Below are 54,851 nucleotides of genomic sequence, written 5' to 3'. Positions count from 1 at the left end.
TGCCGTTGCGCAGGCCTTCCTGCGTGTCATGCACCGAGCCCCAGTCACTGATGACCAACCCCTTGAAACCCCATTCCCCCTTTAGAATGTCGTTCATGAGGTAGGCGTTGTGGGTGGCGTATTGGCCCCGAAACTTGTTGTAGGAGCCCATTAGGGTATGGGCCCCGCCCTCTTGAATAGCGGCTTGGAAGCCCGGCAAGTAGATTTCGCGCAGGGCCCGCTCGCTCATGTACACGTCCACGTCGTTGCGGTGCTCTTCCTGGTTGTTGGCGGCGTAGTGCTTTACGCTGGCCGATACGCCCTGGTCCTGCACCCCGCGGATGTAGCCCACCACCATCTTCGACACGAGGTAGGGGTCCTCGCTCAGGTACTCGAAGTTGCGGCCATTCAGGGGCGTGCGCACGATGTTGATGCCAGGCCCCAGAATAATGTCTTTGCCCCGGAAGGCCGCCTCACTACCCAGCACCGAGCCGAAGGCATAGCCCAGCGCGGGGTTCCAGGTAGAAGCCAGCGTGTTGCCGGTGGGCAGGTAAGTACCCGAATCGTTTACGCCTTCGTCGGGCTTCCAGTCGCGGCCGTGCTCCAGGCGCACGCCGTGCGGACCGTCGGAGGTAACTATTTCCGGAATGCCCAGGCGCTTCACTCCCCCCGAGTTGAAGGAGGAGGTAGCATGAATCATGGCAATCTTTTCTTCCAGCGTCAGCTTTTTGAGCAACTGGTCGATTTTGGCCTCGTTGCCCATCAGGGCCTGCTGGCGGTTGGTGCCAGCCGCCGTGCCCTTCGCCGCCGAAGTAGCGGGGCGGGCACTGGCGTTGGATTGGGCCGAAGCTAACGGGGTAGTAGCGCAGAACAGGGCCGCCAGGAGCAGGGCCCGGGAGCAGGATGGAAATGAGAGGAACATAGAGCTAAAAAACGCGCGGTGGAAAGTAACAGCGGGAAGGCGGGCCAACAGGCGTAGGCCGCGGGTTGGTCCCGGCGAAACGGGAATATCATGCCTTCTTCCAGTGACCAACGTAACCAAAGGTATTGGCAGGACAGAGGAAAATCTACTGTTAAAACGCGGAATTACAGTCCTTGGCGGGCTTTCATCGTTTCTTCATACGCTTAGCGCACACGTAGCCTGGCTGCAGCACGGCCTTGTTTGGGGCTGAACCGGGAAACCGCAGCGGTTAAAAAACAATCAACTTTTACCGGTAAAGGCGGCCCTTCCAGCTGAAAGAAAGAGGTAGCAGCCGAAACACAACCAGGCTTCCGGTAAGAACAATCGTGTACAGCTCAAACGCGGGCAGGAGCGCCAGCGGGGCGCGGCGCCCTACTCGCCCGAAGCAAAGGCCGGCCAGCACACCTTGCAGCAGCACCTTGCCCAGCCATACGCCCAGCGCCGCCAGCGGCCCTGCCACCACGGCCAGTCCGGCCAGCAACAGATAAAAAGACCCGTACAGGCCCAGGCAGGTTTTCAGCCAGCCGGGCAGCTGCTCCACCCCGCGCAGCCACCGCCGCCGTTGGTGCAACAGCCCCCGCCACAAGTACATGGGTAGCGACTCGGCCAGGATTTCAGGCCGGAACAGGTTGCGGGAGGAGTACCCCGCCCGGAGCACGGCCTTGAACAACTCAAAGTCCTCGGTAACGGAAAAGGGTAGCCGCTCGTAGCCGCCGGTGGCCTCGTAGGCGGCGCGCGTGATCAGCATGTTGTTGCCCATGGCCGTCACGGGCCGGCCCAAATCCGTCACTACCTGCACCAGGCCCAGGGCCATGAGCCAGTCGAGGCCCTGCAGGCGGTGAAACAGCCGCGGCCCCGTCACCAGGGTCAGGCCCGTCACGATGCCGACGCCGGGTTGGGCATGAGCCAACAGCCCCGTCAGCCAAGTCGGCGGCACGGCAATGTCGGCATCGGTTATGAAAAAGTAGCTGGTGGTAGCGGCGCGGCTGAGGTGGGCCAGCACGTTGGCCTTGCCGCGGGCCGTGCCCACCGTCTCGGTTATTGGTACCACGCGAAACAAGCCCGCGTAGCCTTGCATGGCGGCTTCGGCCACCGCGGCCGTCTGGTCAGTGGAGCCGTCATCCCCGAGCAGCACTTCTACCAGCTCCGGGGGGTAGTGCAGGGCCCGGATGGCGCGCAGGCAACGGGCAATGGCCGTTGCCTCGTTGCGGGCCGCCAGCAGAATGCTTACCCGGGGCAGGGGTTGGGGCACTGCCCCGGGCTGCTGGCCACGGGCGCGGGCAAAAAGCACCACGGCTGCTGTCAGCAAGGCAAACCAGCCGGTAAAACAAAGCGTCAGGAAAAGCATAAGGCGCACAAAACGGCCAGGAAAAACCGGAACCCCTACCCCTTGCTACAAGGCGGCAAAGTGGTAGCCCCGCTCGGCAAAGTACGCCAGGTAGCGCGGCAGCACGTAGCGCAGGTTGCGGCTGGCTTTTACGCTGTCGTGAAACACGACGATGGAGCCGGGGCGGGAGTGCCGGATGGCTGCCGCCAGGCAGGCCTCGGGGGCAAAGTCAGGGTCATAGTCGCAGGTCAGCACGTCCCACATAACTACTTGGTAGCTAGGCCGAAGCAGGCGCGCCAGGGGCCGGGTAATGCGGCCGTAGGGCGGGCGCAGCAGAGGCCGGGCTGCGGGCTGAAGTTCCTGCAACAGGGCCTGACACTGGGCTACATCCTGCACGTACTGGGCGCGGGAGTGGCTCCAGCCACTGATGTGGTGATACGTGTGATTGGCCAACCGGTGGCCGCCGGCCACTACCGCGCGGGCTACCTCAGGGTGGCGGCGCAGGTTGTCACCCACGCAGAAAAACGTGCCGCGGGCCTGGTAGCGGGCCAGCTGCTCCAGCACGAAGGGCGTTTCCTCCGGAATCGGGCCGTCGTCGAAGGTCAGGTAGAGCGTGGGCGGACCGGAAGCGGGCATCTGCCAGAGGCAGTCGGGCAGCAGGCGCCGCACCAGGGCCGGCATTCGGAACAGATGCATGGGAAAGTTAGTGGGTGGTTATTAGGGGTAGTTGCTGGTTGTCAGGGGCTGGTGGGCGGTTGCAGTGGTAGATTACAGGGGGCAGGCGGCTGTCAGAACCATGCTAAACCCTTCTAACAACGCCCCCTACCCGCTTTCACTGGCGGCCAGAATTTCCTGCCAGAGCAGACGGGCGCTTTCGGCCCAGGAAAACCGCGTGGTATTCTGTAACCCTTTTTCTATCAGCTCCGTGCGGTAGCTTTCCGAGGCGTACACCTCCCCTAGCCCGGCGGCAATGGAGTCAACGGAAAACGGATCGACCAGGCGGGCGGCCCCGCCGGCTACCTCGGGCATGGAGCTGCAATCAGACGTAATGACGGGGGAAGCGCAGGCCTGGGCCTCGATGATGGGAATGCCAAACCCCTCGAAGTAAGGCACATAGCAGGTAGCCAGGGCTGCCGCGTACAGCTCCCCCAGCTCCGCGTCGGTTACCCGGCCAGTCAGGTGCACATCCTGGCGGTAGCGCATGCGCTGGTACACCTCGAAAATGGGGCCGGCTTTCCAGGCGGTGCGGCCCACCACCAGCAGCTTGGCCGGGGCTCCGGTGGCGGCCTTGAACTGGTCGAAGGCCCGCAGCAGGTTTACCAGATTTTTGCGGGGTTGCAGAGCGCCCACAAACAAAAAATACGGCTTGCCGGTGCTAAACCGCTCCCGGGTGGCCTGCTGCACGGTGGCCGGCTGGGGCCGGAAGTGGGCGTCGGCGGCGTTGTACACCACGCTGATTTTCTCGGGCGCTACCCCGTAGGTTTCTACCAGGTCCTGGCGGGTAGCCTCCGACACGGCCACTACCCGCCGGGAGGCCTGGGCAAAACGGGGCGTAAAATACCGGTAGTAGCGCAGCACCAGCGGGCTTACATCCTGGGGAAAATGCTCGAAGGCCAGGTCATGAATGACCGTGACGCGGGGCACGCGGGTGCGGAGCGAAGTGTAGCCGTCGGGACTTAGAAACACGGCCGGCCGGTGGCGGCGCAACCAGCGGGCCACGGCCCCCTCAAACCAGGCCAGCCACAGCAACGGGTGGCGGGCCGGTGGCCCCAGCACGTGCGGTACCACGTTCGGCCCGAACCGATACCGCTCATCGAAGGCCCGATCGAACAGAAAGTGGAAGGTATGCTCGGGATGCTGCTGCACGAGGTGGCGCAGCGTCTCGTAGGTGAAACGGCCGATGCCCTCCAGCTTGTCGCCGGGTAGTAAAAAGCGGACGTTGACGGCTATTTCCAAGGACTTATGAAGGAAGAGGCAGAGGAATTACGAGCGTGTTTTCGGGTGAAAGAGGCGGCTTGCTACCCCGCTGGCGGCCGGCGCAACTGCCGTAGCTCACTTGGTTTTACTACCCCCAGCCCGGCCACCAGCAGCAGCAGCCAGAGCCCGGCCGCAGCGGCTTCCAGCCACCACGGCAGGCCCGCGTAGGTTCGCAAGCCATACCAACCCGCGCATAACCCACTGAAGACTACTGCCAGTCGTAGCAGCATAACCCAGGGCAGCTGCACCCCGGTGCGGCGCGGCACCAGCCACACGTACCCGGCCGATACTACCACCGCACATAACAACGTGTTGACGGCCCCGGCCAGGGCGCCGTAGCGGGGCATAAACAAGAAATTCAGCCCCACATTAACCACAATGCTACCCGTCACGAGCCAGGAAACGGGTTTTTCGTGGTCGGTGCTGGTGAGCAGGGTGCTGTAGATGGCGAAGAAGGCGTGGACCAGCACGTTCAGAAACAGCAGCTGCAGGCACTGGGTCATGTGGGCTACCTCCAGGGCGGAGCTATGAGTAAACTGAAAAAACAACAACTCGCCCCGAAACAGGCCAAAACCCACCACAAACAGCAGGGGCACGGTTACCACCCGCTGCCCAAACCAGAGCAGCTCCTGCTGCTCCTGAGTTCGGCCGGTGGCGTGGGCAAAGCGGGCGAAAAACAACGGCAGCACCGTCCACAGGTACATCATCACGGCATCGACCCAGCGGTAGGCGGCGGCGTAGTAGCTGGCTTCCTGGCTCGATACCAGCCGCTCCAGCATCAGCATGTCTACCCGCTCGTTCAGGCCATACACCAGCGTAATGAAGGCCAGCGGCACGCTTTCCAGCAGCACCTGCCGGGCCTGCTGCCAGCGCGGGCGCAAGGCCACGCGCCCGTAAAAGCGCCGAATCAGTCCTACCAACAGCAGAAACGTGAACCCTACGGCTACCGTGCGCACGGCTACGTACCGGTCGAGGCTCAGGCCCAGCGGAAGCAGCGCCAGCACCAGGCCCAGCAGCAGCAGCCGCTCCAGCACCGACAGCACCGCATCGAGGTTGAAGCGCTGGTGGGCTTGCAGCACCCCGCGCAGAAACAGAATGTATTGCGTGAGCAGCAGCCCGGCCGCCGTAATGGTCAGCAGCACCAGCCAGTGGCCCCGGTAGCCTAGCACCCACCCAAGGCCCACGGTAGCCAGCAGAAAGCCCACTCCCAGCCCGGCCCGCAGGGGGAGCAAGGTGGGAAAGAACTCCGTGAAGAAGCCCGGGGAGGCAGCCAGCCGCTTGGTTGTCAGCTGGGTAGTACCTACGTCGGACACGGCCGCCACGATGGTAGCCAGCGTGAGCAGGGCCGTGAACGTGCCGAATACCTCGTGGCCCAGCCGATCCTGCACCACGTTTTCCAGCACCACCCAGCCCGGTTTCACGAGCAGGTTGAGCAGCACCACAAAGCTGATATTTCCTAAAAAACGTTTGATGCCGCTGGCGTTAAGCTGAAAAGATACCCGGACCGGCGCCCGCCCCAGGCTAGCCGCCCGCGGAATGGTTTGGCGCAAAACTAGGGAAATTGAGCCGGCCAGCTTCGGGCACTAGGCGCATCCTGCGGCCATTTTTCCTCTATATTTGCTCGCCGCCGCCGTTAGGCCTTTCCCCTTCCCGGGCGGGCGGGCTGGTTTGTATTATGTCAGAATCGTATTCGCTGCTGGGTTTGTGGCCCATTATTAACCGTTGGAAAAAGCTGGTGGGCACGGCCCTGGTGCTGGCCCTTATTACAAGCGTTCTGGTTGCCCTGACCCTTCCCAACATCTATAAATCGACGGCCGTATTCTTTCCTACCAACCCACAAACCACTGACCCCGACCGTATTGCCACGGAAGGCAGCAAGCTGGAGCTGGGCGGCCGCACCGAAGACCTGGACCGCATCATCACCATTGGCCAGTCGCAGCCGGTGGGCGAGCTGCTCATCAAGCGCTATAAGCTGCACGAGCACTATCAGGTGGGCCCGGCCGGTACCGACGCCGCCGACGATGCCGCCCTGCGCGAGTTCAGCTCCAACCTCGACATTGTGCATAACGAGCGGGACGCCATTGAGCTAACGTTTCAAGATAAGGACAAGCTGCTGGCCGCGCGCATTGCCAATACGCTGGTGCAAGTCATTGACTCCGTGAACCAGCAGCTGACGCTGGAAAACCGCCGCAACGTGCTGGGCCTCTACCAACAGCGCTACCAGTTTCTGAATGCTGAGTTTGAACGCTCCCGCCAGCAGTTACTGCGGGCCCGCCGCCGCTACGGCATTTATGGGCTCGAGCAACAGTCGCGCTACCTGGCCCGGGAAATCATTAAAGTGGAAACCGACCTGCGCATTGCGGAGGGCAGCGGCGCCAGCGCCAGCAAAGTGGCCGGCCTGCGCCGGGCCCTGCGTGGCCTCACCGAGGCCGACCAGGGCAATGTCATCAACCTGGAAAATTACACCCAGGGCGTCGATTCGCTGAACCTGTTTACTACCCGCATGACGGATTTGCAGGACCGCCTGGTGAAGGCGCGCGGCGAGTACGAAACCGCCGACGTAGCCCTGAAGGGCAAGCTCTCGTCGTTGTACCTGGTGCAGAAAGCTTACCCGGCTACCAAGAAAAGCAAGCCCGTGCGCTGGCTTATTGTGGTGGGCTCGGTGTTCCTGACCCTGGCCCTGTCCGTGGTGGTTATTACGCTGCTGGAGCTGTGGCGGCGCTCTAACCGCCGCCCTGCGGCACCGCTGGGCGCATGAAGGCGCGGTTAGCCCAGTGGTTTCCCCACACTCCGGAGCAACGCGTGTTTGCGGGCTTCATTGGGGTGCTGCTGGGCGGCGGCGCGGCGGCGGTGCTACTGCACTCCCCGCTCGGCCTGCTGCCCCTGGTGGCGGGGCTGGGCGTGCTCCTGCTCCTGACGGAGTGGCGGCTGCTTTACTACCTGCTGTTCCTGACGCTGGCTTTTTCCCGGGAGATGCCCTTGCCCGGCGGCCTGAGCCTGGACGTTCCCTCGGAACCCCTGCTGCTGGTCCTCACGGGCTGCGTGCTGGCTACGTTCCTAATGCGTCCCCAGGCCGTTTCGGGCCGGGAACTCCGGCATCCGTTGGTGGTTATCCTGCTGCTGATGCTGCTGTGGTCAGCGGTGTCCACGGCTTTTTCCGTCGACACGACCAAGTCCGTGAAGTATTTGCTGGCCAAAACCTGGTACTTGGTGCCCTTCGGGCTGGGTACGCTGCTGCTGCTGGCGCGGCCTGCGGCCTTGTGGCGCGTAGCGGGCATCTATACTTTCGGGGCCTGCCTTACGGTGGTTATTGTGGCCGTTCGGCACGCGGGGCACGGCTTCAGCTTTGAGTCCATCAACGAGGCGGTGCAGCTGCTCTACCGCAACCACGTCATCTACGCTACGGTGCTGGCGTTGCTTCTGCCGTTTACGCTGTACGGGGCCCGCAGCACCCAGGGCGCAGCCCGCCTCGGCTGGCGCGTGGCCATGGGCATTCTGCTTTTTGGCCTGATTACGTCTTACACGCGGGCCTCGGTACTGTCCTTGCCGGTGGCGGGCGTGTTCTACGGGGTAGCGCGGCTGCGCCAGACGCGGCTGCTGCTGGTGGCGGCCGTGGTAGCCCTGGTGGCAGGCGCGGGCTACTTCCTAAATCAGAACAACTACATGCTGTACGCCCCGGAGTTCGAGAAAACGGTGTTTAACGGCGAGAACTTCAGCAAGCACCTGGAGGCCACTTACAAGCTCCAGGACGTATCGGGGATGGAGCGGGTGTACCGCTGGGTAGCGGCCGGCCGCATGACGGCCGCTAAACCTCTGGTGGGTAGCGGCCCCAGCACCTTCTACCCCGAGTACAAGCGCTATACCGTGCGCAGCTTCCGCACCTACGTGAGTGAGAACCCCGAGAAATCGACCACCCACAACTATTTCCTGCTGGTACTGGCCGAGCAAGGCTTTCCGGGCCTGCTGCTGCTGCTGATTCTGCTGGGCACGGCCCTGCTCACGTTCGAACACCTCTACCACCTGACGCGCCCCAGCACCCAGCCCCGGTACGTACTGCTGGCCTGCGGCACGAGCCTGGTTATCATTATCTTCCACTTGCTGCTCAACGAGTTAGTAGAAGTAGACAAAATCGGCTCCTTCTTCTTTCTAAACCTGGCCATGCTCATCCGGGTAGGAACGTGGGCGCGAAGTGAGGTAATGAGTAGTGATTCGGTGATTTAGTGAGGTAGTGAGTAAAACTCGTCTGTCATCCTGAGCGCCGCGAAGGACCTTATCCCGTCTGAACGAGTCGTAACAACGAGTATCGTGCTGACGGGATAAGGTCCTTCGCGGCGCTCAGGATGACGGGCAGTTGGTGTGCGTACTTGGAGTTTGGTCAACTCACCACTTTACTACCTTACTTAAACCGGCAGCTCAGGATGGTTACGTCGTCGGCGAAGCGGGTGCCGTGGAGGTTGTAGGCCTCTATTTCGCGCAGGAGCTCTTGGTGCACCGTGGCCAGGGGGGCGTAGCGGTTATGACGCAGCACGCGCAGCACGCCTTCCTCCCCGAACTCATTCTGCTCAGCGTCAAACACTTCCGTTAGGCCATCGGTGTAGGAAAACAGCATGGTGCGCGGGGGCACCTGCACCCGGCCTACCTTCAGCATGGGCAGCTCGTCCATCACGCCCAGCATAATGGTGCCTTCCTTGAGCAGCTGAATCGGGCCGCCGTCGGAAATCAGGAGCGGGTCGTTGTGGCCGGCATTCACGTACTGCAGTTCGCGGGTGCTCCGGTCGTAGAGGCCGAAGAAGACGGTAATGAACTTGTCGCCGCCGGCGTTGCGGAAAATCAGGTTATTCAGCTCCTGGGCCACGGTGCCGATATCGGCCTGCTGACGCAGCAGGGTGCGCAGGCCGGCCTGAAAGTTCGACATCAGCAAGGAAGCCGCCACGCCCTTGCCCGACACGTCGGCGACGCAGAACAGGAAGCGGTTGGCATCCAGGTCCACTACGTCGTAGTAGTCGCCGCCCACGGCGGTGTGGGGCACGTAGGAAGCGTGCACGGCCACGTGGGCATCGTTGGGCAATTTACGGGGGAAGAGCATGGTTTGCACCTCCTGGGCAATTTCGATTTCCTTGCGCATGGCCGCGTTGGCCACCCGCTGCCGGGCCAGCCGCCGGTTTTCAATGGCCCCAATGAGAATGTTGCTCAGGGTTTGCAGAAACTTGGTGGCTTCCTCATTGGCGTAGTCTTCGTGCACGTTGCCAATGAACACGTAGGCCAGCACGTCGCCGTTCTGCACCACCGGAATAACGGTTTCCAGGTGTTGCCACTCGGGGCCCAGGTCGCCGAAGCTGCTCAGGGGGCAGGGCGTAGAGGTGCACTTTTCCAGAATGATGGCGGGCAGCGTCAGCTTCCGAAAGTCGGAGAGCCCCGCCCCGAAGGACACCATGCACTGCCACTGCCCTTCCTCCTTCACGTAGAGCACCAGCCGGCGGATGTTGAGCTGGCCCAGCAAGGTGAACTGAAAAATTTTATAGAGGGCCGCTTCCGTGGGGTCCAAATTGATGGCCTGGGTAATTTCCAGCAGGGCCCCCAACTCACGCTCCTTCAGGAACAGACGCTTTTCGGGAGTAATAGTCGGCATATGGTGAACGGGTGAAATTGTGAATGGCAAAAGGGAATGGCGACGGGTGAAACTGTGCGTTGGAGGCTCAGGGGGAAGGTACGTGGCGCAACCGGCGCAAGCCGAGCGGCAATTTTACCTCTTCACCATTTCACCCGTTCACCATTCATCCGAGAGGGGTTTTGGGGTCGTAGGCGTCGCGCAGGCCGTTGCCCAGCAAGTTAAAGCTCAGCACCAGCAGGCTAATTACCAAGCCGGGCAATAGCGTCAGCCAGAAACCGGCGCTGGTACCCAGCAGCTGAAAGCCTTCATTAACCATCAGGCCCCAGGAAGGCGCCGGCGGCTGCACACCCAGGCCCAAAAAGCTCAGGCCGGCTTCCAGCAGAATAGCTGCCGCAAAGTTACTGGTCGCCAGCACAATCAGCGGGCCGGTCATGTTGGGAAGCAGGTGGCGCCCGATCAGGCGGCTCTGGGGCAGGCCTAGCACCCGGCCCGCTTCCACAAAGGTTTTCTCGCGCAAGCTCAGCATTTGGCCCCGCACCACGCGGGCTACGTCCACCCACATGGTCAGGCCCACGGCCACGAAGGAGGTCCAGACGCCTTTGCTGTCCAGGGCCAGGGAAATGGCAATAACCAGCATAATGCCCGGAATGCTCCACACCACCGTCATCAGCCCCAGCAGCAGGCTATCGACCCAGCCGCCCACGTAGCCAGCCACGGCCCCAATGAGCATGCCCAGGGCCATGGAAATCAGCACGGCCACCAGGCCAATGCCCAGGCTCACGCGCGTGCCCAGCAGCAGTCGGCTCAGCTCGTCGCGGCCCGACTTATCGGTTCCCAACCAGTACGTGCGCCGCACGATGCGCTCCTGCTCTACCTCGCGCTGCAGGCGGGCAGCCGGCCCCGCGTGGCCCGCCACGGCGGCTAGGGAGTAGCGCTGGGCCCGGTCGGCCAGGGCCGAATGGTTCTGGTAGGGCGTGGTTAGCAGGGAGTCGCCCACGATGCGGTAGCCGGCAATGGGCACCTCCCGGAAGCGCGGCTCCCGGCCCTGCCACCACGTCAGAAGGGGGTTGGAGCCCGCGCTGGTGCGGTTGGAGTCAGGCAGGGGAAGTTGCAGAATGGTGGCCTGGAAGCCCGGCGGCTCCTTTTGCAGCTGCACGAGGCCATTGTTGGCGTTGGGCGAGTTATCGGGCAGCACCCAGTAGCCCAGCAGGGCCACCAGCGTACACAGCACAATAAAGCCCAGGCCCAGCATGGCCGGGGTGTTGCGCAGCAGACGCTGGCGTACGTAGTAGCCCGGCGGCCGGGCAATCGGCTCAGACGAGGGAGCAGTTACGGCCACTGCTAGCGGGTATTATGTTGGAGCAGCCCTTGCTTGGAGGCCAGAAAATAACAGTCGCGCACGATGGCCCCGAAGGAGCTTTCCTCGAAAGCCAGCTCCGTGTCGGGGTCGGGCCAGAAGCTGCGGATCAGGTCCTGCTCGAGCAAGCTGCGCAGGTGGCGCTCCAGCTCGGCGGGGGCCAGGCCAGTTTTGCGGCTGAGCTCGGCGAAGGGCGTAACGAAGTAGAGCTCGTCCAGGATGTCAAATTCGGCGTCGGTCACGGAGAAAGGCGGGTGGGTGTGCAGGGCAAAGGTAGCTTCCGGAAGGGTTAGGTAGGTAGCACCGGTACAGGGCCGCCCCTTGCACCCGGTAAAACCCCGGGAGGTAATTCTGTTAAGCTGTCATTCCGACCGTAGGGAGGAAGTTGGGTTACTTACGAGAAGCCAACCCAACTTCCTCCCGGCGGTCGGAATGACAGCTTAGAGCGTTTGTTATCTAAGCTACTACCCTTTGGGAGCAGGAAAGTACTTTACAGTGCTGCTACCCCAGTAGCACCAGAGGCACTTACTTGGTAGCTGCGGGACTCAATATAGGCCACAATGGCTTTAATTTCCTGATCCGAGAGCTGGAAGCTGGGCATCTGCTGCTTCTGGTACTGATTAAATATTTTCACGGCATACTCGTCGCCGTGGGCTACCATTTTGCTGGAATTTTTCACCCAGGCTGTAATCCAGGATATAGGCCGGCGCCTGCTGAGGCCCGCCAGGGCCGGCCCCACTACTACCTCATTGATGGCGTGGCACTGGGCGCAGTTGGCTTTGAACAGGGCATCACCAGCGGCAACTGCCTCAGCATCAGCCCCTGCCGGCAACTGATGCGGCGAGGCGGGTCCGGTGGCCGGCTCATCGGGCTTGCTAGCCAACGTGACTTTCACAGGCGCCGGTTCCGGCTCCAGCAGTCCGCTCACGGAAAGCCCAAAGACCATAATCGTACAGAAAATCAGCACAAGACTAGCCGGCATCACAACTTCTAACCACGTCTTATTCATAAGGAATGGGATGAATGATGAAACACAATGACAGAATAAGTACGCGCCGAAATGCCGTATATGCAAGCAAAAACGCACTTTTTAGCGGCTAGAAAAGCGTGTTCTGCTACGCTACGTCGCAGTCGTTTGCCGGCCCTTCCACTCGTAGCTGCCGCGCAGGCCCAGCAGGCCGGTTGCCAGCGCATACGGGCCATAGGCCAGCTGCAGCACGGGCACCCACCACAGCCACCCGGGCCGCCCCAGAAACCGCAGCACCGGCCGCAGAAATACCACGTCGGCGAGCAGCTTGAGGGCCCAGGCGCTGAGCACGGCCGCGCCGGGCGCGGCCCCCAGCAGCCACAGCCCCGCTCCTACCGGGAAGGTGAGGTTGCTCAGCAGCACCAGCACGGCCAGGCGCCGAGGCGCGGCGGCCTGGTAGTGCCGCCACTTGCTGGCCCAGCGCACCCGTTGGCGCAGCAACAGGCGCACGGTAGGCTGGGCAGCCGTCTGCACCACGGCACTTTCCCGGCGCAGAAACCGGATGCTACCCGGAAAGGCCGCGTGCAGCTTATGAAGCAGAAACTCATCGTCGCCGCTGGGCACGGCCTCGTTGCCCCGGAACCCGTCCACGGCCAAGAAATCAGTGCGGCGGTAGGCCAGGTTGGCGCCATTGCACATGGTAGGCTGGCCCGCCCCAATGGAGGCTGCCCCTACCCCTACCAGCCCCGCCAACTCCAAGCCCTGCAAAGTAGCCAGCCAGCCCCGGCCCGTGAGCAGCACCGGCCCACTGATAAAGCGTGCTTCGGCATCCTGGGCCACCAGCTCGGCATAAGCCCGGACCCACCCGGCAGGCACGCGGCAGTCGGCATCGGTGAAGAGCAGCCAGGGGGCGCGGGCCACCTGAATACCGGCCTGCACGGCGGCCTTTTTGCCGGTAGGGGCGCCGGGCTGATTAGCTAACTGCACCACCCGCACCGGAAACGGCAGACGGGCGGCCGCTTCCGCTACCACGCGGGCAGTAGCATCCGTAGAATGGTCATCAAGGACGAGCAGTTCGAAGCCGCCCGCAACGGGGTACTGCCTACTAAGGTCTTGCAGGAGTAGGGGCAGGTTTTCGGCTTCGTTGCGGGCGGCTACCAAGATGGAAAATGTGGGCGGGGCGGCGCCTTCAGCAACCGGGGCAGTAGTTGCAAGTGCGCCGGCCGCTTTTCCAGCCGCTTGTAGCTCTTGCGCGGATTTTCCGGGGCCAGATAGCTGGTGCTGCCAGGCTTGCCGAAACCGCAGCATCTGCCGGAGGTAGACGCCATTTACGCCAAGCAGAGCCAGCGCAGCTGCCCAGGCCGCCCCGTCCATCAGGAAGCTACCGGCGCGGGCCGGCTATTACGGCGCTTGCGCAGCACCTTCATTCGCAGCACAAAAAACAGCCCGATGGCGCTGGGCACGGCAATGTTGAGCACCCACAAGCTCAGGCTGGCGCTGAGCACCGGCAGCACCGGCTCGCCCAAGAGCCCAAATAAGTGCGTGGCCGATAGTTCCCGCACGCCCACATCAGCCAGAGCATTCAGGGAAGGCACCAGGGACTTGAGCAGAAACGTACCCGCTACGGCCGCCGCCGAAGGCCCCAACGGTGCCCGTACGCCATACGCCAGCAGCAGCAGCCCAAACTGGGCGCAGAACACGGCGTAGCGCAGGCTGGAAATCAGCAGCACGGCTGTAAGGGCGCGGGCCGGGTAGGTGGGCATGACGGCCAGAAACCGGCTGAACCGCCGCAATGGCCCCACGGCCTGCACCGCCGCCACCAGAACCTGCGAGTAGTACAGGGGTAGCAGCACAGCCGCGTTCAGCCCAAGGGTAGCTACCGCTACTCCCAGCTGCGCGGCCGGGTAGCCCTTGAGGTAAAACCGCAGCAGAAAGTACAGCAGCCCCCCGGTGCCCGCCACCACGGTAGCCACCAGCTGGCAGTAGCGCCCCAGAAACACGGCGCCCAGCGCATCCAGCCGCCGACTTTTCAGCTCCATGATGCGGCCGGCGTAGTCGCCTACCCGGTTGGGCGTCACGAACCCCAGGGTCAGGCCCACCAGCACGGCCCGGAAGCTGCGCCGAAACGACACCGGCTCCAGGTGCCGGGCCAGGCGCCACCACTTCCAGGCTTCCAGTCCCCAGTTCAGGGGCATCAGCAGCAAAGCCAGCAGCACCGGCCCGCGGCCCTCCCCGCTCAGGGTGCGCCGGAGCAGCCCGCGCCAGGCCGCTGCCGTGGCCTCATCGGCCACCACGGAGTGCCAGAGCAGGCCCAGCGTGAGCAGGGTAATACCTAGTTTGCCCGCCACCACCAGCCCCCGCCGCCGAGGCGCGGGTTCTTCCGGCTTTTGGACGTAGTTTTGTAGGTGGGGCGCAGACAAGTGGGCAGCAGGTTGGTTTGCCTTGGCAAGTTACCGACGAAAATCTACGCTGCTCTGCCTATCTTCTCGCCTCCCTGTAACGCGCTATGATTCTACCCCTTGCCTCTGCTGACCTGCTGCCCAAAGTGATTATGGGCGTCGACCCCGGCACCCAGATTATGGGCTACGCCGTGATTGAGGTGCAGGGTCAGCGCGTGACGGTGCTGCGCTACGATGTCATCGACATGAAAAAGCTGGGCACCAACCACGCCCTCAAGCTCAAGAAGATTTTCGAGCGGATGGTGGAGCTGATCGAGGAGTTTCTGCCCGACGAGTTGGCCATTGAGGCGCCCTTCTTCGGGGTGAACGTGCAGAGTATGCTGAAGCTGGGCCGGGCCCAGGGCGTGGCCATTGCCGCCTGCCTTTCCCGCCAGATTCCCTACGTAGAGTACGCGCCCACCAAAGTAAAACAGTCGGTAACGGGTTCCGGCAACGCCACCAAGGAGCAGGTGGCACATATGCTTCGCCAGACCTTGCAGCTGCCCCCCCTTGAGGAGGCCCCCAAGTTCCTGGACGCCACCGATGCCCTAGCCGTGGCCCTGTGCCACCACTACCAGAAAGGCAACAACGTGAAGGCCGGCGGCAAAAGCTGGGGCAAGTTCCTGGCCGACAACCCCAGCAAGCTGGCCGCCCCCGTAGCCGGCAAAAAGGTAGCCGTTAAGAAGAAGCCGGCAGCGTAAGCAGGCTTACTTAACGTAATGTATGTTATACCTATCCTTTTAGAAAAGCGCTAATTTTTCGATTTAATAAAGAAGTCATTTACTTCTGCATATTTCTCATAACATATCTGACTAATCTCCTTTCCTATCTATGCAACGCCGCCCTATCCGCTCTACCTCGTTAAAAGCTGTTGGCTACGATGCCGCTACCCTTACGCTGGAAATAGAGCACCGCCACGGCGGGCTGGTGCGCTACACCGGGGTGCCGGCCGTTATATATGAGGCATTGCTGCACATTCCGGGCAAGGCTATGTTCGTGGAACAGGTAGTGGAGCGCGGCGGCTATACCCGCGAGCAGGTGCGCGGGTAGCTGCTGCATCTAAAGCCTCTACCCTACCCCGGGCTTCTCTTCCGTACTTTTTGGCGGGGCATGAGTGGCCAGTTTGCTTAGGGCGTGGGCGGCGGCGGTAGCTCCCGCAGCTCCAGGAGCCGGTCAGCAGCTACGGCCAGGAGCATGCCCGCCACCGGCGCCACCAGGTACACCCACAGCGCCTCCAGGTGTCCGCTGACCAGGGCTGGGGCCAGAGAGCGGGCCGGATTCATGGAAGCGCCACTGAGCGGACCGCCCACTAGGGCCTCCAGCCCCACGGTGGCGCTGATGGTCAGGCCCACCAACAGGCCTTGCTCATAATAGCTGGAGGTAACCCGCAGAATCACCAGCATCAGCCAGAAGCTCAGAAACAGCTCAACCCCAAAGGCCTGGCCCGCGTCGTGGGCCGGCAAGGTGGCGCCCAGTGTGGAGCCTGACGTGGCCAGCAGCTTTACTAACCCGCTACCTCCCAGGGCCCCAACTAACTGCGCCCCCACATAGGGTAGCACCCGCCGGCCAGGAAAGCGCCCCGCCGCCCAGAAACCAACCGTTACGGCCGGATTGACGTGGGCTCCACTCACGTGGCCCAACCCCTGAATTAATACCAGCACCACCAGCCCAAAAGCCGCCGCTACGCCACCGTGGCCCAGGGCGTGGGTTTGCTCATCTACCACGGCTGCCCCGGTGCCAAACACCAGCAGTACGGCCGTGCCCAGCGCCTCGGCCAGCAGGCAATGACGAAGCATCGTTCTCATACAGTAGCTCCGAAAAAAGCAGGGGCCGCCCACCGGTGGGCAATCAACGTAACGTGTCGTTGGGGCATGAGCAGATGTTTGTCGTGAAGATACCGCACAGCTCGTAGTCCAGCCACTATGGCTTCGCCCCGTAGACAGAAACCGGCGCGTGACGGTAGCAGCCGGGAGGGTTGTAGCCGAGCTGAAGAGGAACCTTGCAGCAGTTGCCGGTTGTAGTGGCAGCCCACCTATTGTATCCTACGAAAGAAGCCGCCAGGGAAGTTTGCTGGGGCTGCATCTTCCGCGCCCTTGTTTACCGTATGTCTGCTCCAATGAAGAACCTGACCAAGTCCCTCCTGCCCCTATTGGCCCTGCCGCTGCTGGCCGCCAGCCTCCTCCCTTGCCACGCCGGGCCGGGCCCGGCGGCCCACCCCGCCCGAAGTCTGCCCGCCGCCCCCACCCCCGTGGACCACGGCACCTACGAGCGGTTGCTGAAAAAACACGTCAATGAAAAAGGCCTGGTAAGCTACGTCGGCTTCAAGGCCGATGAGAAGGAGTTCAATCAGTACCTGGCCTCACTCAGCAAGAATCCGCCGGCCGCTGGCTGGAGCAAGCCTGAGCAGATGGCCTACTGGATCAACGCCTACAACGCCTATACCCTCCGCCTCATCCTCGACCACTACCCCCTGCAAAGCATCAAGGACATTGGCTCGAAAATTCAGATTCCGTTCGTGACCACGCCCTGGGCGGCCAAATTCTTCAGTATTGGGGGCCAGAAGATGAGCCTGGACCACATCGAGCACAACATCCTGCGCAAGCAGTTCGACGACCCGCGCATTCACTTTGCCCTGGTCTGCGCCTCTATTTCGTGCCCGCGCCTGCGCCCGGAAGCCTACACGGCCGCCAGGCTTAACCAGCAGCTCGACGACCAAGGCCGGGACTTCCTGAACAACAAGGCCAAAAACCAGGTGGGCAAGACCCAGGCCCAGCTGTCCAAGTACTTCGACTGGTATAAGAGCGACTGGGAAAAGAACGGGCAGTCGGTGGCAAAATGGGTGAACCGCTACTCGGCTACCAAAATGAACGACAACGCGCAGGTGTCTTACCTGGACTATAACTGGAACCTGAACAAGCAGTAAGCCGCCCGGCCCGGGCCGCTTTTGGCGCCTACTTTCCTACCCTTTCCTTCCGATGAGCTACTTAGAAACTACCGCCGATGTGTACCGCCAGGCGGCCCAAGAGCCCCAGGTGGGGCTGTGCTGCACCACCAACCCCGTGTGGCAGCTGCCCGGCCTGCGCATTCCGCAGCGCATGCTGTGCATGAACTACGGCTGCGGCAGCACCGTGAACCCCCGCGACCTGACGGGCAGCCCTACCGTGCTGTACGTGGGCGTGGGCGGCGGCATGGAACTACTGCAGTTTGCCTACTTCAGTCGGCGCCCAGGCGCGGTTATTGGCGTGGATGTGGTGCCGGAAATGCTGGAAGCCTCCCGCGCCAACATGCTGGAAGCGGAAGCCCAGAACGAGTGGTTCCGCCGCGAGTTTGTGGAGCTGCGGGCCGGTGATGCCCTACACCTGCCCGTGCCCGACGAAAGCGTGGACGTAGCGGCCCAGAACTGCCTGTTTAACATCTTCAAGCTCGATGATTTACAGCGCGCCCTACAGGAAACCTACCGGGTGCTCAAGCCCCACGGCCGCCTGGTAATGTCGGACCCGACCTGCGAGCAGCCCATGAGTGAGCAGCTGCGCGCCGACGAGCGGCTGCGGGCCCTGTGCCTGACCGGCTCCCTACCCCTGCAGCAGTACCTGGACCTGATTACCTCCGTGGGGTTTGGCACGGTGGAAGTGCGGGCCAAGCGCGCCTACCGGGTGCTCTCGCCCCAGCACTACGCCACCGAGGAGCTGATTTACATTGAGAGCGTGGAGGTGTGCGCCATCAAGGACCCCATGCCCGCCGATGGGCCCTGCATCTTCACCGGCCGCACGGCCATTTACTACGGTCCCGACGAGCTGCTAGACGACCAGAAAGGCCACGTACTGCTGCAAAATCAGCCCTTGGCCGTCTGCGACAAAACCGCCGGCGCCCTGCTGGCCCTGGGCCGCAACGATATCTTCGTGTCGCCCTCCACCTACTTCTACGACGGTGGCGGGTGCTGCTAAGCAGCCAACTATCCCTTAAAGCCTGGGGCCCCCGCCGATATATCGGCGGGGGCCCCAGGCTTTTTTTAGGTTAGGAAGGTAGGCCAAGCGTGGCAGCTGGCTTACGCGGCGCCCAGCTCAATTTCACCTTTCAGGTAGGTTACGGCGTAGCCGCTCATCAGCACCCGGTCGCCGCGCAGCTCACACCATAGGTCGCCGCCGCGGGCCGAAACCTGGCGGGCATGGAAGGTGGTTTTGTTGAGGCGCTCGGCCCAGTACGGTACCAGGGTGGTGTGGGCTGAGCCCGTCACCGGGTCTTCGGGCACACCCACGCGGGGCCCAAAAAAGCGCGACACGAAATCAATACCATCGGTGCCGGGGGCGGTGGCAATAACGGCGCGGTACTCTACTTTGGCCAGGTGGCTCATGTCGGGGTGCAGGGCACGCACTTCGGCTTCACTGGCAAACAGGCACACCAGGTCGGGGCCGGCCAGAATGCTGAGCGGGGTAGCCCGGAGCCCATCGAGCAGGCCATCGGGGTGGGTGCTGAGTGGCTGGGGCGGGCGAGCCGGAAAATCGAGCGTAAGCCGGCCTTCCGGGCCCTGGCTTACCCGTAGCGGGCCGCTTGTGGAGTGGAACACGATTTCCGGCCCCTGAAAGTTAAGGTGGCGGTATAAGACGTGGGCCGAGGCCAGGGTAGCGTGCCCGCAGAGCTCCACCTCCACGGCGGGCGTAAACCAGCGGATTTCGTACTCGTTGCCCGTTTTCGGCACAAAGAAGGCGGTTTCGGCCAGATTATTTTCGGCGGCAATAGCCTGCATGGTTTCGGCGGGCAGCCAGGCCGTGAGCGGGCACACGGCGGCCGGGTTGCCGGCAAAGGGCCGGTCAGTGAAGGCATCCACTTGGTAGAGGGGCTGGAGCATGGGGTGGCGAAGGGTAAAAGGATGAGTCAGCAAAACAGATCAGACGCCGAAACTACGCGTTCCGGCCATATAATATATGCTGGAGCCGCCCTACACTAAGGGCAGGGCCGACTCAGAATATAGGGTTCAGAAAATAGTTAAGCTACCACGCAACCCCCGCCCAGCCGGGCCGGTCATGGCTGCAGAACGCTAGCGTACGACATCCTACCCTTTTTATCCGCGGCTGCCTATGCCTGAATCTATTGATGCATTACTAGAAGGATGCCGACGAGGGAACCCCACGGCGCAACGGGCTTTATACGAGCGGCTGAGCTACCAGCTGATGGGTGTATGCCTGCGCTACTGCCCCTCCCGGGCCGAGGCGGAAGACGCCCTGCAACTCACCTTTGTAAAAATTTTTACCCGCCTTGACCAGTTTCGGGGGCAGGGGCCTTTTGAGGCCTGGGCCCGGCGCATTGCCGTTACTACCTCCCTCAACCTCTGGCACCAGCACCAGCAGCGCGGCCCCCACACCGAGTGCGAGGAAGCCGCCGACCTGCACCACCCCGATGGCACCCCCTTCGACCAGCTGTCGGCGGAAGACGTGGTGCGCCTGATTAGTCGGCTGCCCCCGGGCTACCGCACCGTTCTGAACCTGTACGCCATTGAAGGGTACTCGCACGCCGAGATTGGGGAATTATTAGGCATTTCGGAAAGCACCAGCAAATCTCAGCTTTCCCGGGCCCGTCGTCTGCTGGAAGAACGCCTGCTTTTGCAGGCTCATACGCCTCACTACAATGACTGAACACGAATCGGAAGACCTCTACCACGACTTACGCCGCAAGCTGGAAGGCTACGGCAGCGCCCCCCCCGAAGGCCTGTGGGCCAGCATTCAGGAGCAGCTACCCGCGCAACCCCGGCGCCGGCGCCGGCCACTAGCGGCCTTGCTGCTGCTGGCTACCGCCCTGATTTGCCTGACCTTGGGCACGCGCCCCTGGCAAGAACAATTCGCGCCAACAGCAGCCCGGCGTTCTGGCTGGTCAGCTCTCCTGTCGGGGCAGAACCAGCCCGCCGGTACAACTCAACCGGCAGCTCCTACCTCGGCTGGCACCGGGGAAGTTGCCCCAACCGCCGGCCCCGGACTGGCGGATGGCGGGCGGGCTACCCCGGCAGCAGCCGATTCGGCCGGGGCTGCAGCTACGCAGTTGCCAAACGATAATGCTCTGGCCAGCCTCACTGCTCCTTTCCGCCCGCTTCGTCGCCGGCACAACCTGCCCCGGTGGCCGTTCCAGCGGCTGGTTTCGGCACCCCCTACCTATTCTGAAGGTGAGAAACCTCAAGGCGAGGAACTTACTACCGAGCCAGTGGCCCCCAAAACTGGGCGAGCGGTGGCTTCCTCGCGTAAGGCAGGGGTGGCGGCTTTAGTTGGGAGCCGCCGCGCTAGGGGCGTGCAACCACGCCGGATTTCGTTTGCGGGCCATCCGGAAACGGCCGCGGCTACCCGAAGCTCGGCCCGCCAATCAGTTGCCTTGCGCTTAACTGGCCGCTCCGCCGCTTCGCCTCGCCGAAAAACGGCGGGTCAGAGCGCAGATGGCCGTCCAACCTTCGAGCCTACTTCGGCCCGGGATTTTGCAGGGCGGAAGGCGGCCGCGGCCCGGGTTAGCAACGAGCCGTTGGCTTTGCTGGCGGTCCGGCCCCCGGCTATGGACCAGGAGGAGCTAGAAGTACGGGCCAAGCGCCGGCCCCGCACCCGGCCCTCGCGGCGGGAGCTGCTGCTGCGCGGGTGGAGCGCCCAGCTGCTGGCCGGTACGGGGCTTACTTACCGGGCCGTGGGCAACGGGGCCACGCAGCTGGAGCAGCTAGAGCGCCCGGGGGTGGGGTTCTCGGCGCAGGCCAGTGGCGCGTACGCCCTAACCCGCCAGCTCACCGTATCGGCGGGGATAGGCTACGCGGAGTACGCTACCTCCCTGCGCTACCAGCTCAGCAAAGCGGGCCAGGACACTGTGGGGACCCGGGCCATCAATTTCCGCGACGTGTACCGGTTTGTAATGGTGCCTCTTCAGGTTCACTACACCCTGCAGGGCAACCAGCGGTGGCGGCTGGGCGTGCTGGGGGGCGGTACCCTGGCCTTGCTCACCGGTGCGCGCACCACGGAAGGCACTGCCTGTAACTGCTCGCAGCGGCAGTGGCAGCCCGGTGTGGGCACCACCTCTCCTTTTGAGCGGACGAGCCTGCTGCTGAATGCCGGAGTTTTTGCCCAGTATCAATTTGCTCCGGGCCAGTGGTTTACGGTTCGCCCGCAGGGCCACCTGTTTTTAAACTCCTTAACTAACCAGGCCTCGGGGCGGGCCGCACGCCGCCCTTGGAGCTTGGGCATCCAGGCCGGCTACTCCTGGGACCTGGACCCGCGCAAACACTAATTTTTTATTCAATAACTCTTCCTATTATGATTCAGCGCAAGAATTTCCTTTTCTCGGCCCTGCTGTTGGTGCTGCCGTTGCTCTCGGGCTGTAATTCCGGCTCCGACCTGATTATTTGCGAGGATGGCAGCACGCCAACTCCCGGCCCAGGCACTCCCGCCACCATTACCGAGGTACTGACCCAACTGGGGGCGCCTACCCAGCGGCTTACCTACGACCCTACCCGCCAAAATCAGTTTACCGGCGCCCTGGGCACGAGGGTAACGATTCCGGCCCGGGCCTTTCTGCGGGCGAACGGGCAGCCCGTTACCGGGCCGGTGGTGCTGGAGCTGCGGGAGATTTTCGATAAGGCCGGCATGATTCTCAGCAACCGGCCTACCGTGGCCAGCGGGCGACTACTGGAATCGGCGGGCGAAGTGTTCCTGCAGCCGGCCCAAGACTCCAGCCTGCGCCTGAGCCCCGGCACCACCATCCAGATTCAGACCCAAAATCCGCCTAACCTGGCCAGCCGGGATTCCATGCGCTTGTTTGTGGCTCCCGTGCCCGGCGTTAATACCACCAATTGCTTTACCTGGCTTCTCAATCCGGACCCGCAATCCAGCCTCAGCCCCACGCCTTCCGGGTACCGGCTTGAAATCGGAAAGGTTTTGTTTGATGCCGGCATGGGCTGGTTTAACTGCGACCGGTTTTATGGCACACCCAGCCCCCAGCCCATTGTAGTTGACGTGGCCGGCCCAGACGTCGATCCTCAGCAAAATACCATGGTGTTTGCCGCCTTCCGCGCCTTCAACGGCAGCCTCCGGGTGTGCGACTTCACGGCGCCCGGCACCTTCCAGACGGGTGGGGCGCCGGCCGGCGCGGCCATTAGCGTAGTGGTTATTCAAACCCTTGGGGGCAAACTCTACTATGGCCGCCAGGATGGCGTTGTGGCGGCGGGCACCCGGTTCAGTCCCGTGCTCAGGGAAACTACCCGTGCTGCTCTGGTAGCCGATTTAGCTACATTATAGTTCGTGTTGATACTTTATTACCCGGCCCGGCTGCCCTTAGCAGTCGGGCTTTTTTATGCGCGGCTCGAACGAGTGCATCTTCTTACTAGCTCTGTTGCAGCACGCCACCGATGATAACCTGGCGTACGGGGTTTTCGCCCAGCCAGTAGGGAATTTCTTCGGGTGTGGGCACGTCCAGCACCAGGATGTCGGCGCGCTTGCCGGGCTCCAGGCTGCCGCATTCCTGCTGCTGCCCGATGGCCCAGGCGGCATTGCGCGTAACTGCCGCCAGGGCTTCGTGGGGCGTCAGGCCCATTTTCAGGCAGGCCACGGACAAGGCCAACCATAGGTTTTTGCTGGGGCAGGAACCAGGATTGAAATCGGTGCTGATGGCAACGGGCAATCCGGCCTCGATAAACTGCCGGCCCGGCGCATACTGCTCCTGACGCAGAAACAGCGGCACCAGCGGCAGCAGCACGCCCACCGTGCGCCCACCCGACAGGGCCGCGATGCGGGCCGCTCCGGCCGGCGTGAGGTAGTCGCAGTGGTCCACGCTCACGGCGCCCAGGGCGGCGGCCATTTCGCAGCCGCCCAAATCGTGTAACTGCTCGGCATGGATTTTCAGCCCAAAACCCAGCTCCCGGGCCCGCAGCAGGTAGCGGCGCGACTCCTCCACGGAAAAGGCGCCCTGCTCGCAGAAAATATCCACGTAGGGCGTCTGCTCAGGCTGCAGCTGGGGTAACACCTCCGCGGCCAGCATGGCCAGGTATTCGGCGGGGCGGCCCCGGTATTCGGGGCCGGGTACGTGGGCCCCCAGGAAGGTAGAAACTACCCGGGCGGGCTGCAAGGCGGCCGCCTGCTGGGCAATGCGGAGCAGGCGCAGCTCAGTAGCCGCATCCAGCCCGTAGCCGCTTTTGGCCTCAAGGGTTGTCACGCCGTAGTGCCGGAAGCCGGCCAGGTGGTGGAGGGCATTGGCTAGCAGCTCGGCATCGGAGGCGGCGCGGGTGGCGTGCACCGTACTCAGGATGCCGCCCCCGCTGGCCAGAATATCCAGGTACGACTCGCCCTGGAGCTTGCGCTGAAACTCCGCGGCGCGGTTTCCGCCGAACACCAAGTGCGTATGACACTCCACCAGCCCGGGCATCACAACCCGGCCCCGCGCTTCCAGCACTTCCGTTTCCGGCGTTATCTGTGCTTCATCTAGTTCTGTCATCGGCCCGACGGCCACAATCCGGTTGTGGCGGCAGGCCACGTAGCCATCCGGAATGCTGCGCCACTCGCGCAAGGCTGGGCCCGCCAGGGGCCGGCTGGCGTCAGGCCCGGCCATGGTCAGCAGGTGGTTGCAGTGGCGAACAAGCAGGGTGTAGGACATAGTCGGGCGGGCGGGTGGGGTAGTCGAAAAACCAAATATGCGCAGATCCTGACGGCTAATTCAACCGGCTTGATTTGCCCGGTGCCTAGGTTACCCATTGGCTTGTCGGGCGTGTAACTTTTCTGCCGACGTGGAACATTTTTTAGACGAATTGTAAAATATAATAGGGAAAATGCGCATCCATTTCTGAGAAACCAGAGTTTATAGCCCGTCTCTGCTTATCTTACTTATCCAGTAATCAGTAAGCGTTCAGCTACTTACTGATTTTCATTCACCCTTGGTCCTTTCCCAAAATGAAGAAAACACTACTCTCCTTCTGTATCTTGCTTAGTGGACATTCGGGTTGGGCCCAACTTCCCACGAACAGCTACGCCGTTACGGCTCCTTGTCCGGCCAGCGCGGGCAACCCGTCGGTGCTGCAGCAAGTAAATACCGATGGTTCCCTGACTCCCATAGGAACCGTCACGGATGGCACTACGCCGCTGATCCTGAACGCCCTGGGCTTCGATGACGCCAACCCCACGAGCCTGTACGCCATGAGCGTGCAGCAGCCCGTCACGATGGCCAACTTCGACACGCCCCCTACCCTGTACCAGGTGGCCCTGGGCACGGCGCAGGCCACCAGTTTGGGCACCGTGACCCCGCCGCCCGCTCCTACTACGGGCCTGTCGCCGCTGGTTTTTGGAGAGGTTGAAGTGCGCAACATTCGCCAGACCTTCAACTTTATTGGGGATGGGGGTGCCAGCTCGGAGTATTACGTGGGCGGGGCCACGGCCCGGGTAATTGCCAACTTCTTGACGGGTTCTACCCGGATTGCCGACCTGCGCCTGTACGTAGGAACCATTCAATTGGCACCCTTCACCACGGCTGCTCCGGCCTGGCTTACCCTGGACACGTCGGAGCCCGCTACGGCCGCCGTGGTAGCTACTTACCAAGCTCAGGTGCAGGCTTACCTGGCCAGCGGCGACAACGGCCCGGCGCCAGAAGGTGGGATTCAGGACTGGGTGTATGACGTGCGCACCGGCAATCTGGTCAGCTACCTGGGGCTGGAAGACAAATTCCTGACCATCCGCAACCCCGCTACGGCTCCCGCCGGCACCACCACCGTTCCTACTGCCCCCATTCCTACCCAGCAAAACATCGGCTCCATGTTCACGGACCGCGACGGTAACGTGTACGCCGTGGATGCCGACGGGGGCACGATCTACAAGATTGACCGCCTCACCGGCAACTACTCCGGCAGCTCCTACGGCTCAGCTTTCGGCTGCTCCCGCGGCGACGCCGTGAGTTTGCCCGGCGCCCTGCCCCTGCCCGTTACCCTGGTCAGCTTCCGGGCTACCCGGGCGGGCAGCGGAGTGCAACTACGCTGGCTGACGTCGAGCGAGCAGTTGGCGGCATACTTTGAAGTGGAGCGCAGCGCCACGGCCACCAACTGGCAGCCCGTAACCCGGGTGAAGGCCAGCAACCGGCCCAGCGGCCAACGCTACACCGCCACCGACCCTTACCCGCTGGCCGGTAAGGCCTACTACCGCCTCGCCATGCATGATGTGGATGGCAGCGTGGCCTACTCTTCGGTGCAGGTAGTAAGTACCGAGCCGCTTACCGTCACCACCTACCCCAATCCAGCCCGGGAAGAGCTGCGGGTGCTGCTACCCGCCCCGGAACTGCCCAGCAGCCTGGACTTACTGAACGCCCGCGGCCAGGTGGTACGCCACCTCCAATCGGCGGCGGGTGTTGGCCCTGTACAGGTGCCCACCCAGGGGCTAGTGGCCGGGCTGTACTTGCTGCGGGTGCAGCAGGCCGGCGCTACCAGCACCGCCCGAGTAGTACTGGCCGGTCCGGGCAACTAACCACTTGGCTTTTCTGCTGCTTAAAACCATAGGCCCGCGGCAGTGCTGCGGGCCTATGGTTTTGGCCTTCTGCCGTGTGATGCCGCTACGCGGGCCGGTGCATCAGCAGGGAGTAAATCAGGGGGAGCTTGCCGGGCAGGGCCGCGAGCTGGAAACGGCCGGGCGTGGTTTCCTGCATGCCCGCAAAGCAGTTGTAGGGCGAGAAGTCGTATTCCTGAAAGTCGGTCAGCTCCAGGCCCTGCCGGCGCAGGCTACCCAGTACTTCGCCCAGGTCGTGGTTCCACGATACGGATGGGTTAGCCAGTGGGGCTTCTGGTTCGGCGTAGGTTCCCACGCTTATTTCCTCAATGGTTTCCCGGTTGAAGTAGCTGTACTCTACCCGCGTAAACTGACTGTCGAACATCCAGACTACCGGGTGCATTTCCACCAGGAGCAGCCGGCCCCCGGGGCGCAGGTAACGGCGTACCACGGCCGCCCAACGGTCCAGATCGGGTAGCCAGCCCAGCACGCCGTAGGTGGTGTACACTAGGTCGAAGCCGGGCTCCGGGGGCAGATGTGCGGGTAGGCTGTACACGTCGCAGCACACGAACTCGGCGGACAGCTGCAGGTCAGTGGCCAGCTGGCGGGCGGCTTTAATTCCCTCATCGGAAAGGTCGACGCCCGTTACCTGGGCCCCAAGCCGGGCCAGGGAAAGAGTATCCTGCCCGAAATGGCACTGCAGGTGCAGCACCCGCTGCCCCCGCACGTCCCCTAACAAGGCCAGCTCAATTTCCTTGAGCGAAGTTCGACCCTGCCGAAAGCCGGCTACATCGTAGAAATCGGAGCGCAAATGATACTCGGTTTTGGCGTTCCAAAGCGCGCGGTTGAGTTCCAGGTAAGTGGCGTGGTCAGGCATAGGGGCAAGATACGGGGTTTGGCCGGGCCCACTAACTACCACGTACCAGCCGAGGGGTAGCCCGCTACCGTGCTAACCCCGCCGTTTTTCGGGGCCCTACCCATCCTGGTTGAGGTGGTAGCCCGTACTGCTGATGTACCCGTTGTTGTTTTATGCTCTCAGCTACCCCCGCGCCCCTTATTCTGACGCTCACGCTTGATGCGGCCGCGCAAGCCTACTTCAATGAGTTGCGCCAGCAGCATTTCCCGCCCGCGCGCAACTACCTGCAGGCCCATGTCACGCTGTTTCACCACTTACCCGGCCCGGAGGCTCCCGCCGTTGCCGACCACCTGGCCCAGGTAGCGGCCCACACTCCCGTGCTGCCCCTGCGGGTGTCAGGTCTGCGGTTTCTGGGGCGTGGGGTGGCCTACGAGTTACAGAATGACAGCTTGCAACAGCTGCATAAGCAGCTGCAAGCCACCTGGGCCGCGTGGCTGACGCCCCAGGATCAGCAGCGCCTCAAGCCCCACGTTACGGTCCAAAACAAAGTCGAGCCGGCCGTAGCTCGCGCCCTGCACCAGGAGCTGGCGGCGCAGTTCGTCCCGTTCGAGGCCACGGGCACGGGGCTCACGCTTTGGGCCTACCAGAACGGCCCCTGGCAGCAGCTGGCGCAGTTCGCCTTCACGGGCGGGTAGCGTGTGGGTGATTTGCCTGGTTAAACTTCCGGGCAGATGAATTTGGGCCGGGCTCGTTTCAACTAAGGGTGGCGCTACCCTTTCCGCGTACCGCCGCCCTGGCTGTCTGATGCTGGCAGTTGCTTGCGCCGGACGGAGAGCTTCAGCCTGCCAGACTGCCACCCGGCGAAGCCCGCGGGAAAGCGCTGGGCCGCAGTCGGCAACTACTTCCCCCTTGCTACTTCCTGCGGGCCGTAATGGTGTGGGTCAGGGACTTGAACTGGGCCAGGGCGGCGTCGAAGTCCTGGCGGGCCACGCCCTGCAGCACCACGGCCGTGCTCCCAATTAGGCTGACTTGCTGGTACACGAGCACCCGCTGGCCCTGCAGTTGCGCAAACCCTTCGGTTTCGTAGGTTACCAGCTCGTTTACTTTCGTGGAAGACATCTTGCGGGCCGAGTAGCCGGTGAGGCCCGCGCGCCGGCCCAGGGCCTGCTGGCTGATATCGGCGGCGGTAAGGGAGGGGTTGTAGGGCAGGGTTGTGATGGTTACGACGGGCTCGGTGCCGTAGTCGGGACGGCGCTGCCCGCCCAGGGTGTAGGTGTACTGCCCGTTTTGAGCTTCGGCCAAGGCAAACGGCGACTTTTTCTCTTCCAGGGCAAATACGGCGTCGGCGAGGGAGGTAGGGCTGGCCGGGCCGGCCTTCTGGTAGGTGGCCGTAAGCAGGCTGCGCCGCAGGGCCGTAGCGGTAGCCGTATCGGCGGCGGGGTAGCGCGCATCCAGCAGCACGGCAAAGGTGGAGTCGCCGAAAAGGAGCTGGGCTGATTCCTGGGCTGCCCCGAGCTGCACTCGCACCAGTCGGGCCGGGTAGGTGCCGACTACTTCCCGAAACTCCAGCACCTTGCCGCCCCGGGCCTCAAACCGCGCCGGGTTGAAGCCAGCGGCCTGGCGGTAATAGTTGCTGCCCTTCAAATCATACACCTGCAGCACGGCCCCACCCCGCCGGAAGCCCGACAGGCCCGCCGCGGACGTAAAGCCGGGCGGGGGCGTCAGCCAGACCTGGGTGCCGGCCACTGCCCGGGCCGGGCTAGCGCCTTGAGCCACGCTCACGAGCGGCAGCGCCAGCAACCCAATCAACCAGAAAATACGCGGGGTAGAAAACAGAGTCATACGCACAACGAGGCCCCCCACTCAGCCACCAGCGGCGCGGTTCGGGCCCACGGCGTGCAAGGTAGGCAGGAAACCGGGCCCCGGCGCGCCGCGGCCCCGCAACGGCACTTAACCAGGCAGCGAAAGAAGCGGGTGCCCCGCCCCCACCTGAAACTCGCGCAGCAGCAGCCACAAGCCCGCATCCGTCACGGTGTGCATGCACGGAATGGCCTCGCCGCCTACTCCGCCGGGCTGGCTGACGTCATCCACCAAGCCCATCGTCCAGCAGGCAAACTGCCGGTGCGAAATAGGGCCATCGGCCAGTACCTGCACGCCGGTGTGGCGGCAATCTGCCTCGATGCGGCTGAATACGGCTGCCACGGCTTCCGGGGCCCCTTCCAGTACTCCTAAAAACCGGCTACCATCGTGCAACAGCACACCCGTAATGTTGACCTGCTGATTATGAAAGCGACATTGTTCCAGTAAACGTCCTAGCTCGGGCGCCGAAAGTCGGGCCACTACGTTACTTTGATAGATAAGATGATGGAGCGAACTCATGGGGAGAGTAAGAATAAACTTTCAACCTAGCTACCTAGTCCTAAAAAATACGAGTTGAGTGCTACTACAGTCGACTTGATTTCATCCCTATTTGATTTCCCAGCTTCCTAATTTGGGCCGGCAAAGTCCAACCGTCCAGTTTTTCTCCTGACGTCCATGCAAGCACTTTTGTTGATTGACATTCAAAATGACTTCTTACCCGGCGGCTCCTTGGCCGTAGCGGGTGGCCACGAAATTCTGCCCCTCGTAAACCAGCTGCAGAGCCAGTACGAGTTGGTGGTAGCTACCCAGGACTGGCACCCGGCTGATCATCAGAGCTTTGCCAGCCAGCACCCCGGCCGTCAGCCCTTCGAGCTGATTGACTTGCACGGGCTACCCCAAACCCTCTGGCCCAACCACTGCGTGCAGGGCACGGCCGGGGCCGAATTCAGCCCGGCCCTGGAGCAGCACCGCATTGAAGCCATCTTCCGCAAGGGCACCAACCCGGAAATTGACTCGTACAGCGGCTTCTTCGACAACGGCCACCGTAAAAGCACCGGCCTAGCCGACTACCTGCGCGGGCGCGGCGTACGAGAAGTGCACGTGTGCGGGCTGGCCGCCGATTATTGCGTCAACTTTTCGGCCCTCGATGCCTTGCAGGAAGGCTTTGCCATTACGTTTCTGGAAGCGGCTACCCGCGCCATTTCCGCCGACGGATACGCCCAGGCCCGGCAAGAACTGCTGCGGCGCGGTGCCCACCTGGGTTAAGCGCCCGGACCCACTGGGCTAACCTTTGTGGGAAGTTCAGGGTAGAAAAAGGCCCCGCCCCGGCCGTTCCTTTCGGGTGGGGCCTGTGCTATGGCTGATTTTTTCCCTGATCTGGAGCGGCTGCGGCTGCTGGTGTACACGGTGGGCGTAGTGGTGGGTAGCTTGCTGCTGGGGTGGCTGCTGAAGCGGCTGGCCTTCTGGGGACTTAGTGCCTACCACCGCCGCGAGCCGTCCCTGCTGGCCCAGTCGGTGCTGCAGCATCTGAGCCGGCCCAGCGGCTGGTTTTTCCCGATTCTGGTGCTTTCCTTCCTGCTCCCGCTCACCTACCTCGATGGCCGGGCCCTGGAGGTAGCCCGCCGGCTGGTGGAAACGGCCCTGCTGGCCACCTTCGCCTGGGGCCTGGTGAAAACCGTGGACGTGATTGAGGACCTGGTGCAGCATCACTACCGCCTCACCGACGACGACAATTTGCGGGTGCGCAAGCTGTTTACCCAGCTGCAGTTCGTAAAAAAGCTGGCCGTTACGCTCATCATTTTTGTGGCTACGGCCCTGATTCTGATGAACTTCGCCACGGTGCGCAAGATTGGCACCGGGCTGCTGACTTCGGCTGGTATTGCCAGCGTCATCATCGGTTTTGCGGCCCAGCGCTCCATCAGCAACCTGCTGGCGGGCTTTCAAATTGCTTTCACCCAGCCCATTCGGCTTGATGACGTGCTGGTGGTGGAAGGCGAATGGGGCCGGGTGGAGGAAATTACGTTTACCTACGTGGTGCTGCGCATCTGGGACGAGCGGCGGCTGGTACTGCCGCTTAACTACTTCATTGAAAAGCCCTTCCAGAACTGGACTCGCACCACGGCCCAACTGCTGGGCACCGTGTTCCTCTACACCGACTACACTATTCCGGTGGAGGCCGTGCGGGCGGAACTGCAGCGCGTGGTGCAGGAACATCCGCTTTGGGACCAGCGGGTGTGCGTGCTGCAAGTCACGGATTCCAAGGAACGTACCCTGGAGTTGCGGTGCCTGGTAAGCGCGGCCAACTCTAGCCGGGCCTTTGATTTGCGCTGCGCGGTACGGGAGCAGCTGGTCGGGTTTATTCAGCAGCATTACCCCGAAAGCCTCCCCAAAACCCGGACGCTGGTGGAGGCCCCGGACCAACCATTTACGTCCGCCCCGAGCGAATATTAACTTCGCGAAATTAAGTGAAAATAGGCTTTTCCGACGTATATTTGTAGATTAGGCGGCTACCTCTGGTACTATTTCCAGAAGCAGTAAGCGGCTACGCACTACATGATTCGTCTGGAATATTTCACCCCTTCTGATTTCGACCAACTGATTGCCTGGATTGACTCGCCGCGCCTGCTCATGAACTGGTCGGGTCCCATGTTTAACTTCCCCCTGAACCGCGAAAAGCTGGAATGGTACGTGCAGGATGCCAATGAGCTACAGTCGCCGGACGTGTTCATTTTTAAAGCCATTGACACCGCTACTGAAACCGTAGTCGGCCATATTTCCCTGGGCGGCATCAGCCAGAAAAACAGCTCGGCTCGCGTGAGTCGGGTGTTTATTGATCCGCAAGCCCGGGGCCAGGGCTTTGCCCGCCATATGCTCACGGAAGTGCTCCGCTTCGGCTTTGAAGAACTGCAGCTGCACCGCATCGACCTGGGCGTGTACGACTTCAACGAGGCCGCCATCCGGGCGTACAGCCGCGCCGGTATGCAGCGCGAAGGTTGCTCCCGCGACATTCTTAAGTACGAGGGCGAATACTGGAGCCTGATTGAAATGAGCATGCTCGACCACGAATGGGCCGCCCTGCCCGCCCCCTTGCCCGCTGACGCGGCTTAACAACTAGGCAACACCACGCGCCAAGGGGCGCCGCATTATCACTAAACCGGTAATGCGGCGCCCCTTGGCGCGTGCTTGCCAGGTGTTCTACCGGTTATTCATCAGGGTAAAGCGCGCGTCTATCTGCTCCCGGGAGGCCCGCCGGATTTCTTCCGAGGTGCCGTAGCCGACCTCCTGCTCGCCGGCCGCGAGGCGCTGCATCACGGAGTCGGCGAAGTCATCAACGGGTACGCCCCAGGTATGCAGGCCGGCCCCGCCCAGGTCGGTGTTTACCGCGGGCGGTACAATCTCCAGCACCTGAATGGGGGTAGTGGCCAACTGGTGCCGCAACGACAGCGTGAAGGAGTGCAGGGCTGCTTTGGTGGCGCTGTAAATAGGCGCCTGGGCCATGGGCGCAAAGGCCAGCCCCGAGGTAACGTTGATAATGGCCGGCCGGGGCTGCTGGCGCAACTGCGGCAGCAGCAGGGTAGTTAAGTGAATGGGAGCTTCCACGTTAATTACCAACTCCTGTCGCCGGGTTTCCCAATCCTCTTCCTCCGTTAGCTGGAAGCGGCGCTGAATGCCGGCGTTGTTTACCAGCACATTCAACCCGGGCAGCTCGCGGCTAATCCACTCCACCAGCGCTACCCGCTCGGCGGCCTCAGCCACGTCGCAGACCCGGGTAAGCAGCCCTGGCAGGTGCTGCCGGGCCTGCTGTAGTTTGTCTTCGCGGCGACCCACGGCCAGCACCGTGCTGCCGGCCCGCTGAAACCGCTCAACCAGGGCCAGCCCAATACCGGACGCGCCGCCCGTAATCAATACTGTGTTTCCTGCCAGGTTCATGCTACGCTCTTTACGGGTTAGATAAGTAAGGATTAAGTCAAACAAATGAGGCCGGCCGTCACGCAGAGCCCGTGCACACCGCGCTGCTACCGAGTGCCTTGCCTGCGGTATTGTTGGAAGTGGCAGCAAGCGTGCTGCTTCGCCGGCAACTCCGCCGCAAATTGCTGCTGCCCGCCCCTGTTTCAATTGCTAAGTCCGTGGCTGCCCGCCCGCAGTGGCTGACTTCCTAAGTGAGCAACCGCCGGAGGGCACATTGGTTAACTTCTGCGGCCGGGGCCGTCAGGGAGTTGGCCGGCTCCGCTGGGGGTAGGCGGGGGTAATTGCAGCAGGACTTGCCGTGCCGGGCGGGGCAGTGGCGAAATTGCAAAAAGTAAATTTTCTGCGGGTTTGCCCCGCACTTTTATGTACCTTCCGCCCTTCGATATCCAGCCCACCAAGCTGCCCTGTCCTGGGTGCCCGCTCATGAAGCACTGCCTCCTTTTTTTGCTGCCCCTGTTGAGTGCTGCTCCGAGTGGCGTGCAGGCGGGCACTGGCGCCCCGGCCCGGACGACGGCCCCCATCCTCCGCGACAAGGAAGTAGCGGCAGATTTGCGGGCGGCGTGGCTGGGAGCCCCCCTGAAGCGGTTTCGGCACCTGGTACCGGAGCGGCGCTCCGTGCCTTCGCAAATCACCTATTACACCCGCCCCGATGAGGCCCTGAATATTGGGGGCTACGCCGTTACGGGCATCAGCTACGGCTTTTACAAAGGGCTGCTCTGCTGCGTGGAGGTGCGCGTGCTGGGCTCCAGCAACTGCCAGGGCATTTACAGCCTGCTCACGCGCACCTACGGCCCCAGCCAGATGGCCGCTACCTCGGCCCAGCAATGGACGAACCCTCAGGTGCGGCTCCTTTATACCGAGATGCCCAAGGGCTACGCTACCGTGGTGGTAGCCAGCACCCCGCTGGTGGCCCAGTACCAAGCCGCCCGGCAGGCCGTGAGCCACGAAGCCGCCTAGTTGCCGCTTAACGAAAACCAGGGAAGCCCTTGGTTTTTTTGGTACCGGACGCTTTTCGGAGCCTGTGCGCGCCGGGCCGGCAACTTCCGCCCTATTCGCCCGTTAGGCTGAGGGCACGAGTTACTTCCGGCCAGCCATGAAACGTGATGAGATAGAGTTTCGCCAGAACCTGGTTGTGTACGGGTTGATGGCGGTTGTGGCCGTAGGGGCGCTGGTGTTGGCCATCTGGTACCACCTGCGGCACCCGTAGCAGAACAGTACTACTTTTACTTCCTCACAGAAGCGGGACGCTGGCCCGGCGGCTGATGTTCCGAACCATCCCTTGCGGGCTGAAAGCAGCCTGCCAGAAGCGGGGCGAGCAGTTTCTTGGCAAACAAAAGCCACCTTTTCTGACTTTCCCCGTACTTCGTAAGTCCTATTCCGAAATACGCATGAGCACTACTGAACCCGCTGATTCCCTGTCTGCCGATGTGGTCCTGATAGGGGCTGGCATCATGAGCGCCACTTTGGGCATGATGCTGAAAGAATTGCAGCCTGACCTTACCATTGCCATTGTAGAGCGGCTCGACGTGGCCGCCGCCGAAAGCTCCGACGCCTGGAACAACGCCGGCACGGGCCACTCGGCCTTCTGCGAGCTAAACTATACCCCCGAAAAGCCCGATGGCTCCGTTGACATCAGCAAGGCCATCAAAATTGCCGAGCAGTTCGAGGAGTCCAAGCAATTCTGGTCCTTCCTGGCCGAAACCTACGCCGTAAAGGAGCTAACGCGCTTCATCAACCACATTCCGCACCTGAGCTTTGTGTGGGGCGCCAAAAACGTAGAGTTTCTGCGCAAGCGCCACGCGGCTCTCACCCAGTCGCCCTTGTTTCAGGGCATGGAATACACGGAGAGCCGCGAGGAGATGGAGCAGTGGATGCCCCTGGTGATGCACGGCCGCGACCCGCAGCAGCTCGTAGCGGCCACGCGCATGGATCTCGGCACCGACGTGAATTTCGGCTCCCTGACCCGGGGCATGTTCACGCTGCTTCAGCAGAAGCCGGGCGTTACTTTCTACTTCCACCACGACGTGGAAAAGCTGCGGCAGAAAGAGGACGGCATCTGGCGCGTAAAAGCCCGGGACCTGACCACGGATGCCACTATTAAACTCCGGGCGCCGTTCGTGTTTATTGGCGCCGGGGGCGGTTCCCTACCCCTGCTCATTAAGTCGGGCATTCCGGAGGGCGCGGGCTTTGGCGGTTTCCCCGTAAGCGGGCAGTGGCTGAAGTGCGTAAACCCCGCCGTTATTGCCCAGCACCACGCCAAAGTGTACGGCAAGGCTGCCGTGGGCTCCCCGCCCATGTCGGTGCCCCACCTGGATACGCGCGTGATTAATGGCAAGCAGGAGCTGCTGTTCGGCCCGTACGCCGGCTTCAGCACTAAGTTTCTCAAGCAGGGCTCCTACCTCGATTTGCCTTTGTCGGTGAAGCTGAGCAACATGCGCCCCATGATTATTGCGGGCCTCAAGAACATGCCGCTGACCAAGTACCTCATCAACCAGGTGCGCCAGTCGCCGGAAGACCGCCTGGAGGCCCTACGCGAGTATCTGCCCGAAGCCCGGCCGGAAGACTGGAAGCTGGAAATTGCCGGCCAGCGCGTGCAGGTTATTAAAAAAGACGAAAAGCAGGGCGGGGTTTTGGAATTTGGAACCGAGGTAGTAGCTGCTTCCGACGGCTCCATTGCGGCCTTGCTGGGCGCTTCGCCCGGGGCCTCCACGGCCGTGAGCATCATGCTGGGCCTAGTGCAGCGCTGCTTCCCGGCTAAAGCCCAAACCCCGGAGTGGCAAGCCAAGCTGCGCGAAATGATTCCCTCCTTTGGCCAGTCGTTGAACGACAACCCCGCCCTGGTGGAAGAAATTCGCGCCCACACCAGCGCCGTACTCGGCCTGAAAGTTGACGCTGCCCCGGCAGCGCAGTAAGCTACCCTACCTGTTCCCGGCCAAGGCCGCCCGATGCACGTATCGGGCGGCCTTTGTCATTTCTAATAAATTACATTTTAAGCTGGTAATCAGCCTGATACAAGTATACGCAGCTGATTTGGGCGAGCCTAGCTTCTGAAAGCGAAGCGACGGTATTCCAGTCGTGTAAAGAATTAGGGTTTATGAATGTATAAGTCCGTCATGCGGAGCAGCTCGCCTGCTGATCCAGGATGACTACTGTAACCTCAGCACGCGAGCTGCTTCGCCTCCGGCTCCGCACGACGCTCTTCAAGTCAGCACTTAACTGCGCCCAGGCAGAATGGCTCGAATTATTTCTGGGCGCCAATAAGTTTTGCTCCGCCTGGGCCTATGATATGCCCGCAGCCCGTACTTTTGACCCGGTTTCGGTTTTTACCCACCTCCGCCCGTGCACCGTTTATTTGCTTGGTTTCTGTGCCTGCTGCTCATGCTCCAGACGTTTAGTCGGGAGTTGCAGGTAGTGGATTACCAAGTTCACCGGGCACAGATTACGCGACTTTTCTGCGTGAACAAGGACAAGCCCGAGCTGCGTTGCAACGGGCGCTGCCACCTGACCAAGCAGCTGCGCAAGGCCACCGAGGCCGAAAGCAAAGCCGCTGGCTACGCCAAAATCAAGTACGAGGTCCTGTCGCCCGCGCCCTACCTTCTGCCGCCGGCCGCCGCTACCTTGCGGCCCGCCGCCGAGTGCTTTGCCTCTCGCGTAGCTTCCTGCTACGCCTTTTCTCCCGCGCACAGCGTGTTTCATCCTCCAGCCGTTCGGGCCTGACTTTTCCGCCGCGCAGACTATGCCCGCGCCCTGAACGCCCGGCCCACCCCACTGCGTAGAGGAGGGCCAGCGGCGGCGTTCCATCATTTTTGTCAGCCCCTACCCTTCTGGAATCATGAAACTTCTATCTACTGCTCTGCTGCTCAGCGGGCTAGCCGTTGCCTCCTGCTCGTTTTCTTCCTGTCAAGACAAGAACAACACGGATGACCCCACGCCGGAAGTAGGCGAAATGGACCTTGAATTTGACCACGTAGTAGGCAGTCAGGCGCTGGTCCTCGACGCTGCCACCTACACCAACGCGGCGGGTAACCCGTTCACTGTGAGCTTGTTCAATTACTACGTCTCCAACATCAAGCTAACCAAGGCCGACGGCACCGAGTGGGCCGAACCGGAGAGCTACCACTTGGTGAAGGAAAACGAGGCTGCTACCCAGAAAGTAACCCTGAAGCAGATACCCGCCGGCACCTACACCAAGCTCACCTTCACCATTGGCGTAGACAGTGCCCGCAACGTGGCGGGCGCGCAAACCGGCGCCCTCGACCCCAGCCACGGCATGTTCTGGACGTGGAATACGGGCTACATCTTCACCAAGCTGGAAGGGCGCTCCGCCCAGGCCAGCGGCAACGGCGGCCTGACCTTTCACGTGGGCGGATTCAGGGCGCCAAACAACACCATTCGTACGGTTTCGCCGGCTTTGCCCAACGGTACCCCGCTCTACATCCGGGCCGACCATGCCCCCGAGGTGCATCTCAAAGTGAATGTACTGGGCATGTTTAACGGGCCCACGGCGGCCAGCAACATCGATTTTCGCACGCTCTCGAATACCATGGGCGGCGCGCAGTCGGTGAAGGTGGCCAACAACTACGCGGCCGGCATGTTCCGCATCGACCACGTGCACACCAACTAAGTCCGCGCATGAACTTGCGGCTCCTGCAACGCAGGGCCCGGCTGTCTTGGGGGCTGGCCGGGCTGCTGGTGACGGCCTGTGGCCCCGCCGATGAAGCGGCGCGCCCCGCCGAAACCGTGCCGGGCAGCACCCTGCCCGCCAACTTCCCGCCCCCCGTGTACGTGCTGGACCAGAACCCACCCGACCGGGCGGCCTTCGAGCTGGGCCGGCAGCTGTTCTACGACCCGCGCCTCTCCCGCGACGGGAGCGTTTCCTGCGGATCCTGCCACCAACAATTCGCGGCCTTCGCCCACGCCGACCACCCCGTAAGCCACGGCGTGGCCAGCCGCTTGGGCACCCGCAACGCGCCGGCCCTGCAGAACCTGCGCTGGAGCCGCTCGTTGCTCTGGGACGGTGGGGTAGCCAATCTGGAGGTGTTTCCGCTGGCTCCGCTGACCAACCCGGTGGAAATGGACGAGACCCTGGACCGGGTGTTGGCCAAGCTGAACGCCGATGCTGCCTATCCGCGTCGGTTCGCGCAGGTGTACGGCGCGGGACCCATCACCTCGCAGCAGTTGCTGCGGGCCCTGGCCCAATTCACGGCCAGCCTGACCTCCGCCAACAGCCGCTACGACCGCCACGCCCGCGGGGAGGCCAGCGGCCCGTGGAGCACGGCCGAGCAGCGGGGCCTGACGGTGTTTCGGGCCAGTTGCGCGGGCTGCCACGCCACCGATTTGTTCACGGACGAATCGTTTCGCAACAACGGGCTGGACGCCACGTTCGCCGCCGATTCAGGGCGGGCCCATATCACCGGGGCGGCCCGCGACCGGGGCAAGTTCAAGGTGCCCAGCCTGCGCAACGTGGCCCGCACGGCGCCCTACATGCACGACGGGCGCTTTACCACGCTGCCCCAGGTGCTGGCCCACTACGACCACGGCGTGGTAGCCTCCCCGACCCTGGACCCGTTGCTCCGGCAACCCGACGGTCGGCGGGGCCTGCCGCTCACGGCCCCGCAGCAGGCCGACCTGCTCGCCTTTCTGCAAACGCTCACCGACGAATCGTTCTTGTCGAATCCTCAACTGGCCGCGCCGCGCTAGGCTGGGCGTTTTTCCTGATGAAACAGCTTCTACTCACTTTTTTGCTGGGCTGCGGGGTGCTGCAAGCCAGTGCCTGCGACATCTGCGGGTGCTTTATGGGCATCACGCCCTACGACAACCAAAGCAGCTTCTCCTTGATGCACCGCTACCGCATCTTCAACGGCTACCAAGCGCTGGGGCAGTCGGCCCGCTTTTTTCCCGACCATGTGCGGCCGTTCTTTCCCACCCACCTGAACCAGGACGCGGGCTACGCGCACCGCCACCAGGGCGACCCGACCGATTACGAGGCCTTTCGGGTGGTGGAGCTGCGGGGCAAATACTTCCTGGCCAAGCGTCTGGAACTGAACGCCTTCGTGCCCTACGTGATGAACACTTCCCAAATCAATGGCCGGCAGCTCAACGTCGCGGGCCTAGGCGACGTGACCGTCTTGGCCGGCTACCACCTCATTCGGGCCATTGAAACGGCGGGGGTGCAAAGCCGGCTGATTGTGGGCGGGGGCGTGAAGCTACCCACCGGCAGCTTCCGCCGCGTGAATGAGGCGGGGCGGCGCTACCCCCTGCTCAACCAGGTAGGCACCGGCACCACCGACGGGTTCGGGTACGCCAACTACATCGGCAGCTTCCACCGCGTGGGCCTGAGCGTGAACAGCAGCTACCGGCTCGCCTCGCGCAATGCTTTCGACAACGGCCTGGCCCCCAGCACGGCCACGTTTGCCAGCCTGTTTTACCGGGTACCCGTAGGCCAGAAAGTGCAGCTGTATCCTTCGGCGCAATTCTTCTACGAGAAAACCAAGGGCGAAACCTTTGAAGGCCGGCTCACCGGTGAGCACGCCATGAACAACGCCTTGCTGGGGCCCGGCCTCGATGTGTACTACCAGAATTTTTCTTTGAACACCAGTTTTCAGCTCCCCGTGTACACCGCCCGCACCAACCACCCCGCCAGCGCCGGACGCATGGTACTGGCGGTGGGCTATAGCTTCAAGCAAACCAGATACCTGGTGCACCGAGCCGTAACGAAAGCAACGTTCATCTAAAATGTCATTCCGAGCGAAGGGAGGAAGCTGGGTTAGCGTCTTGTGAGTAACGCAGCTTCCTCGCTCCCGCTCGGAATGACACGCGGGTGTTGTTGTCTGTAGAAACTTGATATGGGTATGCGCCCAGATGAAAGCTAAAACCAGCCCCCCGGATTCTCTGGTCGGAATCCGGGGGGCTTGGTCAGTTTCGGCCTAGGTCCAGTAGAGCAGCGGGGAATTGGGGAAGCGCTGCTGCCACTCCTGGTAGAAGAACTCCTTGAGCGTGCGCATGTCGGCGGGCTGGTACACGAATTTGGTGCCGCCAAACTTGTTGCGCTTCACGGCCCGGGTAGCTTCTTCCAGGTCCAGGGACGTGTTGGGGTACCACTGCAGCAGCACGTCCTTGGAGCCGGGCGTGAAGCGGTGGGTAATGCACTCGGCCGTCAGGTCGCAGGAGAAATCGAGGGTAGCGGCCAGACGGTCGAGCAGGTGGCGGTACTCATCCTGCCAGCCCGGTAGGGGCATAATGGGCGCCAGCACCACGCCTACGGGGTAGCCGCCCCCGCCCTGCTCCACGGGTAGGGCCAAGCGGCGCAGCGCTTGCAACCGGGCTTCCACCGAGGCCGTACCGCCTTCCAGCTTGCGCACCGCGGCTTCGGCGTTCAAGCTGAAACGGGCCCGCGTGCGGCCGTGGTGGGGTAGCCCCAGTAAGGTATCCACGTGGTCGTACTTGCTCACGAAGCGCAGGTGAGTGCCCTCGCGCTGCCCAAAATACCGGACGCACTCGGCCAGGGAACCGGTCAGGTGCTCAATGCCCAGTACGTCGGTGTAGCAGCTCACCTCAAAGCTGGTGACGCGGCCGGGCTGCTCGTAGGACTGGGTGTTTTCCAGCAGCTGGGGTAGGTTGGCAAATACCTTCACCACGGGCGGACCGCTCAGGCTGCCGGCCAGGTAGCAGTACTGGCAGTGGGCGGGGCAGCCCTCGGCCAGGTTCATCTGCCAATCGGCGGAGGGCGGCGTGGGTTGCAGGCGCAGGGAGCTGGGCGGGGCGCACACCACGGCCAGGGTGCTTTTGGCGCGGCGGTAGGTGTCGCGAGCGTCTTCGCCGCGCACCCCCGTGAGTCGGTTGTTTTTCAACAGCTCCACTTCCAGACCGTGGGCCGTTACGCGCTCCAGAATCTGCTGGCCGAAAGGCTGGTCCAGGGCATCCGGGGTGAACACTACCCGCTTGGGCAGCCAGAGCTTGGCCGCGTGTGTGCGCGGTTCGGCAACAGGAGAAGGAAGAAGGTCGAGCGAAGGAAACAGCTGGGGTTCGGTCATAGCGAGTTATAACACCACGCGCCCCCAGATAGCTCCCGCCGAATCAGTATTTTACTAGCTCAGAGCCAGTTTTTTACGACCATTGCTCTTGCCCAGCCCCCGCCTCCGCAGCCGGCAGAAATACCTCGGCCAGCATGCAGCGGGCACTGCCGCCGCCAATGGTTTCAATGGTCGGAATGGCCAGGGGCACCAGCTCGGCATACTGCGCCAGCAACCGGCGCTCCTCGGGGCGGAGGGCATCGTAGGCACTCTGGGAAAGCACCAGCAGCTCGGGGCCGGCGCTGGGCTGTAGCGTTAGCATGTTTCCGGCAAAGCACGCTACCTGCGCCAGCGTGATGGGAACTATTTCGTGGCCAGTACGGGTCAGCGACTCCACCACGGCGGCGCGCTCGGTGGGGCTGGCAATGCTTTCCAGGCACACCACGGCAAAGCGGGCGCCCACGCACATCATCACGTTGGTGTGGTAGATTTCGCGGCCGCCGGCATCGTAGGCCCGGAAGGCCACGGGCTCGTAGCCCAGCTTTGCCGCCACCTCCCGAAACAGGCCCTCATCGGTGCGGGCTGACAGGCCAGCGTAGGCAAGGCGGTGCACATGGTCGAAGATAATGCTGCCGGTGCCCTCCAGAAACCGGCCGGCCTGCTCGTGGCTCGATAGGTCGGTCACCTCCCGAATGGTGAAGTGCTGCCCTAGAGTTTCCAGAATATCGGGCCGCCGCTCGGGCCGACGGTTGGGGGCGCACATAGGGTAGAGCAGCACCCGCCCATCGGGGTGAAACGTGCCCCAGTTGTTGGGAAAAACGGCATCGGGCGTGTGCGGCTCGGCCGGGGCCTCAAACACCAGCACGCGCATCTGGCGGGCGCGCAGCGTAGCTACCGCAGCATCAAACTCCGCGAAGGCCCGCGCCTGAATAGCTGCCTCATCAAGGCCGGCCATAAACCGCTGGAAGTGGTTGGACTGGGCCGTCTCGACGTTGAACGTGAAGCGGGTGGGCCGAACAAGGAAAACGGTGCGGGCAGCTTGCATGCGGGCAAAGAGCTAAGTGGGAGGCACAAAGAAACAGGCTTGCCGGAAAACTTCGTCAGCCCAACCGATGACGTTCACAGGGCTTGCTCCCCTCTGGCCTGGGCCCGGGCCACCACGGCAAACAGCGGATCCGAGCGGCGCGGGTCAGGACTGCGGTCCAGCAATTCACTGGGCTCCCAGCCGCCCGCAGCGCGCAGCAGCTGATCGACCAGCGCCAGGTGGCCCCGGTCGTCGAGGGCGCGCCAGGCGGCAATGGCTTTGCTAGGAAAGCAGCGGTTGGAAAATGTAATAACCAGCGGGGCGCCGGGCCGCAGCACCCGGGCCAGCTCACGCAACACCGCCACCGGCTGGGTCAGGTAGTCGATAGAGACGCAGATGGCCGCCCCATCGAACTCAGCCGCTGCAAAAGGCAACACAGGGTTTTGGTTTAAGTCCTGCACCACGTACGCTTGCAGGCGGGGGTTGGCGCGCAGCTCCTGCTCGTTCATGCCCAGGCCTACCACCCGGGCATACGCCACCTCGGCGGGCAAATGGCTTACCCAGCTGCTCATCAGGTCCAGAAGGGTGCTGCCCGGCTTAAAATATTCCCGGTAAAGCTGGGTTACGGCGGCCAGCGCGGGCTCGTCGAGGTGGGTAACGAAGCGGGGCTGTCGATAAAATTCGGCATCCGGGTTCTCGTCGAGGCGGCGAAAGGCGCTGGCGGGAAACGGCGAGGCTGGGTCGGGGTGCATACTGCGCAGGGGTTGGGTACGGGGGAAGATGGCGGGACAGCGCGTTTCGGTGAAGCAGCTGGGACAGTAGAGTAAGCCTACGTAGTACACTTCACTGCCTCCGCATCAGTACGGATTCTGCGGGGAGAAATACGCAAAAACGGAGCAACCGGGCATTTTACGGAGGTTTGGGCCGTATGCGTCGGTAGTTTGCTGCTCTACCGCCGGGCCGCAGCTGGCACGCCGTGAGCCCCCGAATGGGGCTCAGCCCAGCGAGCATTATTGACTGGGCCTGCGGTTGTAAATAATTTATCTGGTTTTGCTACCCTAGCCTAGGTCCTATGAGTTCTACTCCGTTTCGCCCTGCAACCAACGGTATGGCGCAGATTGTGGAGCGCAACATTTCAGAGCTGCTGAAGCGGCAGCAGCTGGAGGAAAAGCAAAAAAGCTGGCAGGACGCCCTGGCCGACACCGTAACCCAGTTTACCGGCAGCCTGCGGTTTGTAGCCATTCATCTGGCGCTGTTTGGCGGCTGGATTGTCTGGAACCTGGGCTGGCTGGGCCTCAAGCCGTTTGATCCTTCGTTTGTGGTGCTGGCCATGTTTGCCTCCGTGGAAGCTATTTTCCTGTCCACCTTTGTCCTCATTAGCCAGAACTGAATGTCAGCCCAGGCCGATAAGCGGGCCGATTTGAACCTGCAGGTTAGCTTGCTGAGTGAACACGAAATAACGCGGCTGATTATCCTGGTAACAGCCATGGCCAAAAAGCTTGATATCGAGGAAGCTAACCACCCCGAAATTCCGGAGCTGGCCCGCGACGTGAAGCCGGAAAAGGTGCTCGACACCCTCGACAACTACAAGCAGAAATTTCAGGACTCCGGCGCCACCGTTACTTCCAGCTAAGCCGTCTACTACCCAGTCTTTTTATAGGTAAGAAAGCCACCAGTGCGCGTGGCGGGCCTTGTAGTTACGGTACCAGCGGCACGGCCAGTACAAGGCTACCACCACCAGCAGCCACACCACGTAAGCTCGTAGCAAGCTGGGCTGGTACGCGGCGGGCCAATCCTTAGCGGCGGTAAATCCAAAATTAACGGGCGTGCCAAAGGCTAACCGCGTCCAGACCCAGGCGCTAACGCTAATCAGGGCCAGATGCAGCAGGTAGTAAAAAAATGGCACCTGCCCAAAGGTGCGCAGGGCCTGACTTATCCTGCCGGTAGAACCCTCTACGGCACTGAGCAGCAGCAAAGCTACCCCCAGCGTCAGGCACAAAAAGAGCAGGGACGGCGGATACTTCGTCACGTTGAGAAAAGATAACACGCTGTAGCCCAACCCGCGGGCCTGCACGCTCCAGGGCACGGAGTCGCCGTACCAGTTAGTGGCGCGCAGGGCTCCAAACAGCACCAGTAGCCCCGTCCCAGCCAGCCGTAGCCGCCGCTGGCGCTGGGCTACCGGCACCAAAAACCAGGGCCCAAAACAATAGCCGGCCACCAGCACCGCCACCCAGGGCACCAGCGTGTAAGCGGCCAGCAACGGCGGTAGCCCGGGCAGCGGAATAACCGTGGGGCCATTATGCAACAGTGCGAGCAGCGCATCAGAAGTGGTGGCGAGCTGAACAGGGGGCAGGGCGTTGTGCCCCGCAATCAAGACGAGAGCCAGCAGGCCCAGCAGCCAGCGCGGCAGCCACAGCACGCCCGCCAGCAGCACCATACCCCAGCCAATTACCCATATTACTTGCAGCAGGAGCAGTTGGTAGCCCCACTGCAACAGAAAGTTAATCACTATCAGCTCCAGCCCAATCAGCCACAGGCCCCGCGTGAGCAAAAACTTGCGTACGTGGGATCTGTCAGTATGCTTTTGTTGGTACAAAAAAATACTAAAGCCTGCTAGCAGCACGAAAGTTGGAGCACAGAAATGCGTAATCCAGCGCGTGAAAAAGAGCAGGGCTGAAGCCTGACTAACCTCTTCGGGGCGTACCGGGGTAGGGCTCCAGAATTCGCGCACGTGGTCCAGAGCCATTACCACCATCACTAGCCCCCTTGCTACATCAATGGCCTGTACGCGTGGAGCGGTGGCACGGCCGCTCCCTGGTAAGGCTACAGCAGCAATGGTGTGCTTCATAGATTAGAGGTGGCTTAAGATTGGGAAGCAGATAGTAAGTACAAGATGCTTCCAAAAATGATAGATTGCACCGTTCTGACTTATAGCGGAAAAAGCTACCGATTTTCCGGAGCCGCAGCATCCGGCTCGTCCCTGCTACTTTACTTGCAGTGGCCTAATGGTTAAATCGATATCCTTTAGCTGAAACGAGTGCAAAAACAGTTTAAGCCGCTACAACAACTAACACTGTAAATCTTATCCGTGTCATAAATCAGGGTAGTAAAAATGGTGACACATCTACGTGTCACCATTTTTACTACCCTGATTTATGACACAAAATCCTTATTACATATCTTCTCTACAACGATTAGCATAGCTTTCACACACTACTAGCTGAGTAATATCTCAAGGCGCTGTTTCACCATCGTGCATCAACGGTTCGTCTAAGCGGTTTCCGGGTGGGCGCCCGCCCAAACCAATAGTAATGATGCTAGAAGAGTCCTGTAAAAAAGCAACCGAAATCGTGAAATGCTCGCCTCATTTGGTAAGTCGAGCAAACAATCTGGGTTTGTGAATTATATAATACCGTCACCCGGAGCAGGAGCATGGGCCTTTATATGTCAGCACCACTTTGCTTCAGCAACAGTTCGCGTAGTTCTCGGGTGGGAAGGCCTTCTCTCTACTCAGGAATGAAGAGCCGAGCTAACGATTGTATGGCACGGTATGTAATGCAGGCTACTACTAATCGACACCACATTAGAGTAGCCAGTGCTAAGGCTTTACACTGAAGTAGGCACCAAACAAAAGAAGCATGCCCAGGGGCATGCTTCTTAGCTTCTGAGAAGAAGAAAGGTCGATTAAGCGCGACGCACCTTAACGGCGTTCAGCCCTTTGCGGCCCTGCTCTACTTCGAACTCTACCTTGTCATTGTCGCGAATTTCGTCAATGAGGCCGGTTACGTGTACAAAAATGTCTTCGCCGGTTTCAGCGTTGTTGATGAAACCAAAGCCTTTGGTTTCATTAAAGAATTTTACGGTTCCTGTCTGCATGATGCTAGGAGGTGAATGATGATGAAGCAACCAGCAGCGAAACCCTATATATTAATTCAGCACGCGAATTAACGATAGTGACACGAGGCGATTTGCCTTTAACGATGTAAACATACGCATTATTTTTAGATTTTGCCTCCACCGGCGAGGAAGAGCTGTTTACGGCTCAGCCAGCCAGAGTGCACTGGGCTGCGCAGCTGCAGCATTGAAGCCATTTGTAGTCAGAAGCACGCGAGGGCTAGTAGACCTTCTTCGGCAACTTACTGGCGTGCTCCTCCTACTTGCTTAGGCCAAATTAAGCAGCCGTCTTTGGCACTACTGTTCACCCACTTGGGAAGCCGAAACGTTGGGCAGCTTCGCTTCGCGGGAGCTGCCAGACAACAGGCTGGGCTTACAGTTGGTAGCCTTCGTTTACCACAAACGTTTTAAGCAGAATGAGCATGCCCTCATCGATATCGGGCAGATGAGCATCCAGGAACGTAGACCGGAACGGGTTGATATAGCCGGTGAGACGGAGGTAATCCTCACCCGACACTACTTGAAACCCCATCGACCAATCGGCAAACACGCGGGAGCCAATTGGGCCATCGGCTAGGGTATGGACGCGGGTGTGCCGGTAGTCGGCCTGAATTGTAGCCTAGATCTGGCGCACCGCAGGTGCCTGCCCTTCCAGTACCTGCAGAAAGCTACCGTTGCTATAAAGAAGGAGCCCGGTGATATGCAGCCGCTGGTTATTGGCCCTCGACTGTCGCAGCAGAAACTTCAGCTCTGCCGTAGTAGGTAGCCCAACAGCAGAACTCTGATAGACGATATGATGCATAGCCGAAGGAAAGGGTGCGCCATTATTGGGCGAGGGTGTCTGCTCCTTGAGTGAGCAGGCCTAACATACTGGTCCCGTTCTCGAAAAACAAGCAAACCGGCGGCTACTCCCGGCTGTCAATGGTTTAAAAACTACCCGGCAGCCCCACACTACGCACAAAGGCCGGCTCCGAATACACAATCCGAAGTCGGCCTTTTCACCCGCGAATTCTACTAATTCTGCTATAGAACAGAAGGGTAGTGCCTACCCAACCTGCACCACAATTTTGCCGAAGTGGGAGCCACTACCCATGTAGGCTAGCGCTTCTTTGGCTTGGTCGAAATCAAAGGTTTTGCTGATAACCGGCTTCAGCTGATTTCGGTCGAAGGCGTGGAGCATGTCGGTGAGCATCTGAGTGCTACCCACGTAAATCCCCTGGATGCGCTGGGTGTTGATGGGCACCATGCCCAGGTTGGGCGCTTCGTCGTTGGGGCCACCCACGGCCCCGATCTGGAAGATGCTGCCCCCGGCTTTGAGGGCTTTAACGGAGCGGGCCATTTGGCCAGCCACTTCCAGCACATAATCAACGCCTTGGCCCTGGGTTAAGGCCCGTACTTGCTCGTCCCAGTTGGGCGTTTCTTTGTAGTTAATGACCAGGTCGGCGCCCATTTCCCGGGCTTGCGTCAGCTTTTCCTCAGAGCTAGAGGTGATAATTACCTGAGCGCCCATGAGCTTGGCTATCTGCAAACCAAAGATGGAAACCCCACCCGTACCTTGTAGCAGCACGGTATCGGTGGGCTTGAGTTGGGCCTGCACCACCAGAGAGTGCCAGGCCGTTACGCCAGCGCAGGGAAAGGCAGCCGCTTCCGCAAAGGAAAACGAGTCGGGTACTTTGGCCACCGAATTTTCCGGAAAGGTCACGTACTCGGCCAGTACGCCATCGGTGCTGCCGCCCAGGGAGCGGGCAGTTTTGGCGGCCGAGAACGAGCCGTCGTGCCAGTCGGGAAAGAAGTTAGCAGCTACCCGGTCGCCCACCTGAAGGGTTGTCACGCTGGAACCAACTTCGGTTACTACCCCCGCCGCGTCGCTGAAGGGAATAAAAGGCAACTTCTCGCCGGGGTAGCCAAACCAACCGTTGGCCAGGGCCCAGTCGCGAAAATTCAGGGACACGGCTTTCACCTGAATTTTTACTTCGTGGTCGTGCACAGTGGGCTCGTCGTAGTCACTGAGCTTGAAATTTTCCAGGCTTTTGGGCCCGTGCAGCTTGTATGCTTTCATAAGGGAGGTGCGCAGTTGCGTAAAGCCCGAACAACCTGCCTACCCTGCCAATTGTTCGGCACCCGCCCGCCGCGGTAGCTTACTGGCTATAGCGCAGGGCATCCTTGCGCATCCAGCCGGTGGTTGTCACCTTTTCCCAGTTGGTGAACCGGACGTACACGGCTTCTCCGCGCTCTTCTCCCAGGCGCACTTTATCGCCCTGCACGCAGTGAGCCTTGCGGGGCTGCGTTAAATCAGAAGAATGGTAGAAGTATGAGCGGGCTACCTGCACTACGGCCGTTTGAGGCCCGACAGCGCGGTCAGGCGCCGGGGTGGCCGTGGGGGCCGGGTCTATTTCGTAACTGTAGGTATCCTCCGAATTTGACGTTTCGGGCTGAGGAACAGGGCGTGTGGGTTGGGCTGGCCGGGTTGCGGCCGTGGTCGGGCAGTTGCTCAGGCGGCTTAGCTCGTTTGTCTTCAGCCAACCCGCTACAATAGCGCCGTTAGGCGTTTTAAAGCGGGTTTTAACGAAGCCTCCGCGTTCCTCTTCCCCGTGCACTACGTCGCCGCGCAGCAGGTAGCGGCCGGTGGATTTAGCTTGTTCGGGAGAAGAGAAAAAGTAGGCGGTTTCGGCCACTACCAAGTATTGGCCGCTGGCCCGAAAAGGCTGTGTTGCATCGTCTGGGGTACCTTCTGCAGTAGTAACCTCAGCGGGGGTAGCGGCCGGGCGGCTGGTTTGCAACTCAGCATCCGGCCGTCGCGCTTTGTCGTCGGAGCAGGAGCTTAGCCAAGTGGCTCCTACCGCCCCTACCCCCAGCAGCACCCCTGTAACCAGGCCGCGGGCCGCCTGGCGCACCAGGGGCGTTGCTTGCGGGGGGCTCCCGGCGCGGGCCGCCGCGGCCGCCACGGGCCGGGCGGCTGGCACTTTCTCTTGCTGTAGCTTACTCATGAGCGTATCGGTTGGCAGGAAACTTCCGTTGTTGCTGACCGGTATGCGTACGCAGTTTCAAACCTTCCGGCCGAGGAAGAGGTAGTACAACTTCCCGGTAACTGCCGGGCTTGCGTGCCGCCGCCCGAAAGTTATTGTTCCGGACGCCAGAGGCAACAAGGTTACTCTCGACAGTTTATGACTTCTCTTGTGTTAGAACAGCCCACCTCTTCGCCCGCCAACCCAACAACTGCCACGCCACCAGCTACCATTGTGCTGGCCGGCGCTACCGGGGCCCTAGGCTTGCTGATTGCCCACCACCTCCGGCTACGGGGCGCCACCGTGCGGGCCCTGGTTCGGCCCGGCGCCACTACCAAAGCGGAAGCTGCGTCGTTGCGGCTCCAGGGCGCGGAGGTAGTGGCTGTGGAGTACACGGAGGCCGCTGCCCTAACGGCCGCCTGCACCGGGGCTTCCTGCGTGGTTTCTGCCTTATCGGGGCTGCGGGAAGTAATTGTGGACGCCCAAACTCAGCTGCTGCATGCGGCTGTAGCGGCGGGCGTGCCGCGCTTTATTCCCTCCGACTTTTCCGCCGACTTCACCCGGCTTCCCGAGGGCTCTAACCGAAACTTTGACCTGCGCCGGGAGTTTCAGCGGCGGCTCGATCAGGCGCCCATTCGGGCTACCTCCATCCTGAATGGCATGTTTACGGACTTGCTGACCGGACAGGCGCCCTTGATTCTGCCGGGTCCGCGGCGGGTGGTGTACTGGGGCGATGCCGACCAGCCCCTGGACTTCACGACTATGATTAACACGGCCGAATTTACGGCCGCTGCCGCCCTGGACGATACCACGCCGCGTTACCTGCGCATAGCCGGTGAAGTAGCCACCATCCGTGGGCTGCAAACGGCGGCGCAGCAAGCCACCGGCCACCGCTTTAAGTTGCTGCGAGTGGGCGGTTTGGGCGTCCTTGCTACCATGATTAAGGTGACCCAAACCCTGGTACCGGCCCATAACGAGGTGTTTCCGCCCTGGCAAGGCATGCAGTACCTGCACAATATGCTCAGCGGCCAGGCCAAGCTGGCCGAGCCCCTGGACAACACCCGCTACCCCGGCATCCGCTGGACGCCGGTGCGGGAAGTGCTGGCGGCCAGCAAGTAACCGTAGGCTTACTTAAGGTAAGTTTTTAAGCCCCACACGCCTTCTTTCAGCCCGACGCAGCATTCGCTGAGTCGGGCTGTTTCTTTTAAGCTAGCAGTCACCAACATGTTAGGTCAAATCAGGCAGCAGGGCGTGGGGCGCGCAAAGCAGCCACCACCGCCAGGTAAAACGGAGGATAGCCAGCGGGATTTTCAGGTGCAGTTACGTTACTTTCCAGTAGACTTAAGCGCCCAGTTGCTGAGGCACACGACTTTCAGCACCCTGCCTCCTACCCTTACCATTTATCTATCTTATGAAAAAGTCAGTAGTGCTAGGTGCCTTGCTCAGCCTGTTTTCACTCGGGCAGGCCGCCGCTCAATCCTCTGGCCCGACCGGCCCCACCCCCAAGGGCAACGCAAAACCGGGCGGCGCGGCAACGCGGGCGGGCAACCCGGTTTTTCCGGGCTGGTACGCCGATCCGGAGGCCGTCATATTTGGCAAAACGTACTGGATTTACCCTACCTACTCCGCGCCATTCGACCAGCAGGTGCACCTGGATGCGTTTTCCTCACCGGATCTGGTACACTGGACCAAGCACCCGCGCATTGTAGATACTACCAGCATTACGTGGGCCCGCCGGGCCATGTGGGCGCCGGCGGTTGTCCAGAAAAGCGGCAAGTACTTTCTGTTTTTTGGGGCCAACGATGTGCATGAGGGCGAGGTAGGCGGCATTGGCGTGGCGGTGGCCGACCGGCCAGAGGGTCCGTTCCGGGACTACCTGGGCAAGCCTTTGGTAGGGAACATTCATAACGGCGCCCAGCCCATTGACCAGTTTGTATTTCAGGATACTGATGGGCAATACTACCTACTCTACGGAGGCTGGTCGCACTGCAACATCGCGCGCCTCAAGCCCGATTTCACCGGCCTGCTCCCCTACCCCGACGGCACCACGTTCAAGGAAATCACGCCCGAGCACTATGTAGAAGGCCCCCTTATGTTCCGCCGCCAGGGCAAGTACTACTTCATGTGGTCGGAAGGCGGCTGGGCCGGCCCCGATTACTCCGTAGCCTATGCCGTAGCCGATTCGCCGCTGGGCCCCTGGAAGCGGGTGGGCAAAATTCTGCAGCAGGACCCGGCCGTGGCTACCGGCGCCGGCCACCACTCCGTGGTGCAGGTGCCGGGCAAGGATGAGTGGTACATCGTCTACCACCGCCGTCCCCTCACCGAAACCGACATGAATCACCGCGTCACCTGCATCGACCGAATGTATTTTGACGCTCAGGGCCGCATTCAGCCGGTAAAAATTACCAAGGAAGGCGTGGCCGCGCGCAAGCTGTAGGCAGGCGGCGCCAGCACTTCGCCGTTAACCTGCAACTTAGCCGTTAACTTCTTCAGTATCATCTCGTAAACCCAAGCACACCTTTCTACACCTTATCTACCCAACCCGTATGCGCCTGCTTGCCCTGGCCTGCTTTTGCGCCGCCCACGCGCTGTGGGGGTGCTCCTCCAAGGAGGTAGATAGGCGTCAGCCCAAGCCGGCTACGGCCGTGCTGGTATTCTCGAAAACCAGCGGCTTCTACCACGAGTCCATTCCCGCGGGCATCCGAGCCATTCAGGCCTTGGGGCAGGAAAACAACTTCCGGGTGGATACTACCACGGATGCCGGTTTGTTTACTGCGGCCCGGTTGCAGTCCTACCAGGCAGTGGTGTTTTTGAGTACTACTCAAGATATACTGAATGAGACTCAGCAGACGGCCTTTGAGCAGTTCATCCGAAGCGGACGAGGGTTTGTGGGTGTCCATGCCGCCACCGATACCGAATATAACTGGCCCTGGTACGGACGGTTGGTAGGCGCTTATTTCGATGGGCATCCGGCCATTCAGCCGGCCACTATTAGAGTGGTGCACTCTGCTCATCCGGCCACTGCCGGTTTGCCGGCCCGCTGGTCGCGCACCGATGAGTGGTATAATTTCCGCAGTATCAGCCCTGATCTTACCATCCTGGCAACGCTCGACGAAAGCACGTACTCCGGGGGCACTAACGGGGCTAACCACCCTATTGCCTGGTGCCATGAGGTTGATGGTGGCCGAGCATTCTACACGGCCGGCGGACACACCACCGAGAGCTTCGGTGAGCCTTTATTCCGGCAACACCTGTTGGGCGGCATACAGTACGCCCTCGGCAAGAAGTAGAGCCCTAGCTCAGCGCTTGCCCAGGAGTGCGGGCGATTGGGCTGTGTGGACAGTGGAAACTTTTGAGGTAACAAAAGGCCGTCATGCCTAGCCCCCCGGCACAACTTGTACGCCGAAGGAAAATACAGGCATGACCCCTAGGGCCGCGGCCGGGTAACACGCTCTAGCCTACGGCTTCCGCAACACCCACCGAAAGCTGATGCCTTTGGATTCATCGGTCTGCAAATCCAGCTGCCCCGGACCGGGGCTGACCGGTTTGGCGAGCAGCGGCGTCAGGGCGCCATCAGCAGCTACCAGCGCCAGATTTTGATAGGCAATGAAAATGAGCAGCTGGTCGCCAGACTGATAGGCATTCATCCAGGGCCGCAGATCCAGCGCGGCATGCTCGACGAGCCGGCTGGGAAATACGGGTCGGCCCCGGCGCAGCAAGGTCACCTGCGCGTGCCGAAACCGGTACTACTGCTCCGGGCACCCGGCTTCGGGCGCTACTTGTAGCAGTACCGTGGGTAGCAAGGCGCTACCAGTGACGGACATTTCCTGGGGGCCACGCAGCCGCCGGATAACGGGCCGGGCACAGCGTGTTTGAGCCCTGGCCACAGTCGCCAAGCAAAACAGCGGGAGGAATAGCGTTTTCAGCATGGAGGCGGGCTATGAGCACCCTGTTACAGCCAGGAAGCCCAGCCACAAGTATACCCTGCCGGATGGTGTTTCCTATGCCCGGCAATTTCTCCAACCTTATCCGACAGAGCTAGTCGCCAACAGCGCCGCCTGGAGTTTCCCAAGCGGCGCTGATAACGGGTTACTACTAACGAGACCGGGGTGTTTTTTTCACTTAACCCCAGGTACCGGCTCACGCCAGCCCAGACGCGGCAGGGCGTTTTGCAGACTCTCATCGTCTGGCTCCGTACGCTACAGTGGCCGCGGGCAGTAAGTTGTTTTTCCGCCGGTGCTTTCGGCCAGCAGCTACTGGGCTGCCCTGGGCTACTTCAGCTTGATGCCTTGGGCCTGCATTGCCTGCTCCTGCTTGGCCTGGTTGGCCAGGAACTCCTGGTGCTGGGCTTCCGTGCGCTCGGAGCCGAGGCGGGCCAGATGCTCGCGCACCTGGTCGGCGGGCAAATCGTTGCAGTAGATGGGGCCGCCCGGCTGCTGCCGCCACGACTCGCGCATGGTGCCGCCATCGAGGGCGTCGAAGCCCAGCTCTTCTACCAGCTGCATTACTTTCTGCTTGGCAGCGGCATCATCAGAAGCCACGGGCAGGGCAATGCGGCCGGGCGTGCCAGCGGGCTTCCCGTTCTTCTCCAGGTGCTCGGCGAAAATGTTGTTGAACACTTTTACCACCGGGCGGCCCAAGTGCTGCTGCACCCAGCCGCTTTCGGTCAGGTCGCCGGTTTCCAGCTCCGGAATCTGACCGTCGCGCAGCAGGGGGTAGTAGTTGCTGGTGTCGATGATGGGCACCCCAGCCGGTACGCCCTCGAACAGGTTTTTGGGCAGATCCGGGATTTTCTCCAGCGGAATGGTTACCACAATAAAGTCGCTGCCGCGGCGGGCCGCTTCCTCGGCCGTAACGGGGGTAGCGCCGGTTTTCTGGGCTAGGTCCTGCAGCGTCTCGGGGCCGCGGGAGTTGGCAATGTATACAGAGTGGCCTAGATCAGTTAGCCGCACGGCGAGGGCGCTGCCGATGTGGCCGGCACCAATGATTCCGATGTTCATGGGTTGTGTTATTTGGTTCATGCGCCGCTGATGTGCCGGTGCAGGCTGGTAAACAGCGGAAGTGGGCGTTTTGCTTTTTTCTTTTGGATATAGTCTAAAATGAGCAACGCCGCCGAAGCGCAGCTTTGGCGGCGTTGAATACAACGATGGGGCAGTTATCCTATAACCAAGTGCTAAGCCAATAAGCATTAGTGAGCACTGTAGCATGGTCGACAGTAAGTATAGGCTCAGGGTCAAACTGGTTGTTCTCGCTTACCCTCGTCCCTTCGCATAGCATTACAACATGTTTTGCTAATAGCTTGGACATGTTAGTTAAGTAATGCATCAACTGTAAATGGTTATCCAGATGGTTGAATTGCCTTGGGTCAATATCTCCATCAATCTCATCCTCGATTCGAAAGAAGCAATTAACCTGAACTTCACCCACAAGAATACTTGCAAAAGGCCAGCCGTCTACCTGATTATCATCCCAGCATTTTACAACCGCGGCAAAATCTATTTTCTCATGTTCCTGTTCATTTGCATCACGAAACATGACCTTATAAGTAGCATTGATAAAGTCAATCCATTTGCTCCAATCGTCACGGGTAGTAGCCAGAACACATATATCCGGCAATGAGCCGTCGGGAGTGTAGATGTATTTTTTTATATTCTCCCAGCTAAGCTCGGCTACATCGACTTGCATACACTACACTTTAATTATTTCCGCCTCGGAATTCTTATCAGCGCTCCTATAAAGAGAGACCTATATGACTAACTAATAGTTGAACTACAATTCAACTCAAATAGAAAAAAATCACATATACTGTCGACTAGCACCTGTGACATCGTATTCATAGGGATTATCTCTATTGTACACGACTGTTACGGTTGCGCCCTCCGGGTAACGAGGTATAGCAAATGATACTCCGTGAAGTAATTCTGCTTCAATTGTTTGCCCCTCGTGTGTTGTAAACCGAACAATAGGGCGCACAGTAGTATTCTGCCCCCACTTTATTTTATTACGCACTACTACACCTTGCACACGAACCCCATTCCGCTGCATTCTATCATAGTGATTCGGTGGTGGTAAAATAGCAGGTGATTAGCCATCTGCTTCTATGCGTTGGTTATGCGCATCGATGACGAGTTGCAAGCGGATGC

General features: G+C 61.3%; 56 protein-coding genes (1 of these 56 running past the window's edge). 25 read left to right on the top strand and 31 right to left on the bottom strand.

The features are described from left to right. The 5 genes from IEW18_RS08255 to IEW18_RS08235 form a co-directional block, all read right to left on the bottom strand. Window positions 1–901 carry the 5' end (the start) of a glycoside hydrolase family 3 C-terminal domain-containing protein gene (locus IEW18_RS08255; protein ID WP_229728654.1) on the bottom strand. The gene continues 1,397 nt to the left of window position 1, outside the view, so 901 of the gene's 2,298 nt are visible here — the first part of the coding sequence; the start codon lies at window positions 899–901; its stop codon lies off the left edge, out of view. A gap of 286 nt (window positions 902–1,187) precedes the next feature. Further along, window positions 1,188–2,288, bottom strand: coding sequence for a glycosyltransferase (locus IEW18_RS08250; RefSeq protein WP_188557368.1), 1,101 nt, complete (start codon window positions 2,286–2,288; stop codon window positions 1,188–1,190). A gap of 45 nt (window positions 2,289–2,333) precedes the next feature. Continuing rightward, entirely contained in the window at window positions 2,334–2,963 is a 630-nt protein-coding gene (locus IEW18_RS08245; protein WP_229728653.1) for a polysaccharide deacetylase family protein, read from the bottom strand. Between the two features lie 126 nt (window positions 2,964–3,089). Continuing rightward, window positions 3,090–4,223: a glycosyltransferase family 4 protein gene (locus IEW18_RS08240; protein ID WP_188557367.1), complete on the bottom strand. Its 1,134-nt coding sequence runs from the start codon at window positions 4,221–4,223 to the stop codon at window positions 3,090–3,092. Window positions 4,224–4,285: 62 nt separating this feature from the next. Further along, entirely contained in the window at window positions 4,286–5,794 is a 1,509-nt protein-coding gene (locus IEW18_RS08235; RefSeq protein ID WP_188557366.1) for an oligosaccharide flippase family protein, read from the bottom strand. Between the two features lie 125 nt (window positions 5,795–5,919). On the opposite strand from IEW18_RS08235, the gene IEW18_RS08230 reads away from it, so the two are divergent. Both IEW18_RS08230 and IEW18_RS08225 read left to right on the top strand, forming a co-directional pair. Continuing rightward, a complete protein-coding gene (locus IEW18_RS08230; protein ID WP_188557365.1) occupies window positions 5,920–7,002 on the top strand; it encodes a GumC domain-containing protein in 1,083 nt (360 codons plus the stop codon). Then, entirely contained in the window at window positions 6,999–8,465 is a 1,467-nt protein-coding gene (locus IEW18_RS08225) for an O-antigen ligase family protein (RefSeq protein WP_188557364.1), read from the top strand. The genes IEW18_RS08230 and IEW18_RS08225 overlap by 4 nt, the downstream gene beginning before the upstream one ends. A 175-nt stretch (window positions 8,466–8,640) precedes the next feature. Here the strand turns inward: IEW18_RS08225 and IEW18_RS08220 are convergent, their stop codons facing one another. The 6 genes from IEW18_RS08220 to IEW18_RS08195 form a co-directional block, all read right to left on the bottom strand. Beyond that, on the bottom strand, window positions 8,641–9,873 hold the full coding sequence (locus IEW18_RS08220) for a PP2C family protein-serine/threonine phosphatase (protein ID WP_188557363.1): 1,233 nt from the start codon (window positions 9,871–9,873) through the stop codon (window positions 8,641–8,643). A gap of 145 nt (window positions 9,874–10,018) precedes the next feature. Next, complete coding sequence (locus IEW18_RS08215; RefSeq protein ID WP_188557362.1) at window positions 10,019–11,194, bottom strand: ABC transporter permease; 1,176 nt, start codon at window positions 11,192–11,194, stop codon at window positions 10,019–10,021. A 2-nt stretch (window positions 11,195–11,196) separates the two neighbouring features. Beyond that, window positions 11,197–11,454 carry a helix-turn-helix domain-containing protein gene (locus IEW18_RS08210; protein WP_188557361.1) on the bottom strand — a complete coding sequence of 86 codons (258 nt, stop codon included), beginning with the start codon at window positions 11,452–11,454 and terminating at the stop codon, window positions 11,197–11,199. A 248-nt stretch (window positions 11,455–11,702) separates the two neighbouring features. Continuing rightward, complete coding sequence (locus tag IEW18_RS08205; RefSeq protein ID WP_229728651.1) at window positions 11,703–12,221, bottom strand: c-type cytochrome; 519 nt, start codon at window positions 12,219–12,221, stop codon at window positions 11,703–11,705. Between the two features lie 111 nt (window positions 12,222–12,332). After that, window positions 12,333–13,487, bottom strand: a complete 1,155-nt coding sequence (locus tag IEW18_RS08200) for a glycosyltransferase (protein ID WP_262891887.1) — start codon at window positions 13,485–13,487, stop codon at window positions 12,333–12,335. Window positions 13,488–13,552: 65 nt separating this feature from the next. Beyond that, entirely contained in the window at window positions 13,553–14,599 is a 1,047-nt protein-coding gene (locus tag IEW18_RS08195) for a lysylphosphatidylglycerol synthase transmembrane domain-containing protein (protein WP_188557359.1), read from the bottom strand. Between the two features lie 86 nt (window positions 14,600–14,685). Here IEW18_RS08195 and ruvC point away from each other — a divergent pair, with 86 nt between their 5' ends. Both ruvC and IEW18_RS08185 read left to right on the top strand, forming a co-directional pair. Continuing rightward, window positions 14,686–15,318: a crossover junction endodeoxyribonuclease RuvC gene (ruvC, locus tag IEW18_RS08190; protein ID WP_188557358.1), complete on the top strand. Its 633-nt coding sequence runs from the start codon at window positions 14,686–14,688 to the stop codon at window positions 15,316–15,318. Window positions 15,319–15,448: 130 nt separating this feature from the next. After that, entirely contained in the window at window positions 15,449–15,667 is a 219-nt protein-coding gene (locus IEW18_RS08185) for a KTSC domain-containing protein (RefSeq protein WP_188557357.1), read from the top strand. A gap of 77 nt (window positions 15,668–15,744) precedes the next feature. Here IEW18_RS08185 and IEW18_RS08180 read toward each other — a convergent pair whose 3' ends face one another. After that, window positions 15,745–16,413 (bottom strand): MIP/aquaporin family protein, encoded by a 669-nt coding sequence (locus IEW18_RS08180; RefSeq protein WP_229728650.1) that lies wholly within the window; start codon window positions 16,411–16,413, stop codon window positions 15,745–15,747. A 308-nt stretch (window positions 16,414–16,721) separates the two neighbouring features. Here IEW18_RS08180 and IEW18_RS08175 point away from each other — a divergent pair, with 308 nt between their 5' ends. Together IEW18_RS08175 and arsM are read left to right on the top strand one after the other, a co-directional pair. Beyond that, window positions 16,722–17,540 carry a DUF547 domain-containing protein gene (locus tag IEW18_RS08175; protein WP_229728649.1) on the top strand — a complete coding sequence of 273 codons (819 nt, stop codon included), beginning with the start codon at window positions 16,722–16,724 and terminating at the stop codon, window positions 17,538–17,540. A 52-nt stretch (window positions 17,541–17,592) separates the two neighbouring features. Further along, complete coding sequence (gene arsM, locus IEW18_RS08170; protein WP_188557355.1) at window positions 17,593–18,561, top strand: arsenosugar biosynthesis arsenite methyltransferase ArsM; 969 nt, start codon at window positions 17,593–17,595, stop codon at window positions 18,559–18,561. 101 nt (window positions 18,562–18,662) lie between these two features. Here the strand turns inward: arsM and IEW18_RS08165 are convergent, their stop codons facing one another. Further along, complete coding sequence (locus IEW18_RS08165) at window positions 18,663–19,463, bottom strand: PhzF family phenazine biosynthesis protein (RefSeq protein WP_188557354.1); 801 nt, start codon at window positions 19,461–19,463, stop codon at window positions 18,663–18,665. Window positions 19,464–19,692: 229 nt separating this feature from the next. On the opposite strand from IEW18_RS08165, the gene IEW18_RS08160 reads away from it, so the two are divergent. From IEW18_RS08160 to IEW18_RS08150, 3 genes are read left to right on the top strand one after another with little or no spacing between them, the layout of a single operon-like run. Continuing rightward, the gene (locus IEW18_RS08160; protein ID WP_188557353.1) at window positions 19,693–20,247 is read left to right on the top strand and encodes an RNA polymerase sigma factor; all 555 of its coding nucleotides are present in this window, start codon (window positions 19,693–19,695) and stop codon (window positions 20,245–20,247) included. Next, window positions 20,240–21,862 carry a hypothetical protein gene (locus IEW18_RS08155; RefSeq protein ID WP_188557352.1) on the top strand — a complete coding sequence of 541 codons (1,623 nt, stop codon included), beginning with the start codon at window positions 20,240–20,242 and terminating at the stop codon, window positions 21,860–21,862. Before IEW18_RS08160 ends, IEW18_RS08155 begins: the two co-directional genes overlap by 8 nt. 26 nt (window positions 21,863–21,888) lie before the next feature. Then, the gene (locus tag IEW18_RS08150; RefSeq protein ID WP_188557351.1) at window positions 21,889–22,869 is read left to right on the top strand and encodes a hypothetical protein; all 981 of its coding nucleotides are present in this window, start codon (window positions 21,889–21,891) and stop codon (window positions 22,867–22,869) included. Window positions 22,870–22,954: 85 nt separating this feature from the next. Here the strand turns inward: IEW18_RS08150 and hutI are convergent, their stop codons facing one another. Next, a complete protein-coding gene (gene hutI, locus IEW18_RS08145) occupies window positions 22,955–24,220 on the bottom strand; it encodes an imidazolonepropionase (RefSeq protein WP_188557350.1) in 1,266 nt (421 codons plus the stop codon). A gap of 323 nt (window positions 24,221–24,543) precedes the next feature. On the opposite strand from hutI, the gene IEW18_RS08140 reads away from it, so the two are divergent. Further along, window positions 24,544–26,070 carry a T9SS type A sorting domain-containing protein gene (locus IEW18_RS08140; RefSeq protein WP_188557349.1) on the top strand — a complete coding sequence of 509 codons (1,527 nt, stop codon included), beginning with the start codon at window positions 24,544–24,546 and terminating at the stop codon, window positions 26,068–26,070. A gap of 85 nt (window positions 26,071–26,155) precedes the next feature. Here IEW18_RS08140 and IEW18_RS08135 read toward each other — a convergent pair whose 3' ends face one another. Next, window positions 26,156–26,965: a class I SAM-dependent methyltransferase gene (locus IEW18_RS08135; protein WP_188557348.1), complete on the bottom strand. Its 810-nt coding sequence runs from the start codon at window positions 26,963–26,965 to the stop codon at window positions 26,156–26,158. A gap of 152 nt (window positions 26,966–27,117) precedes the next feature. On the opposite strand from IEW18_RS08135, the gene IEW18_RS08130 reads away from it, so the two are divergent. After that, window positions 27,118–27,639, top strand: coding sequence for a 2'-5' RNA ligase family protein (locus tag IEW18_RS08130; protein WP_188557347.1), 522 nt, complete (start codon window positions 27,118–27,120; stop codon window positions 27,637–27,639). A gap of 217 nt (window positions 27,640–27,856) precedes the next feature. Here IEW18_RS08130 and IEW18_RS08125 read toward each other — a convergent pair whose 3' ends face one another. Together IEW18_RS08125 and IEW18_RS08120 are read right to left on the bottom strand one after the other, a co-directional pair. After that, window positions 27,857–28,786: a hypothetical protein gene (locus tag IEW18_RS08125; RefSeq protein WP_188557346.1), complete on the bottom strand. Its 930-nt coding sequence runs from the start codon at window positions 28,784–28,786 to the stop codon at window positions 27,857–27,859. A gap of 108 nt (window positions 28,787–28,894) precedes the next feature. Beyond that, window positions 28,895–29,323 (bottom strand): BLUF domain-containing protein, encoded by a 429-nt coding sequence (locus IEW18_RS08120; protein WP_188557345.1) that lies wholly within the window; start codon window positions 29,321–29,323, stop codon window positions 28,895–28,897. 156 nt (window positions 29,324–29,479) lie between these two features. Here IEW18_RS08120 and pncA point away from each other — a divergent pair, with 156 nt between their 5' ends. From pncA to IEW18_RS08105, 3 genes are all read left to right on the top strand, one after another. Beyond that, entirely contained in the window at window positions 29,480–30,070 is a 591-nt protein-coding gene (gene pncA, locus IEW18_RS08115; RefSeq protein ID WP_188557344.1) for a bifunctional nicotinamidase/pyrazinamidase, read from the top strand. A 90-nt stretch (window positions 30,071–30,160) separates the two neighbouring features. Further along, entirely contained in the window at window positions 30,161–31,255 is a 1,095-nt protein-coding gene (locus IEW18_RS08110) for a mechanosensitive ion channel family protein (protein ID WP_188557343.1), read from the top strand. A gap of 102 nt (window positions 31,256–31,357) precedes the next feature. Next, on the top strand, window positions 31,358–31,912 hold the full coding sequence (locus IEW18_RS08105) for a GNAT family N-acetyltransferase (protein WP_188557342.1): 555 nt from the start codon (window positions 31,358–31,360) through the stop codon (window positions 31,910–31,912). 87 nt (window positions 31,913–31,999) lie between these two features. On the opposite strand, the gene IEW18_RS08100 is transcribed toward IEW18_RS08105, so the two are convergent. Then, entirely contained in the window at window positions 32,000–32,734 is a 735-nt protein-coding gene (locus IEW18_RS08100; RefSeq protein WP_188557341.1) for an SDR family oxidoreductase, read from the bottom strand. Between the two features lie 462 nt (window positions 32,735–33,196). Here IEW18_RS08100 and IEW18_RS08095 point away from each other — a divergent pair, with 462 nt between their 5' ends. The 6 genes from IEW18_RS08095 to IEW18_RS08070 all read left to right on the top strand — a co-directional run bounded on the left by IEW18_RS08095 (window position 33,197) and on the right by IEW18_RS08070 (window position 39,507). Then, window positions 33,197–33,730: a hypothetical protein gene (locus IEW18_RS08095; protein ID WP_188557340.1), complete on the top strand. Its 534-nt coding sequence runs from the start codon at window positions 33,197–33,199 to the stop codon at window positions 33,728–33,730. 431 nt (window positions 33,731–34,161) lie between these two features. Further along, window positions 34,162–35,685 (top strand): malate:quinone oxidoreductase, encoded by a 1,524-nt coding sequence (locus IEW18_RS08090; protein ID WP_188557339.1) that lies wholly within the window; start codon window positions 34,162–34,164, stop codon window positions 35,683–35,685. A 427-nt stretch (window positions 35,686–36,112) separates the two neighbouring features. Continuing rightward, on the top strand, window positions 36,113–36,490 hold the full coding sequence (locus IEW18_RS08085) for a hypothetical protein (protein WP_188557338.1): 378 nt from the start codon (window positions 36,113–36,115) through the stop codon (window positions 36,488–36,490). A gap of 115 nt (window positions 36,491–36,605) precedes the next feature. Beyond that, a complete protein-coding gene (locus tag IEW18_RS08080; RefSeq protein WP_188557337.1) occupies window positions 36,606–37,397 on the top strand; it encodes an MbnP family protein in 792 nt (263 codons plus the stop codon). 8 nt (window positions 37,398–37,405) lie between these two features. Beyond that, entirely contained in the window at window positions 37,406–38,473 is a 1,068-nt protein-coding gene (locus IEW18_RS08075) for a cytochrome-c peroxidase (RefSeq protein ID WP_188557336.1), read from the top strand. A 17-nt stretch (window positions 38,474–38,490) separates the two neighbouring features. Beyond that, window positions 38,491–39,507 (top strand): hypothetical protein, encoded by a 1,017-nt coding sequence (locus tag IEW18_RS08070; protein ID WP_188557335.1) that lies wholly within the window; start codon window positions 38,491–38,493, stop codon window positions 39,505–39,507. A gap of 192 nt (window positions 39,508–39,699) precedes the next feature. Here the strand turns inward: IEW18_RS08070 and IEW18_RS08065 are convergent, their stop codons facing one another. From IEW18_RS08065 to IEW18_RS08055, 3 genes are all read right to left on the bottom strand, one after another. Further along, window positions 39,700–40,806 (bottom strand): SPL family radical SAM protein, encoded by a 1,107-nt coding sequence (locus IEW18_RS08065; protein WP_229728648.1) that lies wholly within the window; start codon window positions 40,804–40,806, stop codon window positions 39,700–39,702. Window positions 40,807–40,879: 73 nt separating this feature from the next. Continuing rightward, window positions 40,880–41,830: a citrulline utilization hydrolase CtlX gene (ctlX, locus tag IEW18_RS08060; protein ID WP_188557334.1), complete on the bottom strand. Its 951-nt coding sequence runs from the start codon at window positions 41,828–41,830 to the stop codon at window positions 40,880–40,882. Between the two features lie 74 nt (window positions 41,831–41,904). After that, a complete protein-coding gene (locus IEW18_RS08055; RefSeq protein ID WP_188557333.1) occupies window positions 41,905–42,561 on the bottom strand; it encodes a class I SAM-dependent methyltransferase in 657 nt (218 codons plus the stop codon). A gap of 320 nt (window positions 42,562–42,881) precedes the next feature. Between IEW18_RS08055 and IEW18_RS21670 the strand changes: the two genes are divergently transcribed. Beyond that, window positions 42,882–43,199 (top strand): DUF1003 domain-containing protein, encoded by a 318-nt coding sequence (locus IEW18_RS21670; RefSeq protein ID WP_229728647.1) that lies wholly within the window; start codon window positions 42,882–42,884, stop codon window positions 43,197–43,199. Beyond that, window positions 43,200–43,442 carry a hypothetical protein gene (locus IEW18_RS21665; protein WP_229728646.1) on the top strand — a complete coding sequence of 81 codons (243 nt, stop codon included), beginning with the start codon at window positions 43,200–43,202 and terminating at the stop codon, window positions 43,440–43,442. Between the two features lie 21 nt (window positions 43,443–43,463). On the opposite strand, the gene IEW18_RS08045 is transcribed toward IEW18_RS21665, so the two are convergent. The 6 genes from IEW18_RS08045 to IEW18_RS08020 all read right to left on the bottom strand — a co-directional run bounded on the left by IEW18_RS08045 (window position 43,464) and on the right by IEW18_RS08020 (window position 48,690). Further along, window positions 43,464–44,657, bottom strand: a complete 1,194-nt coding sequence (locus tag IEW18_RS08045) for an acetyltransferase domain-containing protein (protein WP_188557332.1) — start codon at window positions 44,655–44,657, stop codon at window positions 43,464–43,466. Between the two features lie 836 nt (window positions 44,658–45,493). Continuing rightward, window positions 45,494–45,685 carry a cold-shock protein gene (locus tag IEW18_RS08040; protein ID WP_019949498.1) on the bottom strand — a complete coding sequence of 64 codons (192 nt, stop codon included), beginning with the start codon at window positions 45,683–45,685 and terminating at the stop codon, window positions 45,494–45,496. A 391-nt stretch (window positions 45,686–46,076) separates the two neighbouring features. Further along, window positions 46,077–46,235: a hypothetical protein gene (locus IEW18_RS08035; RefSeq protein WP_188557331.1), complete on the bottom strand. Its 159-nt coding sequence runs from the start codon at window positions 46,233–46,235 to the stop codon at window positions 46,077–46,079. 87 nt (window positions 46,236–46,322) lie between these two features. Further along, the gene (locus IEW18_RS08030; protein ID WP_188557330.1) at window positions 46,323–46,505 is read right to left on the bottom strand and encodes a BLUF domain-containing protein; all 183 of its coding nucleotides are present in this window, start codon (window positions 46,503–46,505) and stop codon (window positions 46,323–46,325) included. 243 nt (window positions 46,506–46,748) lie between these two features. Beyond that, window positions 46,749–47,762 (bottom strand): zinc-dependent alcohol dehydrogenase family protein, encoded by a 1,014-nt coding sequence (locus tag IEW18_RS08025; protein ID WP_188557329.1) that lies wholly within the window; start codon window positions 47,760–47,762, stop codon window positions 46,749–46,751. Between the two features lie 79 nt (window positions 47,763–47,841). Further along, a complete protein-coding gene (locus IEW18_RS08020; protein ID WP_188557328.1) occupies window positions 47,842–48,690 on the bottom strand; it encodes a hypothetical protein in 849 nt (282 codons plus the stop codon). Window positions 48,691–48,867: 177 nt separating this feature from the next. On the opposite strand from IEW18_RS08020, the gene IEW18_RS08015 reads away from it, so the two are divergent. The 3 genes from IEW18_RS08015 (at window position 48,868) to IEW18_RS08005 (ending at window position 51,998) form a co-directional block, all read left to right on the top strand. Next, complete coding sequence (locus IEW18_RS08015; RefSeq protein ID WP_188557327.1) at window positions 48,868–49,827, top strand: NmrA family NAD(P)-binding protein; 960 nt, start codon at window positions 48,868–48,870, stop codon at window positions 49,825–49,827. Between the two features lie 292 nt (window positions 49,828–50,119). After that, window positions 50,120–51,145, top strand: a complete 1,026-nt coding sequence (locus IEW18_RS08010) for a glycoside hydrolase family 43 protein (protein WP_188557326.1) — start codon at window positions 50,120–50,122, stop codon at window positions 51,143–51,145. 109 nt (window positions 51,146–51,254) lie between these two features. Further along, window positions 51,255–51,998 carry a ThuA domain-containing protein gene (locus IEW18_RS08005; RefSeq protein WP_188557325.1) on the top strand — a complete coding sequence of 248 codons (744 nt, stop codon included), beginning with the start codon at window positions 51,255–51,257 and terminating at the stop codon, window positions 51,996–51,998. A 168-nt stretch (window positions 51,999–52,166) separates the two neighbouring features. Here the strand turns inward: IEW18_RS08005 and IEW18_RS08000 are convergent, their stop codons facing one another. The 4 genes from IEW18_RS08000 to IEW18_RS22000 form a co-directional block, all read right to left on the bottom strand. Then, window positions 52,167–52,433 carry a hypothetical protein gene (locus IEW18_RS08000; RefSeq protein WP_188557324.1) on the bottom strand — a complete coding sequence of 89 codons (267 nt, stop codon included), beginning with the start codon at window positions 52,431–52,433 and terminating at the stop codon, window positions 52,167–52,169. 546 nt (window positions 52,434–52,979) lie between these two features. Further along, window positions 52,980–53,729: an NADPH-dependent F420 reductase gene (locus IEW18_RS07995; protein ID WP_188557323.1), complete on the bottom strand. Its 750-nt coding sequence runs from the start codon at window positions 53,727–53,729 to the stop codon at window positions 52,980–52,982. 139 nt (window positions 53,730–53,868) lie between these two features. Next, window positions 53,869–54,393: a hypothetical protein gene (locus tag IEW18_RS07990; RefSeq protein WP_188557322.1), complete on the bottom strand. Its 525-nt coding sequence runs from the start codon at window positions 54,391–54,393 to the stop codon at window positions 53,869–53,871. Between the two features lie 111 nt (window positions 54,394–54,504). After that, window positions 54,505–54,753, bottom strand: coding sequence for a DUF3592 domain-containing protein (locus IEW18_RS22000; protein ID WP_188557321.1), 249 nt, complete (start codon window positions 54,751–54,753; stop codon window positions 54,505–54,507). Window positions 54,754–54,851 lie beyond the last annotated feature (98 nt).

It is taken from the genome of Hymenobacter glacieicola (assembly GCF_014640315.1).
Lineage (GTDB): Bacteria > Bacteroidota > Bacteroidia > Cytophagales > Hymenobacteraceae > Hymenobacter > Hymenobacter glacieicola.
The sequence above is the reverse complement of the archived record's forward strand: the minus strand, read 5'-3'. Positions and strand labels throughout refer to the sequence as shown.

Excerpts from the sequence above, each read along its gene's own strand:
- IEW18_RS08250 (WP_188557368.1), bottom strand. The coding sequence starts at position 2,288 with ATGCTTTTCCTGACGCTTTGTTTTACCGGCTGGTTTGCCTTGCTGACA.
- IEW18_RS08245 (WP_229728653.1), bottom strand. The coding sequence starts at position 2,963 with ATGCATCTGTTCCGAATGCCGGCCCTGGTGCGGCGCCTGCTGCCCGAC.
- IEW18_RS08230 (WP_188557365.1), top strand. The coding sequence starts at position 5,920 with ATGTCAGAATCGTATTCGCTGCTGGGTTTGTGGCCCATTATTAACCGT.
- IEW18_RS08225 (WP_188557364.1), top strand. The coding sequence starts at position 6,999 with ATGAAGGCGCGGTTAGCCCAGTGGTTTCCCCACACTCCGGAGCAACGC.
- IEW18_RS08220 (WP_188557363.1), bottom strand. The coding sequence starts at position 9,873 with ATGCCGACTATTACTCCCGAAAAGCGTCTGTTCCTGAAGGAGCGTGAG.
- IEW18_RS08205 (WP_229728651.1), bottom strand. The coding sequence starts at position 12,221 with ATGAATAAGACGTGGTTAGAAGTTGTGATGCCGGCTAGTCTTGTGCTG.
- IEW18_RS08200 (WP_262891887.1), bottom strand. The coding sequence starts at position 13,487 with ATGCTGCGGTTTCGGCAAGCCTGGCAGCACCAGCTATCTGGCCCCGGA.
- ruvC (WP_188557358.1), top strand. The coding sequence starts at position 14,686 with ATGATTCTACCCCTTGCCTCTGCTGACCTGCTGCCCAAAGTGATTATG.
- IEW18_RS08185 (WP_188557357.1), top strand. The coding sequence starts at position 15,449 with ATGCAACGCCGCCCTATCCGCTCTACCTCGTTAAAAGCTGTTGGCTAC.
- IEW18_RS08180 (WP_229728650.1), bottom strand. The coding sequence starts at position 16,413 with ATGCTTCGTCATTGCCTGCTGGCCGAGGCGCTGGGCACGGCCGTACTG.
- IEW18_RS08175 (WP_229728649.1), top strand. The coding sequence starts at position 16,722 with ATGTCTGCTCCAATGAAGAACCTGACCAAGTCCCTCCTGCCCCTATTG.
- arsM (WP_188557355.1), top strand. The coding sequence starts at position 17,593 with ATGAGCTACTTAGAAACTACCGCCGATGTGTACCGCCAGGCGGCCCAA.
- IEW18_RS08165 (WP_188557354.1), bottom strand. The coding sequence starts at position 19,463 with ATGCTCCAGCCCCTCTACCAAGTGGATGCCTTCACTGACCGGCCCTTT.
- IEW18_RS08160 (WP_188557353.1), top strand. The coding sequence starts at position 19,693 with ATGCCTGAATCTATTGATGCATTACTAGAAGGATGCCGACGAGGGAAC.
- IEW18_RS08155 (WP_188557352.1), top strand. The coding sequence starts at position 20,240 with ATGACTGAACACGAATCGGAAGACCTCTACCACGACTTACGCCGCAAG.
- IEW18_RS08150 (WP_188557351.1), top strand. The coding sequence starts at position 21,889 with ATGATTCAGCGCAAGAATTTCCTTTTCTCGGCCCTGCTGTTGGTGCTG.
- hutI (WP_188557350.1), bottom strand. The coding sequence starts at position 24,220 with ATGTCCTACACCCTGCTTGTTCGCCACTGCAACCACCTGCTGACCATG.
- IEW18_RS08135 (WP_188557348.1), bottom strand. The coding sequence starts at position 26,965 with ATGCCTGACCACGCCACTTACCTGGAACTCAACCGCGCGCTTTGGAAC.
- IEW18_RS08130 (WP_188557347.1), top strand. The coding sequence starts at position 27,118 with ATGCTCTCAGCTACCCCCGCGCCCCTTATTCTGACGCTCACGCTTGAT.
- IEW18_RS08125 (WP_188557346.1), bottom strand. The coding sequence starts at position 28,786 with ATGACTCTGTTTTCTACCCCGCGTATTTTCTGGTTGATTGGGTTGCTG.
- IEW18_RS08120 (WP_188557345.1), bottom strand. The coding sequence starts at position 29,323 with ATGAGTTCGCTCCATCATCTTATCTATCAAAGTAACGTAGTGGCCCGA.
- pncA (WP_188557344.1), top strand. The coding sequence starts at position 29,480 with ATGCAAGCACTTTTGTTGATTGACATTCAAAATGACTTCTTACCCGGC.
- IEW18_RS08110 (WP_188557343.1), top strand. The coding sequence starts at position 30,161 with ATGGCTGATTTTTTCCCTGATCTGGAGCGGCTGCGGCTGCTGGTGTAC.
- IEW18_RS08105 (WP_188557342.1), top strand. The coding sequence starts at position 31,358 with ATGATTCGTCTGGAATATTTCACCCCTTCTGATTTCGACCAACTGATT.
- IEW18_RS08100 (WP_188557341.1), bottom strand. The coding sequence starts at position 32,734 with ATGAACCTGGCAGGAAACACAGTATTGATTACGGGCGGCGCGTCCGGT.
- IEW18_RS08095 (WP_188557340.1), top strand. The coding sequence starts at position 33,197 with ATGAAGCACTGCCTCCTTTTTTTGCTGCCCCTGTTGAGTGCTGCTCCG.
- IEW18_RS08090 (WP_188557339.1), top strand. The coding sequence starts at position 34,162 with ATGAGCACTACTGAACCCGCTGATTCCCTGTCTGCCGATGTGGTCCTG.
- IEW18_RS08080 (WP_188557337.1), top strand. The coding sequence starts at position 36,606 with ATGAAACTTCTATCTACTGCTCTGCTGCTCAGCGGGCTAGCCGTTGCC.
- IEW18_RS08075 (WP_188557336.1), top strand. The coding sequence starts at position 37,406 with ATGAACTTGCGGCTCCTGCAACGCAGGGCCCGGCTGTCTTGGGGGCTG.
- IEW18_RS08070 (WP_188557335.1), top strand. The coding sequence starts at position 38,491 with ATGAAACAGCTTCTACTCACTTTTTTGCTGGGCTGCGGGGTGCTGCAA.
- IEW18_RS08065 (WP_229728648.1), bottom strand. The coding sequence starts at position 40,806 with ATGACCGAACCCCAGCTGTTTCCTTCGCTCGACCTTCTTCCTTCTCCT.
- ctlX (WP_188557334.1), bottom strand. The coding sequence starts at position 41,830 with ATGCAAGCTGCCCGCACCGTTTTCCTTGTTCGGCCCACCCGCTTCACG.
- IEW18_RS08055 (WP_188557333.1), bottom strand. The coding sequence starts at position 42,561 with ATGCACCCCGACCCAGCCTCGCCGTTTCCCGCCAGCGCCTTTCGCCGC.
- IEW18_RS21670 (WP_229728647.1), top strand. The coding sequence starts at position 42,882 with ATGAGTTCTACTCCGTTTCGCCCTGCAACCAACGGTATGGCGCAGATT.
- IEW18_RS21665 (WP_229728646.1), top strand. The coding sequence starts at position 43,200 with ATGTCAGCCCAGGCCGATAAGCGGGCCGATTTGAACCTGCAGGTTAGC.
- IEW18_RS08045 (WP_188557332.1), bottom strand. The coding sequence starts at position 44,657 with ATGAAGCACACCATTGCTGCTGTAGCCTTACCAGGGAGCGGCCGTGCC.
- IEW18_RS08040 (WP_019949498.1), bottom strand. The coding sequence starts at position 45,685 with ATGCAGACAGGAACCGTAAAATTCTTTAATGAAACCAAAGGCTTTGGT.
- IEW18_RS08035 (WP_188557331.1), bottom strand. The coding sequence starts at position 46,235 with ATGGGGTTTCAAGTAGTGTCGGGTGAGGATTACCTCCGTCTCACCGGC.
- IEW18_RS08030 (WP_188557330.1), bottom strand. The coding sequence starts at position 46,505 with ATGCATCATATCGTCTATCAGAGTTCTGCTGTTGGGCTACCTACTACG.
- IEW18_RS08025 (WP_188557329.1), bottom strand. The coding sequence starts at position 47,762 with ATGAAAGCATACAAGCTGCACGGGCCCAAAAGCCTGGAAAATTTCAAG.
- IEW18_RS08020 (WP_188557328.1), bottom strand. The coding sequence starts at position 48,690 with ATGAGTAAGCTACAGCAAGAGAAAGTGCCAGCCGCCCGGCCCGTGGCG.
- IEW18_RS08015 (WP_188557327.1), top strand. The coding sequence starts at position 48,868 with ATGACTTCTCTTGTGTTAGAACAGCCCACCTCTTCGCCCGCCAACCCA.
- IEW18_RS08010 (WP_188557326.1), top strand. The coding sequence starts at position 50,120 with ATGAAAAAGTCAGTAGTGCTAGGTGCCTTGCTCAGCCTGTTTTCACTC.
- IEW18_RS08005 (WP_188557325.1), top strand. The coding sequence starts at position 51,255 with ATGCGCCTGCTTGCCCTGGCCTGCTTTTGCGCCGCCCACGCGCTGTGG.
- IEW18_RS07995 (WP_188557323.1), bottom strand. The coding sequence starts at position 53,729 with ATGAACCAAATAACACAACCCATGAACATCGGAATCATTGGTGCCGGC.
- IEW18_RS07990 (WP_188557322.1), bottom strand. The coding sequence starts at position 54,393 with ATGCAAGTCGATGTAGCCGAGCTTAGCTGGGAGAATATAAAAAAATAC.
- IEW18_RS22000 (WP_188557321.1), bottom strand. The coding sequence starts at position 54,753 with ATGCAGCGGAATGGGGTTCGTGTGCAAGGTGTAGTAGTGCGTAATAAA.